At 68.6% G+C, this 55,383-nt stretch carries 47 protein-coding genes and 2 pseudogenes (1 of these 49 running past the window's edge); 22 read left to right on the forward strand and 27 right to left on the reverse strand.

The features are described from left to right. Both ACNPQM_RS18520 and ACNPQM_RS18525 read left to right on the forward strand, forming a co-directional pair. On the forward strand, nt 1–97 hold the end of the coding sequence (locus tag ACNPQM_RS18520) for a phosphatidylinositol-specific phospholipase C/glycerophosphodiester phosphodiesterase family protein (RefSeq protein ID WP_418084842.1). The gene continues 794 nt to the left of window position 1, outside the view; the window shows 97 of its 891 coding nt (coding positions 795–891); the start codon falls outside the window, past its left edge; it ends in the stop codon at nt 95–97. 134 nt (nt 98–231) lie between these two features. Beyond that, nucleotides 232–426, forward strand: coding sequence for a hypothetical protein (locus ACNPQM_RS18525; protein WP_358860991.1), 195 nt, complete (start codon nt 232–234; stop codon nt 424–426). Between the two features lie 76 nt (nt 427–502). Here ACNPQM_RS18525 and ACNPQM_RS18530 read toward each other — a convergent pair whose 3' ends face one another. The 8 genes from ACNPQM_RS18530 to ACNPQM_RS18565 form a co-directional block, all read right to left on the reverse strand. Further along, nucleotides 503–865: a DUF779 domain-containing protein gene (locus ACNPQM_RS18530; RefSeq protein WP_418084843.1), complete on the reverse strand. Its 363-nt coding sequence runs from the start codon at nt 863–865 to the stop codon at nt 503–505. A gap of 185 nt (nt 866–1,050) precedes the next feature. Further along, a complete protein-coding gene (locus ACNPQM_RS18535) occupies nt 1,051–1,815 on the reverse strand; it encodes an enoyl-CoA hydratase/isomerase family protein (RefSeq protein WP_418084844.1) in 765 nt (254 codons plus the stop codon). Between the two features lie 52 nt (nt 1,816–1,867). Next, entirely contained in the window at nt 1,868–2,566 is a 699-nt protein-coding gene (locus tag ACNPQM_RS18540) for a cytochrome P450 (protein ID WP_418084845.1), read from the reverse strand. Nucleotides 2,567–3,223: 657 nt separating this feature from the next. After that, the gene (locus ACNPQM_RS18545) at nt 3,224–4,591 is read right to left on the reverse strand and encodes a cytochrome P450 (RefSeq protein WP_418084846.1); all 1,368 of its coding nucleotides are present in this window, start codon (nt 4,589–4,591) and stop codon (nt 3,224–3,226) included. 9 nt (nt 4,592–4,600) lie between these two features. Next, nucleotides 4,601–5,191 (reverse strand): GTP-binding protein, encoded by a 591-nt coding sequence (locus ACNPQM_RS18550; RefSeq protein WP_418084847.1) that lies wholly within the window; start codon nt 5,189–5,191, stop codon nt 4,601–4,603. Further along, nucleotides 5,166–5,546 (reverse strand): DUF742 domain-containing protein, encoded by a 381-nt coding sequence (locus ACNPQM_RS18555; RefSeq protein WP_418084848.1) that lies wholly within the window; start codon nt 5,544–5,546, stop codon nt 5,166–5,168. Before ACNPQM_RS18555 ends, ACNPQM_RS18550 begins: the two co-directional genes overlap by 26 nt. Then, nucleotides 5,543–5,953: a roadblock/LC7 domain-containing protein gene (locus ACNPQM_RS18560; RefSeq protein ID WP_418084849.1), complete on the reverse strand. Its 411-nt coding sequence runs from the start codon at nt 5,951–5,953 to the stop codon at nt 5,543–5,545. The genes ACNPQM_RS18555 and ACNPQM_RS18560 overlap by 4 nt, the downstream gene beginning before the upstream one ends. Continuing rightward, complete coding sequence (locus ACNPQM_RS18565; RefSeq protein ID WP_418084850.1) at nt 5,950–7,095, reverse strand: ATP-binding protein; 1,146 nt, start codon at nt 7,093–7,095, stop codon at nt 5,950–5,952. Before ACNPQM_RS18565 ends, ACNPQM_RS18560 begins: the two co-directional genes overlap by 4 nt. Nucleotides 7,096–7,448: 353 nt before the next feature. On the opposite strand from ACNPQM_RS18565, the gene ACNPQM_RS18570 reads away from it, so the two are divergent. From ACNPQM_RS18570 to ACNPQM_RS18585, 4 genes and pseudogenes are all read left to right on the forward strand, one after another. Continuing rightward, a complete protein-coding gene (locus ACNPQM_RS18570) occupies nt 7,449–9,068 on the forward strand; it encodes an APC family permease (RefSeq protein WP_418084851.1) in 1,620 nt (539 codons plus the stop codon). Between the two features lie 239 nt (nt 9,069–9,307). After that, the gene (locus ACNPQM_RS18575; protein WP_418084852.1) at nt 9,308–10,528 is read left to right on the forward strand and encodes a cysteine desulfurase-like protein; all 1,221 of its coding nucleotides are present in this window, start codon (nt 9,308–9,310) and stop codon (nt 10,526–10,528) included. 238 nt (nt 10,529–10,766) lie between these two features. Further along, nucleotides 10,767–11,153 (forward strand): annotated as a pseudogene (locus ACNPQM_RS18580) (Hsp20/alpha crystallin family protein); the annotation flags it as partial. 104 nt (nt 11,154–11,257) lie between these two features. Beyond that, a complete protein-coding gene (locus ACNPQM_RS18585) occupies nt 11,258–11,653 on the forward strand; it encodes a DUF2267 domain-containing protein (protein ID WP_418084853.1) in 396 nt (131 codons plus the stop codon). A gap of 80 nt (nt 11,654–11,733) precedes the next feature. Here ACNPQM_RS18585 and ACNPQM_RS18590 read toward each other — a convergent pair whose 3' ends face one another. Then, on the reverse strand, nt 11,734–12,135 hold the full coding sequence (locus ACNPQM_RS18590) for a nuclear transport factor 2 family protein (protein ID WP_418084854.1): 402 nt from the start codon (nt 12,133–12,135) through the stop codon (nt 11,734–11,736). A 56-nt stretch (nt 12,136–12,191) separates the two neighbouring features. Here ACNPQM_RS18590 and ACNPQM_RS18595 point away from each other — a divergent pair, with 56 nt between their 5' ends. Next, entirely contained in the window at nt 12,192–12,755 is a 564-nt protein-coding gene (locus ACNPQM_RS18595) for a PadR family transcriptional regulator (RefSeq protein ID WP_418084855.1), read from the forward strand. Between the two features lie 335 nt (nt 12,756–13,090). Continuing rightward, complete coding sequence (locus tag ACNPQM_RS18600; protein WP_418084856.1) at nt 13,091–14,506, forward strand: DEAD/DEAH box helicase; 1,416 nt, start codon at nt 13,091–13,093, stop codon at nt 14,504–14,506. A 139-nt stretch (nt 14,507–14,645) separates the two neighbouring features. Here the strand turns inward: ACNPQM_RS18600 and ACNPQM_RS18605 are convergent, their stop codons facing one another. The 4 genes from ACNPQM_RS18605 to ACNPQM_RS18620 all read right to left on the reverse strand — a co-directional run bounded on the left by ACNPQM_RS18605 (nt 14,646) and on the right by ACNPQM_RS18620 (nt 19,744). Then, complete coding sequence (locus ACNPQM_RS18605) at nt 14,646–16,154, reverse strand: glutamate synthase subunit beta (RefSeq protein ID WP_418084857.1); 1,509 nt, start codon at nt 16,152–16,154, stop codon at nt 14,646–14,648. Between the two features lie 147 nt (nt 16,155–16,301). Further along, entirely contained in the window at nt 16,302–16,799 is a 498-nt protein-coding gene (locus tag ACNPQM_RS18610; protein ID WP_418084858.1) for a DUF2871 domain-containing protein, read from the reverse strand. Between the two features lie 346 nt (nt 16,800–17,145). Then, nucleotides 17,146–17,820, reverse strand: coding sequence for a formylglycine-generating enzyme family protein (locus tag ACNPQM_RS18615; RefSeq protein ID WP_358860983.1), 675 nt, complete (start codon nt 17,818–17,820; stop codon nt 17,146–17,148). 103 nt (nt 17,821–17,923) lie between these two features. Beyond that, nucleotides 17,924–19,744 (reverse strand): PucR family transcriptional regulator, encoded by a 1,821-nt coding sequence (locus tag ACNPQM_RS18620; protein ID WP_418084859.1) that lies wholly within the window; start codon nt 19,742–19,744, stop codon nt 17,924–17,926. A 250-nt stretch (nt 19,745–19,994) separates the two neighbouring features. Between ACNPQM_RS18620 and dnaK the strand changes: the two genes are divergently transcribed. The 6 genes from dnaK (at nt 19,995) to ACNPQM_RS18650 (ending at nt 28,234) form a co-directional block, all read left to right on the forward strand. Further along, nucleotides 19,995–21,887: a molecular chaperone DnaK gene (dnaK, locus tag ACNPQM_RS18625; RefSeq protein WP_418084860.1), complete on the forward strand. Its 1,893-nt coding sequence runs from the start codon at nt 19,995–19,997 to the stop codon at nt 21,885–21,887. Nucleotides 21,888–21,896: 9 nt separating this feature from the next. Next, nucleotides 21,897–22,424 (forward strand): nucleotide exchange factor GrpE, encoded by a 528-nt coding sequence (locus ACNPQM_RS18630; RefSeq protein ID WP_358860980.1) that lies wholly within the window; start codon nt 21,897–21,899, stop codon nt 22,422–22,424. A 6-nt stretch (nt 22,425–22,430) separates the two neighbouring features. Next, nucleotides 22,431–23,408, forward strand: coding sequence for a DnaJ C-terminal domain-containing protein (locus tag ACNPQM_RS18635; RefSeq protein WP_418084861.1), 978 nt, complete (start codon nt 22,431–22,433; stop codon nt 23,406–23,408). After that, on the forward strand, nt 23,405–23,788 hold the full coding sequence (locus ACNPQM_RS18640; RefSeq protein WP_418084862.1) for a chaperone modulator CbpM: 384 nt from the start codon (nt 23,405–23,407) through the stop codon (nt 23,786–23,788). Before ACNPQM_RS18635 ends, ACNPQM_RS18640 begins: the two co-directional genes overlap by 4 nt. Continuing rightward, the gene (gene clpB, locus ACNPQM_RS18645; RefSeq protein ID WP_418084863.1) at nt 23,779–26,406 is read left to right on the forward strand and encodes an ATP-dependent chaperone ClpB; all 2,628 of its coding nucleotides are present in this window, start codon (nt 23,779–23,781) and stop codon (nt 26,404–26,406) included. The genes ACNPQM_RS18640 and clpB overlap by 10 nt, the downstream gene beginning before the upstream one ends. 124 nt (nt 26,407–26,530) lie before the next feature. Continuing rightward, a complete protein-coding gene (locus ACNPQM_RS18650) occupies nt 26,531–28,234 on the forward strand; it encodes an FAD-dependent oxidoreductase (RefSeq protein ID WP_418084864.1) in 1,704 nt (567 codons plus the stop codon). Between the two features lie 84 nt (nt 28,235–28,318). Here the strand turns inward: ACNPQM_RS18650 and tkt are convergent, their stop codons facing one another. Then, a complete protein-coding gene (gene tkt / locus ACNPQM_RS18655; RefSeq protein WP_418084865.1) occupies nt 28,319–30,517 on the reverse strand; it encodes a transketolase in 2,199 nt (732 codons plus the stop codon). 764 nt (nt 30,518–31,281) lie between these two features. Between tkt and ACNPQM_RS18660 the strand changes: the two genes are divergently transcribed. The 3 genes from ACNPQM_RS18660 to ACNPQM_RS18670 are packed head-to-tail and all read left to right on the forward strand — an operon-like array spanning nt 31,282 to nt 34,109. Beyond that, on the forward strand, nt 31,282–31,491 hold the full coding sequence (locus ACNPQM_RS18660) for a ferredoxin (RefSeq protein ID WP_418084866.1): 210 nt from the start codon (nt 31,282–31,284) through the stop codon (nt 31,489–31,491). After that, nucleotides 31,488–32,870, forward strand: a complete 1,383-nt coding sequence (locus tag ACNPQM_RS18665; protein WP_418084867.1) for an NAD(P)/FAD-dependent oxidoreductase — start codon at nt 31,488–31,490, stop codon at nt 32,868–32,870. The genes ACNPQM_RS18660 and ACNPQM_RS18665 overlap by 4 nt, the downstream gene beginning before the upstream one ends. A 12-nt stretch (nt 32,871–32,882) precedes the next feature. Beyond that, nucleotides 32,883–34,109, forward strand: coding sequence for a cytochrome P450 (locus ACNPQM_RS18670; protein WP_418084868.1), 1,227 nt, complete (start codon nt 32,883–32,885; stop codon nt 34,107–34,109). Nucleotides 34,110–34,424: 315 nt separating this feature from the next. Here ACNPQM_RS18670 and ACNPQM_RS18675 read toward each other — a convergent pair whose 3' ends face one another. Together ACNPQM_RS18675 and ACNPQM_RS18680 are read right to left on the reverse strand one after the other, a co-directional pair. Beyond that, entirely contained in the window at nt 34,425–37,133 is a 2,709-nt protein-coding gene (locus ACNPQM_RS18675) for a M4 family metallopeptidase (RefSeq protein WP_418084869.1), read from the reverse strand. A 186-nt stretch (nt 37,134–37,319) separates the two neighbouring features. Next, nucleotides 37,320–38,417, reverse strand: a complete 1,098-nt coding sequence (locus tag ACNPQM_RS18680) for a hypothetical protein (protein ID WP_418084870.1) — start codon at nt 38,415–38,417, stop codon at nt 37,320–37,322. Between the two features lie 472 nt (nt 38,418–38,889). Here ACNPQM_RS18680 and lpdA point away from each other — a divergent pair, with 472 nt between their 5' ends. Beyond that, nucleotides 38,890–40,302 (forward strand): dihydrolipoyl dehydrogenase, encoded by a 1,413-nt coding sequence (lpdA, locus tag ACNPQM_RS18685; RefSeq protein WP_418084871.1) that lies wholly within the window; start codon nt 38,890–38,892, stop codon nt 40,300–40,302. Between the two features lie 205 nt (nt 40,303–40,507). Here lpdA and ACNPQM_RS18690 read toward each other — a convergent pair whose 3' ends face one another. From ACNPQM_RS18690 to ACNPQM_RS18710, 5 genes are all read right to left on the reverse strand, one after another. Then, nucleotides 40,508–40,855 (reverse strand): hypothetical protein, encoded by a 348-nt coding sequence (locus ACNPQM_RS18690; RefSeq protein ID WP_358860968.1) that lies wholly within the window; start codon nt 40,853–40,855, stop codon nt 40,508–40,510. A gap of 21 nt (nt 40,856–40,876) precedes the next feature. Next, complete coding sequence (gene ctaD, locus ACNPQM_RS18695) at nt 40,877–42,607, reverse strand: cytochrome c oxidase subunit I (RefSeq protein WP_418084872.1); 1,731 nt, start codon at nt 42,605–42,607, stop codon at nt 40,877–40,879. 324 nt (nt 42,608–42,931) lie between these two features. Then, nucleotides 42,932–43,378: a hypothetical protein gene (locus ACNPQM_RS18700; RefSeq protein ID WP_418084873.1), complete on the reverse strand. Its 447-nt coding sequence runs from the start codon at nt 43,376–43,378 to the stop codon at nt 42,932–42,934. 131 nt (nt 43,379–43,509) lie between these two features. Then, entirely contained in the window at nt 43,510–44,928 is a 1,419-nt protein-coding gene (locus tag ACNPQM_RS18705) for an ATP-binding protein (protein WP_418084874.1), read from the reverse strand. Nucleotides 44,929–44,934: 6 nt separating this feature from the next. After that, the gene (locus tag ACNPQM_RS18710) at nt 44,935–45,687 is read right to left on the reverse strand and encodes a response regulator transcription factor (protein WP_418084875.1); all 753 of its coding nucleotides are present in this window, start codon (nt 45,685–45,687) and stop codon (nt 44,935–44,937) included. 200 nt (nt 45,688–45,887) lie between these two features. Here ACNPQM_RS18710 and ACNPQM_RS18715 point away from each other — a divergent pair, with 200 nt between their 5' ends. Further along, entirely contained in the window at nt 45,888–47,459 is a 1,572-nt protein-coding gene (locus tag ACNPQM_RS18715) for a N,N-dimethylformamidase beta subunit family domain-containing protein (protein ID WP_418084886.1), read from the forward strand. On the opposite strand, the gene ACNPQM_RS18720 is transcribed toward ACNPQM_RS18715, so the two are convergent. Next, the gene (locus ACNPQM_RS18720; protein WP_418084876.1) at nt 47,438–47,695 is read right to left on the reverse strand and encodes a hypothetical protein; all 258 of its coding nucleotides are present in this window, start codon (nt 47,693–47,695) and stop codon (nt 47,438–47,440) included. The two genes, ACNPQM_RS18715 and ACNPQM_RS18720, sit on opposite strands and share 22 nt — an antisense overlap. A 255-nt stretch (nt 47,696–47,950) precedes the next feature. On the opposite strand from ACNPQM_RS18720, the gene ACNPQM_RS18725 reads away from it, so the two are divergent. After that, nucleotides 47,951–49,153: an alpha/beta hydrolase gene (locus ACNPQM_RS18725; RefSeq protein WP_418084887.1), complete on the forward strand. Its 1,203-nt coding sequence runs from the start codon at nt 47,951–47,953 to the stop codon at nt 49,151–49,153. Nucleotides 49,154–49,320: 167 nt separating this feature from the next. Here the strand turns inward: ACNPQM_RS18725 and ACNPQM_RS18730 are convergent, their stop codons facing one another. The 3 genes from ACNPQM_RS18730 to ACNPQM_RS18740 form a co-directional block, all read right to left on the reverse strand. After that, complete coding sequence (locus tag ACNPQM_RS18730) at nt 49,321–50,286, reverse strand: alpha/beta fold hydrolase (RefSeq protein WP_418084877.1); 966 nt, start codon at nt 50,284–50,286, stop codon at nt 49,321–49,323. A 129-nt stretch (nt 50,287–50,415) separates the two neighbouring features. Further along, nucleotides 50,416–51,843 (reverse strand): rifampin monooxygenase, encoded by a 1,428-nt coding sequence (gene rox / locus ACNPQM_RS18735; RefSeq protein ID WP_418084878.1) that lies wholly within the window; start codon nt 51,841–51,843, stop codon nt 50,416–50,418. Between the two features lie 411 nt (nt 51,844–52,254). Further along, nucleotides 52,255–52,821: a hypothetical protein gene (locus ACNPQM_RS18740; RefSeq protein WP_418084879.1), complete on the reverse strand. Its 567-nt coding sequence runs from the start codon at nt 52,819–52,821 to the stop codon at nt 52,255–52,257. 760 nt (nt 52,822–53,581) lie between these two features. On the opposite strand from ACNPQM_RS18740, the gene ACNPQM_RS18745 reads away from it, so the two are divergent. Next, complete coding sequence (locus ACNPQM_RS18745; RefSeq protein ID WP_418084880.1) at nt 53,582–54,265, forward strand: YoaK family protein; 684 nt, start codon at nt 53,582–53,584, stop codon at nt 54,263–54,265. A gap of 309 nt (nt 54,266–54,574) precedes the next feature. Here ACNPQM_RS18745 and ACNPQM_RS18750 read toward each other — a convergent pair whose 3' ends face one another. Further along, a complete protein-coding gene (locus ACNPQM_RS18750; protein ID WP_418084881.1) occupies nt 54,575–54,832 on the reverse strand; it encodes a DUF6083 domain-containing protein in 258 nt (85 codons plus the stop codon). A 57-nt stretch (nt 54,833–54,889) separates the two neighbouring features. Between ACNPQM_RS18750 and ACNPQM_RS18755 the strand changes: the two genes are divergently transcribed. After that, complete coding sequence (locus ACNPQM_RS18755; RefSeq protein ID WP_418084882.1) at nt 54,890–55,090, forward strand: hypothetical protein; 201 nt, start codon at nt 54,890–54,892, stop codon at nt 55,088–55,090. Between the two features lie 102 nt (nt 55,091–55,192). Here the strand turns inward: ACNPQM_RS18755 and ACNPQM_RS18760 are convergent. Beyond that, nucleotides 55,193–55,383, reverse strand: a pseudogene (locus ACNPQM_RS18760) (ABC transporter substrate-binding protein); the annotation flags it as partial.

The following is a 55,383-nucleotide window of genomic DNA, read 5'->3' on the forward strand; positions in this document are numbered from 1 at the left end:
GCTGGCCGCCGGGGTCGACCACATCAACACGGACGACCTGGCGGGGCTGGAGCTCTTCCTCCGGGCGAAGGGCGGGGGTGCCCGGGGCAGCGTCTGACGGACCGTGCGGCCCGAGGTGGTGACAGCCAGTCAACACCCGGATGGCGGACATGCCAGTCCGCCGGATGGTCCCTTCGCTACGCCACACTGGCGGCCGAATGCCGCATTCCGGCTCGGCGTAGGAGGTTGGCCATGGCCATTTCGATCTCACTGGTGCTGCTTCTGCTGATGCTTGCGGTGCTCTTTCTCCGCAACGGCGGACTGAAAATCTCGCATGCGATCGTCTGCGCGATGCTCGGATTCTTCCTTGCGGGTACGAGCATGGGGCCGACCATTCAGGAGGGACTGACGGCCACGGCGAATGTTGTCAGCGGCCTCCAGCCCTGACGTGCTCCCGCCTGCCTGTGGCGCGTTCCGATTCCACCGGTGTGCACAGAGCGGGCCGGCCACCGGCCCATGCGGATCAGGCACCGACGAGCCGCGAACGGATCAGGAACCGCACCCCCTCCGGAGCCTCCAGAGAGAACCCGCTGCCCCGCCCCGCCACCACATCGACGATCAGCCGGGTGTGCGCCCAGACCTCGAACTGACTCTTCGACATCCAGAAGGGAACACGTTCCGCGACTCCTTCGACGGCGAGCGAGGCCAGCAGCACATCGGAGTCCCCGGTACGGAATTCGCCGTCCTGGTAGCACATGGGCGCACTGCCGTCGCAGCAGCCGCCGGACTGGTGGAACATGAGCGGCCCGTGGACCTCGCGCAGTTGCCGCACCAGATCGGCGGCTGCGGGCGTGAGCTCCACGAGAGGTGCATCCGAAGGGGTCACGTGTCGACCTTTCGCTGTCCGGCGCCGGTGCGGTGAACTCAGCCAACTCCCGGGAACGTTGCGGCAAGGTTGCAGAGCATGCTCCTGACGGGGCCAGTGGGTAGCGTGCGCATGGTGATGTCTCAGGGGGAGACGCTGCGCTGCGGAGACTTCTCTCGGTGTTCATATGGGTGAGGTCCGGCAGCTCAGCGCGCCCGCGCCGCCTGCGCCGCCGACACCGAGGCCGTCAGCAGCTCCGCGTCGAAGAGCGAGGCGTCCGCCAGACGTGCAGCGCCCGCGTAGGCGTTGAGCATGACCTTGGCGCTCCGCAGCGCCGCGGGAGACCTGCGGACCAGCGGCTTGGTCCACCGCACGATGGTGCTGTCGAGTTCGTCCTCCGGGACGACCTTGTGGAGTATGGAGAGCTCCGCCGCTCGTACGGCATCGAAGTTGTCCGCCGTGAGGATCAGCTCGCGGACCTTCGCCGCCCCCGACTCGGCGAGCAGCCGGGGCAGGACCCCGCCCCAGGCCGGCGGAACGCCGAGGCCCAGCTCCGGCATGCGGAACCGGCAGGTGTCCGCCCCGACCCGCAGATCGCAGAAGATCGCGAGTCCCAGGCCTGCTCCAATCACTCCACCGTGCAGCCGGGCGATGGTCACCGCATGAGTGGTTGCGAGTGCGTCGCACACCCGGCGCGCCTTGTTGCCCAGGGCGTGGAGGCCCGCACCGCCGGGAGCGGCGGCGAGCAGCTCGGCGAACTCGCTCCGCTCTCCGCCCAGGCAGAAGTTGTCCCCCGCGCCCGAGAGGACCAGCACCCGGATATCGGGGTCGTCGTCCAACGCGGCCAGAACGGTGAGGAGTTCGTCGAGGACCCGCCCGGACAGCGCGTTGCCCGTCTCAGGGGTGTCCAACTGAACCCGCAGGACCGGCCCTTCGGTCGTGACGCGGAGGGTCTTGAAGTCTTCTGGCATGCTCGTTCTCTTCCTTGTGTTCTGAATTCCGCGTGTGCTTCGAGGCCGTGCTTCAGGCCTGGGCCACCGTGAGCTTCGCGAGACGCCGGAAGGCCACGCGTGGCGCCCAGACGGGAGAGCCACTGATGCGCAGGCCGGGGAGCCGCTCCAGCAGAGCGGTCAGCAGGGAGGTCGCCTCCAGGCGGGCCAGTGGCGCGCCGAGGCAGTAGTGGACGCCGCCGCCGAAGCTGAGGGGCGAGGCCCTGCGGTGGATATTGAACAGGTCGGGGTCGTCATACTTCGCCGGGTCGTGATGGGCGGCGCCGACCATGAGCTGCACCATCTCGTCCTTGTGGACGCGCACTCCGGCAAGCGTCGTGTCCTCGGGGGCGATTCGGCTGATCATATGGATCGGTGCGTCGTAGCGCAGGACTTCATCGATTGCGCTCGGTATGTCCTCGGGGTGCGCACGGAGCCACTCCAGCTGTCGGGGGTGCTCAAGGAGCAGCCACACCATCGTGGAGAGGACGTGCGAGGTCGTCTCCAGTCCGGCCAGGAGTACGAAGAGCGCGAGGGAGTAGACCGCCTCGTCCGCGACGGCCCGGTCGGCCTCGAGCCCGTCCCAGGTCCGCAGCCAGGCGGAGACCGGGTCGTCCCCGTGGGCCCTGCGGCGCTCCTGGACCAGAGCCGTGAAGTACTCCCGGAGGCGGTGGGTCGCCGCGTCGGACAGCTCGAGCTGACTCCGGGACGGGAAGAGTTCCTGGGTGAACACCTGATCGTGCGTGAGCGACCGAAGAAGAGGATAATCGCCCGGTGGTATACGCAGCCATTCACCGATCACAGTGACAGGCAATTCCTCGGTAACCAGTTCACAGAAATCGGCTTCACCATGGCGTAGTTCATCGGTGAGGCGGTCGAGCAATCGCCCGGTAATGCGGTCGACGGATTCTCGCATGGCTTCGATCGATTTTCGGTCGAACATATTGCCCATGGACCTCCGCATCTTGGTGTGATGCGGAGGATTGAGCATGGGGAGAGTGTCGGCCATTTGACGTGAAGCCGGAGCGTCCCAGCGGGCGACATCCTCCTGCCGGGTCCGCCACCCGCTGTCGGGAACCTTCCAGGATCTGTCCCTGAGCACCTGGTCACAGAGGGTGTGAGGGTTCACCAGGTGCCCGCCCCAGGGGGCCGGAATGACATCACCCATTGCCCTGAGTTCTTCATAGAAAGGCAATGGGTTTGCCTGGCCGCCCGGTGTACGAAGCCGCGAGAATAGCGAAGCAATGGAACGCCGGTCGACCGGTGGGGTAGCCAGGGTGAGCTCCACAGGGAATCCCTCTCAAAGGATCAAATAGGATTTACGATCCCTGCTTACCCATGCGGTTGAACGTTCATGCGACGGTAAAGGGGGGAGTGGGTGTTGTTGACGTCACACCTTCCACCAGGCCAGGAACCCGCTCCACCAGCTACCCTTCTGCGGCGCGTTTCCACTGTCTCGGAATGGAGTATTTTCCGAGGTCCGGACCGCCGTGGCGGAGAGCGCTGCTCCACGCCTTTCTCTGCGTTCCGGGGTAAATCGGGCGGGCAGCGACTTGAGGGCGCGGTGGAACGGCCCGGGCCGCCAGGACAGCATGTCGGCGGGCACGGCCAGGTCGATGTCCGGAAGGCTGTTGAGAAGCTTCTCGATCGCCTGGACGGCGATCAGCAGGGCGGGATCCTTGGCCGGGCAGGCGTGCGGCCCCGCACCCCAGGCCAGGTGGGCCCGCTTGCTGAGCGTCTGCCGGCTCATGGACAGCGCGGGATCGGTGTTGGCCGCGGCAAAGCTGATCAGGACGGGATCACCGGCGGCGAGTTCCACCCCGCCGAGGTCCACGTCGTGCACCGGGTAGTGCGCGGCGTAGTTGGCGATGGGCGGGCTGTTCCAGAGGACGTCATTGATGGCGTCCTCGACCAGCAGGCCGGCCGAGTGGTGACCGCCCGCGTACTTGTCGTCGGACAGCAGCAGTCGCAGGGCATTCGCGATGATGTTCTGGGTCGGCTCGGTTCCCGCCCCGATCAGCATCACGAGCTGATGGATCATCTCCTCGTCCGTCAGCCGAGCCGGGTGCTGCATCAGCCAGGAGGTGACGTCCTCGCCCGGCTCGGCCCGCTTCAGCGAGACCAGTTCGAACAGGGATTCCGTGAGGATCTGGTTCGCCTGCTCCACGTCCACGCCGTCGAAGAGACAGGAGATACCGAAAACGAGACGGTCGCCGATCTCCGCGGGGCAGCCGAAGAGGTCATTGAAGACGAGCAGCGGCAGCAGCTGTGCGTAGTCGGTGATCAGATCGGCCCGGCCCCGTCCGCTGAACTGGGCGATGAGATAAGCGGCGACGCGGTCGACGTGCCGGGTCATCCGATGCGTGTCGACCCGGGCCAGCGAATCCGTCACTGCCTGGCGCAGCCTCATATGCTCCGCGCCGTCGGTGAACAGGCAGTTGGGCCGGTACAGCATCATGGCGAGAGCCGGGCTGTCCATGGGCACCAGGCCCTCGTTCACAGCACGCCAACGGCGTGAGTCCCGGGCGAAGACGTCGGGGTTCTGCAGCACATGGAGCGCCGCCGAGTAGTCGGTGACCAGCGACGCCTGCACACCCGGGGACAGTTCGACGGGGCCCGCCGGGCCGTACTCCCGGAGGTGCCCGTAGAAGGTATCCGGAGCAGCAGCGAATTCGGGCCCGTGCAGAGGAACACTCTTGCCGCTGTGATGGGCCGGGCAGCCCGGCGGTGGGGCCTGAGCCTCCGAATGATGGTGCATGCCGAACTCCTAGGAAAGGCGCGACTGTAGGTAACGGACGAGAACGATGAGGGCATTCGCCGAGGAGCGCTGGTCACGTGCATCGCAGGTGACGAGTGGCGTCTCGGGCAGGAGGTCGAGAGCCTCCCGTATTTCCGCATCCTGGTGGTTCTGGCTGTCGGTGAACCGATTGACGGCAATGGCGTACGGGATTCCGTACTGCTCGACAAGATCCATGATGGGAAAAGATTCTTCGAGGCGTTCGGGATCGACGAGCACCAAGGCGCCGAGTGCGCCCCGGGACATGTCTTCCCACACCTGGACGAAACGTTGCTGCCCGGGTGTTCCGAAGAGATAGAGGACCAGGTTCTCGCTGAGCGTCAGCCGCCCGAAGTCCATGGCCACGGTGGTCGTGGACTTTCCTGGGGTGCCCTTGAGATCGTCGATCCCCTCACCCGCCTGCGTCATGACCTCTTCGGTGCGCAGGGGCGGAATCTCCGACATGGTTCCGATGAACGTGGTCTTGCCCACGGCAAAATGACCCACGACGAGGATCTTCGCCGCAGTCTGCACTGAATCGCGCAGGTAGACGCCGTCATCCGAATCTTGCTTGAAGGCCATGCAGCACCTCCTCGAGTATGCGACGGTCGACAAGTTCCGCGCTGGGAATGGGTTTGCGCGTACAGAGATATCCGCTGTCGATGAGGTCGGACAGCAGCAGTCTGACGATTCCCACGGGAAGCTGGGTGTGCCCGGCGATCTCCGCGACCGAGAGGTAGCCGCCCGAGCACAGCTCGATCAGGCGACGCTTCTCGGGGTCGAGCAGTTCGCTCCGGGGAGCTCCTTCGGCCACGGTGAGCAAGGTGATCAGTGACAGATCTTCCCCGCTCAGCAGGGTGCGGCCGTTGGTGATCACATACGGACGTACTAAGGGTGATGCTTCCGGTCCCAGCTCGGGTTCGTCCGGTGTCGTCATGCCTTGGTGTCAGCAATCTCGCGAGGGGGGCTGGTCAGTGCCTTGCCGAGTTGACCGACGAGCTGCTGCATGCGGAAGGTGATCTCAGCCATGTCGACCTCGGGGGAGGCCGACACGGCGAGGTAAGCCCCTTCGCCGGCCGAGATGAGAAAGACCCAGCCGTGCTCGAACTCGACGAGCGTCTGACGCCATGTCGGCCGGTCGCTCGGCGGCTTTCCGCAGAAATCGGCCACGGTACGGCTCAGGGACTGCATGCCGCTCATCGCCGCGGCGACGGTATCGGCATGGTCCTTCCCGACGTCCTTCGAGCGGGCCATGAGCAGGCCGTCGGCGGAGACGAGAATGGCGTGCCGCGCCTCGGGCACCTCCAAGGCGCTGTCAAGCATCCATGACAGGTCGTAGTTCACTGAGCCTCATGCCCTTCGCTGCTGGCGCTGTTTGTGCGTCGTCCTGACTGTGTCCCCCGTTGAAATGCCCCCATGACTGAGGCGATCTGTTCCGTCGATCGCGCCGGGCTCTCCCCGCTGTCGGCCGTCGGCACGATGGAAATGGCGGCGCCTCGTCGGCGCCTCTTCGGCAGGCCTCCGAAGGTGGTCGAGGACTCTGTCGAATCCACTTCGGGCGGCATCGGGGAAGACTGGCCCACAGGGGGGTTCTCCTTCGCCTCGGGCTTGATCTCGGGCTCCGGCATGGACGTGAGGAGTTCATCGGGAAGGAGTACGACCGCCCGTACACCGCCGTACGGAGAAGCCGAATCCACGGAGACAGTGAATCCGTAGCGTGCCGCGAGCACGCCGATCACAGTGAATCCGAACTGAGGCGGGTTTCCGAGCCCTGAGACACCGGGGGAGCGCTCACTCGAAAGAAGCTTGGCGGCCCGGCTCTTCTCTTCCTCGTTCATGCCGACACCGGCGTCGTCGACAACGATGCAGACACCCTTGGGCACGGCCCGGATGTTGATCTCGATCGTGGTTTCCGGCGCAGAGTAGCTCGTGGCGTTGTCGAGCAGTTCGGCCAGGGTGAGCGCGACCGGTTCCACGGCTCGGCTGACGATGGCGAAATTGCTCTGGGTCCGGATCTCGACACGCGTGAAATGGCGGATACGGCCCTTCGCGCTGCGCACCACGTCGTAGAGCGATGCGGCCGCACGCTGCCGGCCGAGCCAGCCGTCGCAGAGCACGGCTATCGACTGGGCGCGCCGCGCGAACTGCGAATTCATGTGATCGATGTCCAGGAGGTCCTGGAGAACCTGGAGCTCGCCGTACTTCTCCTGCAGTTTCGTGATCGCCAATTGCTGCTCGCTGGCGAGGCCCTGCAGCGTGCGCATGGCGGACTTCAGAGCGGTCTTGGTGTCCTCCTCGGCCCGCTCCTTCGCTTCCTGTACGGATTCCGCATAATGCTCTTCGAGCGCAGAGTAGTGTTGGGTGAGTTCCAGCTTTTCCCTACGCAGGGTGGAATTCGTTCTTCTGCCACGAACGATGACGGTTGCGGCGACAGGAGTTCCAGCGATCAATGCCCACAGTGCTGGATCCTGGAAGTATTGAGTCATGAGGCTCTCTTTGGATGACTGGGCCGCCGGATGCAGAACTTCTGGAAGGCACGTCGGCGTGTGCCCGTGACTTCGGTCCCACGGGAGCAGCCGCGCGTCCGCTGTTGCCCGGCCGCCTTGAAAGGCCCGGCTAATGGCATAACTCTCCCCAATGTGGCGGAAGTCTGGGCCGACGCTTCATTGAATGCACGTCACAGCGGTATTGATGCCGCCAGGCAAGCTTTGGCGATCCTAGCATCATCCTAAGGGATGATGATCAAGCGGTTTGTGCCATTTTTTCCATCTGACGGCAATTCAGTAAGGTGTCCCATATGGGGACTTGGTGATCCTGACTGCCGAAGGAGGCGTGCCACGTGCCGCAGAGCCCGCCACCGGAGTCCTTCGCCGCCCCGGCGGTGCTGGCCGAGGAGCGCAGACTCCGCAAAGATCTCGGATTCTGGGGCCTGACCGCGATCGGGTTCTCCAACATCCTCGGCTCCGGCTGGCTGTTCGCCGCCATGTACGCCGCCCAGACGGCGGGCCCCGCCGCGCTGCTGTCCTGGATCGCGGCGGGTGCGCTGTGTGCCCTGCTGGCTCTGGTCATGGTGGAGCTCGGGGCCACCCGTCCCGAGGGTGGCGGCACCGTACGCTGGCCTCTGTACGCGAGCGGGCGACTGGTCGGCACGGTGATCGGCTGGTCCGTGCTGCTCTCGGTCGGCGGTACCGCGGCGGAGATCAGCGCGATCATGCAGTACGCCGCGCACTACCTGCCGGGGCTCCACAACGGCGGCAGACTGAGCGTCTCCGGCTTCGGTGTGGCGGTCGGGCTCAGCGTTCTGCTGACGGCGCTCAACTGGTTCGCTGTGCGGATGTTCGCGCGGCTGAACAACCTGGTGTCGGTGTTCAAAGTCGCGGTCCCCGTCGTCACGGTCATTGCACTGTTCCTGTCGGGCACGCACTCCGGTCGCCTCACCGACCACGGCGGCTTCGCACCGTACGGCTACGCGGCATGCCTGACCGCTCTCGCCGGTGGTGGCATCGTCTACTCCGTCAACGGCTTCCAGGCCCCGCTCGACTTCTCGGGTGAGGCTCGCAATCCGCGTCGTAACGTGCCGGCGGCCGTACTCACCGGGATCGGTCTCGCGGTGCTGGTCTACCTCGCGCTCCAACTCGCTTTCCTGTTCACGGTGCCCGAATCCCTGCTGACCCACGGCTGGCAGGGCGTCAACTTCGAATCACCGTTCGGGCAGCTCGCCCTGGTGCTCAATCTGCACTGGCTTGCCACGCTGCTCTACGCCGACGCGGTGATCTCCCCGGGTGGTTCGGCCTACGTGGGGGTGGCGATCGACGCCCGGCATACGTATGCCCTGGCCAAGAACGGCCTGCTTCCGCGCTTCTTCATGCGGATCGATGTCCGTTCCGGCATGGCGCACCGGGCACTGGTCCTGAACCTCGCGGTCGTCATCGTCTTCCTGCTGCCGTTCGGCGGCTGGCAGGACATCGTGAGCGTCATGGGGGACATGTATCTGCTCACCTACGCGGCCTCGGCGGTCGCCGTGGCGGTGTTCCGGGCACACGACCGGGAGCGGGGGGTGCCCCGGACGGAAGGCCAGGCGCCGGGGGTGCGCTGGATCGCACCGGTCAGTTTCATCGTCGCCAGCGAGTTCATCTTCTGGTCGGGCTGGCGCGACCTGCGGCTCGCGCTGCCGTTCGTCCTGGTCGGTGTCCCGCTGTTCCTGGTGCAGCGGCGCGAAACCGAGGGGCCTCTGCCGCGTCATGAACTGCGGCAGGGCGCCTGGCTGGTCTGCTTTCTGGCCGTGCTGACCGTCCTGTCCCGGCTCGGCACCTTCGGCGGTTCCGGGCGTTTGCCGGCGCCCTACGACTCCGTCGCGGTGGGCGCCGTCGCGCTCATCGTGTTCGTATGGGCGGTGCGGTCGGGCGTCGACCATCTGCGGAGCACTCCGACCGGTCCGTCCGCGGCGCCGTCCGTCTGAGCAGATCACGATGCGCCGTACCCCTGTGTGCAGGCCTGCAGCTCGACACCACTGATCCTTGCCAGGCGTTGCCACGGGATCCCGAAGGACCGGCGGCAGACACGTGGAAGAGGGAGCGACCCGTACCTCGGCCCCTCGCCGCAGCGGTCCCGGGCAAGCAGGGCTCCCCGCACCGGCAGCCGTGCTCCCGCACCCCTTACCGTGGCGCTCACCTCGTCATCTCGCCTACAGGAGTACGCATGAGCTTCGATGTTGACGCCGTCCGCGCCCAGTTCCCCGCCCTGAAGTCGGGTTCCGCCCGCTTCGACGCCCCCGGCGGCACCCAGACTCCTCAACCGGTGATCGACGCCATCGCGGACACGCTGGCCAACCCGCTGGCCAACCGGGGTCTCACCACCGAGGGCGAGCGCAACGCGGAGGCTGTCGTGACCGGCGCCCGCCGCGCGCTGGCCGACCTGCTGGGCGCCGAACCGCGCGGCATCGTCTTCGGCCGCAGCTCCACCCAGCTCGCCTACGACCTGTCGCGCACCCTCGCCAAGAACTGGGGCCCCGGAGACGAGGTGGTCGTCAGCCGGCTCGACCACGACTCCAATATCCGCCCCTGGATCCAAGCGGCCGAGGCTGTGGGCGCCGCCGTCCGCTGGGCAGACTTCGACCCGGCCACCGGTGAGTTGACGACCGATGACATCGCCCAGGTGCTCTCCGCGCGCACCCGCTTGGTCGCCGTCACCGCAGCGTCCAACCTGATCGGCACCCGCCCCGACATCCCGGCCGTCGCCGACCTCGTACACCGGGCCGGAGCACTGCTGCATGTGGACGCGGTGCACTACGCCTCGCACGCCGCTGTCGATTTGCCCGGCCTCGGCGCGGACTTCCTGGTCTGCTCGCCGTACAAATTCCTCGGCCCGCACCTCGGCGTGCTGGCAAGCCGCCCCGAGCTGCTGGAGACGCTGCGCCCGGACAAGCTCCTGCCCTCCACCGACGCGGTTCCCGAGCGCTTCGAACTGGGCACGCTGCCCTACGAATTGCTCGCCGGTGCCCGTGCGGCGGTGGACTTCCTCGCCGGACTGGCCCCCGGCACCGACGGCACCCGCCGAGAACGGATCCTCGCCGCCTTCGAGGCGATCGAGACCCACGAGGACGCCCTCCGGGCCCGTATCGAGCAAGGGCTGGCCGCCCTCGGCGGCGTCACCGTGCACTCCCGGGCCACCCGCCGCACGCCGACCCTGCTGCTCACCCTGGCGGACCGAAGCGCCACTGCCGCCTCGCGGTACCTGGCGGAGAGAGGCGTCGACGCCCCGGCAGGCTCGTTCTACGCGCTGGAGGCATCCCGCAGGCTCGGACTGGGCGACGAGGGCGGACTCCGGGTCGGCCTGGCCCCCTACAGCAGCGCCGAGGACGTCGATCGGCTGCTGGACGCCCTGTCCGGCTGCCTGGGCACCTCGCCCGCCGGCGGCTGACGCGGGCGGCCCGCCCGCAAGCTGTTCGCGGACCTCGCGCGGCGGCAGGAGAGGCCGTGGCCTGGTCGGGCTCTGTGCCGCAACCGCGGCGCCTCGTCGGCGGTGCGGGCGCCGCCCCGTACCGCTGCGCCGTGGCCTCCAGATCCGCTGTGCGGCGAGGAAGGAAGCCGCGCCCGGATTCAGGTCCCGGAGCGGGTCGGCCTCGGCGGCTGTGGGCACGGCGCCTCCTCGGAAATGACGGCTCACCGAGCAACTTCTCCGTACAGGCACTTGGCTGCGGCCCTCGGCGATGCCGATGGACACTTATCGTGAGGGTGAGCAGTACGTGGTGGCGTTCGATCTGCCCGGTGTCCCGCCGTATGTGTTCGACATCGATGGGGAGAGCACCATGCTGACGGTCAAGACCGAGCGTCGGCCGGCGGCCGAGGCCGAGGATGCGCAGTTGGAGCGGTCCGAGTGTCCGCTCAGTGTGTTCTCCCGCCGGATCGTGCTCGCCGACACCCTCGACACCGGGCACATCGACGCCGACTACGACGCGGGTGTGCTGACCCTGCGTACCCCGATTGCCGAGCACGCCAGGCCTTGCAAGATCACCACCGGCGGAGATGCGGCACGCATGGAGATCAAGGCTGAGCAGGGTCCCACCTGTACTCGGCGGCGGATGTCGGGGCGGAGCTTTCCTCCTTCCGCCCGTCCCGTCCCCCGCCCTTCGCGAAGGGGACAGCTGTGATGACTCTGAGGTGGGAAGCGTTCCTCGACCGGGTCCAGGAACGCGGCGAGTACAGCACCAGGCTGGAGGCGGAACGTGCTGCCCGCGTCGTCCTGGCACTGCTGGGCGCGCATCTGGTGGGCGCGGAACGGTCCGAGCTCGCCGCCCGGCTACCGGAAACGTACGCCCTGATCCTGCTCAACCCGTTGCAGGCGACCGAACCGCTGTCCTCGGAGCGATTCGTACGGGCCACCGCGTCCTGGATCGAGGGCGCTACCGAACAGACCGCCAAGTGGGACATCGGCGCCGTGCTGAGCGTCGTCGCGGACGGAGCCGGCGAAGAGCTCACCCGTCGCATCCTGCTGCAGCTGCCCGCGGGTTACGGGCTCCTCTTCGGCTGCCCCGAGCCGACCTGAGCATCGGCGCGGAACCGTGGGCCGAGCCGTACCCCGGAGCGGGACCGGGAGTCCGACGGCGAGCGCATGAGCGCGCTCCTTCAGGCACCCATGGCCTCCGTCACCTCCCGGGTGATCCGCTCGAACTCGGCGCCCATGGCCGCCGCCAGTGCCTGCGCGGCTGATATGGGGCGAACCATCACCATCAAGTCGTCGATCTTGCCGTCCTCGTCGACGTGCAGGAAATCGCAGCCGTTGATCTCCCGGTCGCCAACCTTCGCCTTGAAAACGAGGGCGTGGTCGCGGCCGTCGGCTCCCGCTATCTCCCGTACGTAGTGGAAGTCGGTGAAGACTCGCGAGACGCCACGCACGATTGACGCGGTGATCGCCTTCCCGGAGTACGGCTTGAACGCCACAGGGCTGGTGAACACGACGTTCTCGGCCAGCAGAGCCTCGATCGCGGCGTGGTCCTCAGCCTCGACCGCCTTGCGGAAGGGATGCATCCCGACCACCTCTCATAGGCAAATACTTGATTAGGTGCGGATGCTAGGCTGCCGTCATGGCATTGCGCAATGCGGTACTCGCGGCACTTCTGGACGGCGAGGCCTCCGGGTACGACCTGGCCAAGGGATTCGACGCCTCGGTGGCCAATTTCTGGATGGCGACCCCACAACAGCTGTACCGGGAGCTCGAGCGCATGGAGTCTGACGGCCTGATCGAGGCCCGGCTCGTCCAGCAAATGCGGCGTCCCAACAAGCGGCTGTTCTCCCTGACGGAGGCCGGACGCCAGGCCCTGCGCGACTTCACCACCGAGCTGCCCAGGCCCACGGCCATCCGCGACGAGCTGATGGTCAAGGTGCACGCCCTGGACGAAGGCGCCCCCGACGCCGTGCGCGCGGCCATCACTGAGCGGCTGGAGTGGGCGAGGGCGAAGCTCGGCCGTTACGACCGGCTCCGGGACCGCCTGCTCGACGGGCGGACGGAGCAGGACTACCTGGCTCACGCCGAGCGGATCGGCCCCTACCTCACCCTCATGCGGGGCCGGGCCTTCGAGCGGGAGAACATCACATGGGCCGAGCAGGCCCTGCGCGCCCTGGAGCAGCGCACCGGCGTATCCCGTTAGGTCCTGTCCCGTCGGGCGGTGGGAGCGTCATCGACGACCGGCGGAGCAGTCATCCCGGGCGCGCCGCACGCCACACGCCGAGGCCCTGTGCGGCGTCGAGCGGGCGGCCGCGGCGCGCGGAGTGTGCCCGGCTGGTGCAACGGCCCGGATCCGTCGTCATTCCCCACGCCGCGCCGGTCCGCCGACGGCTGATCGAGGTGGCGCGCTCCTGGTGGGCCCGGACTGCTACCGTTGGTCGGATTCCATCATCTTCATTCGCCCGTTCTTGCGGTTTGCCGGCGCCTCCGCCTGCCGGGAATTCCTCGATACGTGCCGCACATCGAGGAAGGCTCCTCATGAAGCACCCAGCTCGCACGGACACCACGCAGGACGAGTCCGCCCTGCCGGAGACGATCACCGCGGCCCTGCCGACGGCCGCGTCGTTTGCCGACCTGGATCTTCCGCGCGCCCTGCTGAAGACACTCACCGGCCTCGGCGTGAACCACCCGTTCCCGATCCAGGCGGCCACGCTGCCCAGTTCCCTCGCGGGCCGGGACGTCCTGGGCCGGGGCCGCACCGGGTCGGGCAAGACCCTGGCTTTCGGTCTCGCGCTGCTCACGCGGCTCGCAGGCCGGCGCGCGGAGCCGAAACGGCCGCTCGGGCTGATCCTCGTACCGACCCGGGAGCTGGCCCAGCAGGTCGGCGAGGCGCTCACGCCGTACGCCCGGGAGCTGAAGCTGCGGATGGTCACGGTGGTCGGCGGCATTTCGATCGGCAGGCAGGCCGGCGAACTGCGGGCCGGGGCCGAGGTCGTTGTTGCGACGCCCGGACGCCTGCACGACCTCATCGAGCGCAAGGACTGTCGCCTGGATCGGGTGCGCATCACCGTCCTGGACGAGGCCGACCAGATGTGTGACATGGGCTTTCTGCCCCAGGTCACCGAACTGCTCGACCAGGTGCGCCCCGACGGCCAGCGGATGCTGTTCTCGGCCACCTTGGACCGCGACGTCGACCTCCTGGTCCGCCGCTACCTCCACGACCCGGTGGTCCACTCGGTCGACCCGTCGGCAGGGGCGGTCACGACGATGGAACACCATGTTCTGACCGTCCACGGCGCCGACCGATACGCCGTCACGACCGAGATCGCGGCCCGGGAGGGACGGGTGCTCCTGTTCCTGGACACCAAGCACGCGGTCGACCAGTTGACCACGCACCTGCGGGCCAGCGGTGTACGCGCCGCTGCGCTGCACAGCGGCAAGTCCCAGCCCCAGCGCACGCGCACCCTCGCACAGTTCAAGAACGGTCAGGTCACCGCATTGGTGGCCACCAATGTCGCGGCCCGGGGCCTGCACGTGGACGACCTCGACCTGGTGGTCAACGTCGATCCGCCCAGCGACCACAAGGACTATCTGCACCGTGCCGGGCGCACCGCCCGTGCCGGTGAATCCGGCAGCGTCGTCACCCTGGTCCTCTCGAACCAGCGCCGCGACATGAGCCGGCTGATGGCCGACGCTGGCGTAACACCGAAGATCACCAAGGTGCGCTCGGGTGAGGCGGAACTGAGCCGGATCACCGGTGCCCGTGCTCCGTCCGGCCTTCCTCTCGACGGCGGTCCTGCCGCGGCGCGTCCCGCCGGCGGACACGCCCCGTTCCGTGGCATGGGTACAACCCGGGGTGAGTCCGGGCGCGCCGGTGGGGGGTCCCGCCGCGGGGGCGAGGCCCGCAAGATGGCCGAGGCCCGCAAAGCCGCACGGGTGCGCCGCGGCTCGTAGCGGGGCCGGCACCGGGGAGCGGACGGACGGCGTACGACGACCGGCTGAACGCGACATGCCGTGTCGGCGGAGCATCGAGGCGTTCCGGCCGGTCCTGAGCCACGTTCCGTCCCGACCGGCACGGCCACGCCGGGGGTGATCACGCCGCCAGAGGCCGGTTCCCTGGCGTGATGGGGGCAGGCAGCACCGTGGAGCCACTCAGGAACCGGTCCGTCGCGGCCGCGGCGGACCGGCCCTCCGCGATGGCCCACACCACGAGGGACTGGCCACGTCCCGCGTCGCCGGCGATGAAGACCCCGTCCGTCGTGGTGCGGGCCGTCCGCTCGGTCCGCTCGGCCATCTCGGCTGCGAAGGCGGCATCCCGGGCGAAGTTCCCCCGGTCGTCCAGGGTGAGCCCGAGCTGCTTCATGAGACCGGTGCCCCGTTCGGGACCGTAGAAGCCGAGGGCGAGCAGGACCAGATCTGCCGAGATCAGTTGCTCGGTGTCCGGCAGCGGACTTCTGGCCACGGGTTCCACCTTCGCCAGGCGCAGTCCGCGCACATGGCCGGCCTTGTCCCCGTCGAAACGGAGGGTGGCGGAGGCGAAGACTCTCGGATCCGCACCCTTCCGCCCCCGGGCCTCCTCATGGGCATGGGAGATCCGATAGACCTTCGGATACGTGGGCCACGGCTCGGTGTCCCGCCGGGTCTCGCCGGGCTCGGGATTGATGTCCAGCTGCACCACGGAGCTCGCGCCCTGGCGCAGGGCGGTGCCGAGACAGTCCGAGCCGGTGTCCCCGCCGCCGATGATCACCACGTGCTTGCCCTCGGCGGTGACGGGAGGCGAGACATAGTCGCCCTCCCTGACCCGGTTGGCGAGGGTCAGGTAGTCCATGGCCTGATGAATGCCGTACAGCTCCCGGCCGGGGACGGGCAGCTCACGCTGTCCCCTGGCCCCTACGGCGACGACCACCGCGTCGTGGCGTCTTCTGAGTTCGGTGGCGTCCAGATCGCTGCCGACGTCCACACCGGTGCGGAACTTGGTTCCCTCGGCCCGCATCTGCTCGATGCGGCAGTTCAGGTGGTGCTTCTCCATCTTGAACGCGGGGATCCCGTAGCGCAGCAGCCCGCCGATGCGGTCGGCCCGTTCGTAGACGGCGACGGTGTGACCGATGCGGGTGAGCTGTTGCGCTGCCGCCAGTCCGGCGGGACCGGAGCCGATGACGGCGACGGTCTTCCCGCTGAGCCGCTCGGGCGGTTGCGGTGGCGCGTACCCGCGCGCCCAGATCTGGTCGGCGATCGCCTGTTCGACGTTCTTGATCGTCACTGGATCGGCATTGATGGTGAGCACGCACGCGTCCTCGCACGGCGCCGGGCACAGTCGCCCGGTGAACTCCGGGAAGTTGTTCGTTGCGTGCAATCGCTCGGCGGCGGCCCGCCAGTCGGCCCGTGCCGCGTAGGCGTTCCACTCGGGGATGAGGTTGCCCAGCGGGCAGCCGTGGTGGCAGAACGGTATGCCGCAGTCCATGCAGCGTCCCGCTTGCTCGGAGACGAGCGGAAGACGTGGCGGGCCCGCGTAGACCTCGTCCCAGTCGCTCAGCCGTTCATCGACGGGGCGTGCCGGGGCGGGCCGGCGGGGAACTTTGAGGAAGCCGAAAGGGTCGGTCATGCGCCGCCTCCGTCGCCCCTTGCGGTGTACCGGCGTTTCGGCCAGCCTACGCCTGCTTTCTGCCGCTTTCATCGGCCTGGGGGCTCCGGGACCCGTCCGGGCGGTCCTGCGCGGCTCCTGCGATCAGGGTTTGCCGGCCTCGGCGGTTCAGGTCGAGGTCTTCGCGGGCTCCGGCTCCGTGGTCCCTGTCGTGGTGGGCTTGTCGATGCGCTTGCCGAGCAGGACGAACAGCAGGATGAGCCCGACCGTGAGCAAGGTGTGGCCCAGGCCGGCGATTCCGGGCACGGCCTCGGGGACATGCTTGCCGAGCACTGTCTCGATGCCGTGGACGCCCATCATGATGACCGTGATCGCGATGCCCGCGTTGTAGAACCAGAAGAACGCGGTGAAGAGTTTCGTCCCGGACAGCTGGAACTGCTTGTCGAGGGCGAGGACGATGAGGAAGCCCAGCATGCCCAGGGCGAGCAAGTGGGTGTGCATGACCGCCAGTTGCGTGTCGCCCCGAAAATCGTGGGCCTTGGTGAACTCCCGGTAGAACAGCCCGGAGATCACTCCCAGAATCATGTAGACGTGTGCCGCTACGTACGACTTCCGCATCTCTGCGCCAGCCTCCTGCCGCTCAAGTTCCGCCCCGACGAGGGTCATTGAAGCATCCTGTGGGGTAGCTGTCTGCCGGGTTCGGGAGGACGCACAAAGCCGGGTCGAGTGGCCCTCGCTTGCCCCTGCGGGTTTCCGGGGGTACGCCGGTCTCCCTGCCCGGGCGGCAGCCCTGCGCGGCGCCGGACTGGCGTGGTGGAAGCGCCGGAGAGGTCGCCGACCTGCGTCGCACCTTCCGCAGCCGACGCTGAAGCGTCTCTCATGGCCGGGCGCCACCGGACGCCCGGACGATCCGTCCTCGGCCGGGCACAGCAGGCGGACTACCCCATGGATCGGCGCCGATGCACCACTCTGCCGGCCCTGCGGGCGAAGCAGTCGCCGCACACGACGCACGTCAGCGCGGCACGGAACGCGCGATGCGGAATCCGACGTCGTCGATCCGGAAGGTCGGGTGGCTGCGGCGCCGCACCGAGGCCCGGCAGCTCCAGTGCTCGTCGAACCATCCACCGCCACGCAGTACCCGATAGCTGCCGTAGACCTCGGCGTCGTAGATGTCCCAGCACCACTCCCACACGTTGCCCAACATGTCGTATATACCCCACGTGTTGGGCTGCTTGCCGGCCACGTCGTGAATCCGCTCGCGGGAGTTGCCGCGGTGCCAGGCGATCTCGTCGAGCTGCCCGTACCGTGCGTCGGTCGTACCGGCACGACATGCGTGTTCCCACTCGGCCTCGGTCGGCAGCCGGTACCCGTCAGCAGACGCGTCCCACTCGATGCCCTCGGCGTCAGCGCGGAGGTGATAGGCGGCTGCCAACCCCTCTTGCTGGGAAAGGGTGTTGCAGAATCGGACCGCGTCCCACCAGGACACGCCTTCGATGGGCAACCGGTCGCCTTGGACGCTGCTCGGGCGCTGACCGGTGACCTGCGCGTAGTGCGCCTGAGTGATCGGGAACGCCGCCAACCGATACGGCGCGAGCTCGATCGACCAGCTCCGCTGCGTTCGCCGGTCCGACAGCGTCACCCGCCCGGGTGGAAGGGCGATCAACTCGATTCCTGCGTTCACGTCCATAGGCAGACGATCGTACCGAGGTGTGATCGTCGTCGCCTCGGAGCTGCCCGTGGGTTGGGCAGCCAAGTGACGGCGGGGTGGTGCTCCTCGCGCCCGAGGGCAGTCAAGGTGATGTCTGACGCGACGATGTTCGTGCCGTTCCCGGTCTGCCGAGAACGTTGCGGATGCGAGTGGCAACGTGCAGGTTGAGCCGGGTCTCGACATCGCTGAGATCGTGGTCGGTGATCTCGCGAATGCGCCGGAGGCGGTAGCGCACGGTGCTTCGGTGGATCTGGAGACCGTCGGCTGTGGTGTCGTAGCTGCCGCCGCTCTCCAGGTAGTGCGAGAGCGTGGTGACCATGTCGGTGTGATGTCGGGCGTCGTACTCCAGAAGAGCTCCGAGCCATTCCCTGACGAAGCGGTCGGTCTCCCGTTCGCCGTCCCCGGTTCCCATCATGCGGCAGATGCCGATGTCCTCGAAGCTGGTGCTGCCGTGCGGTTCCGGAGATCTGCGCCGTACGGTGAGAGCACGGACGGCCTCGTCGTAGGAGTGCGGCAGTTCGGTGAAGAGTTCGCAGCGGCTGCCGATGCCGACGGCCCCGGCAGCCGTGCCGAGATCCTGCGCGACAGCTCGGTACAAGGCATCCCCGGGATCGGGACCCGCCACCAGGACGACCGTGGTGGTTTCTCGGGCACCGATGAGCACATCCAGTCCCAGGCGTTCGGCCGCCCGCGCGACGGCGTCGCCCAGCGTCACCTCCTCCGTCGCTCCGTCCCACTGCAGCACGGCGATGCGGTGCGGCCCGTGCAGGTCGTGACCGAGGGCGGCCGCATGGACGAACACACCGTCGGTCGCCTCACCGGAGATCAGTCTTTCGACCAGGTCGTGGCGCAGCCTCGGCTCCAGTTCGGCGAGAGCGCGTTCGTGGGAGAGCTCGGGAGCGAGGGCCAGGCCCGTCTCCTCCAGAGCCGCGGTGTCCAGTTTCCCCGCACGGCGGTCGGGGTCCACCAGGGCGACCAGGCCGAGCAGGTCGCCCGCCGCCTCGATGGGGACGACCAGGCAGTCCCGGTCGCGGACCGCGCCCTGCCGGCGCCGCACCTGCCGCAGCAGCTCGTCCCGGGGCCGGTTCGCCGATCCGGGGCGTGGTTCGCCGCGGCCGGGGCCTGCCCACGCCCGCAGATTGCCGAAGGGATCCTCGGTCAGTGCGGAGAACCCCGTGTGATCGTGCAGGGCCTGGAGCATCCCCAGCTCACCCTTGCCGGAGGCCCCGACACGGGTGAGGGCTCGGTGGAAGGCGTTCTGGTACGAAAGTGCGGATACGGTGGCGCCGAGATCGACCCCCAGTCCGGGTTCCTCCGCCGTCGGCCACGGTTCCCTCTCGGTATGGACGGGCCTCTCCCACGGCCGGCTCAGTCCCGCGAGTGCGGCTGCGACCTGCCGGGCGAGCAGCTCTGCGTCGGTGGTCTCCTCGGCCGAGGGGGTGTCCAGTATCCGAACGACGAGGTAGCCGAGACACCGCCCACGGTGGCGCAGTGCCAAGGCCCACAGGCAGTGGCCGTCCTGGCCGTCCCAGCGCCCGCTGCGGCCATCCAGCGCGCCGATCCACCGGTCGACGCCGTCGGTGGCCGTCGGGTCGTCGTCCGTCTCGGCGGGCTCGGCCGCCGTGGCGTTCACCGCCACGATGCCCGGCCGGGAATGGCCGGAGCCGGCCGCGGAGCACGGGCGACACCGCCGGGCGACGCCGTGGTGAGCCGCATAGGCCGCTTCTGCTGCGAACGGCCCGGTGACGGCGATCGCCCCCATGGCCGCCCACACCACCTCGCGTTCCTCGGTGGCGTCGAACATCGCCGTGGTCAGACGGAGGAACGTGTGCCGGCCGGCCCAGCGCTGCGGGATCGGGCGCACCGCACACACCGTCGATGATCCGGAGCGGACAGCATCCATCGGAGATCCATTCGTGTCTCGGCACAGCAGCTCTCCGCTTTTCACGCTACGCCGTCCGGCGCCGGGACACCTCAGCTGGTCCTGCCCATGCCCTGACCTCGCGGGACGGGCCGGCAGGGCCGGATTGGTCCTGCCGGGGCAGGGAAACGCGTGCGCCACCGCGCCACCCTTTCCCCATGTGTGGCGGCGAGCAGGACGGCGATCCCGGCAGCCACGGCGACAGATCAGTGCCGCGACGGAGGAGAATCCCATGGCCAGGGCAGTAGGTATCGACCTCGGCACCACCAACTCGGTCATCGCGGTCTGGGAGGGCGGTGAGCCCACCGTGATCCCGAATGCCGAGGGAGCCAGGACCACCCCCTCGGTGGTCGCCTTCACCGACACCGGCGAGCGGCTGGTCGGACAGCTGGCACGCCGGCAGTCGATCCTCAATCCCAAGGGCACCATCACCTCCGCGAAGCGGTTCATCGGCCGTCGCTTCGGCGAGGTCCCCGAGGAGGCCAAGGCGGTCTCCTTCGATGTGGTCGAGGGACCGGGCGGGGTGGCGCGCTTCGAGGTGAACGGCAAGCAGTATGCGCCGGAGGAGATCAGCGCGCAGGTGCTGCGCAAGCTGGCCGAGGACGCGGGGAAGTCGCTCGGAGAGCGGGTGACAGAGGCCGTCATCACCGTACCCGCCTACTTCAACGACGCTCAGCGACAGGCCACGAAGGACGCGGGAAAGATCGCCGGGCTGGAGGTTCTGCGGATCATCAACGAGCCGACCGCCGCGGCCCTGGCCTACGGTCTGGACAAGAAGGGCCATGAGACAGTCCTGGTCTTCGACCTCGGCGGTGGCACCTTCGATGTCAGCATCCTCGACGTCGGCGACGGCGTGGTGGAGGTACGGTCCACGGCCGGCGACTCCCATCTGGGCGGCGACGACTTCGACCGCCGCCTGGTGGACTATCTGGCGGACGCGTTCCAGAAGACCGAGGGCATCGACCTGCGCAAGGACCCGCAGGCCCTGCAGCGCCTGTTCGAGGCGGCCGAGAAGGCGAAGACCGAACTGAGTTCGGTCACCCAGACCCAGGTGAGTCTGCCGTTCGTCACGGCGGATTCCTCCGGGCCCAAACACCTCACCGAGACCGTCCGCCGTTCCACCTTCGAACAGATCACTGCGGATCTGGTGGAGCGCTGCCTGGCCCCGGTCAAGCAGGCGATGGGCGACGCGAAGATCAGCGACAACGACATCGACGAAGTCATCCTGGTCGGCGGCTCGACGCGTATCCCGGCCGTACAGGCTCTGGTGCGGCGCCTGACCGGCGGCAAGGACCCCAACATGAGCGTCAATCCGGACGAGGTGGTGGCGCTGGGCGCCGCCGTTCAGGCCGGGGTGCTCAAGGGTGAGGTCAAGGACGTCCTCCTGCTGGACGTCACCCCGCTCTCGCTGGGCGTGGAGACCGCAGGCGGCGTCATGACGAAGATCATCGAGCGGAACACCACCATCCCCGCCCGACGGTCCGAGGTCTTCTCCACGGCCGAGGACAACCAGCCCGCCGTCGACATTGTGGTGCTCCAGGGCGAACGTGAACTGGCCGCCGACAACAGGGTGCTGGGCCGCTTCAGGCTGGAGAACCTCAGGCCCGCCCCCCGCGGGGAGACCCAGATCGAAGTCACCTTCGACATCGACGCCAACGGCATCCTCAAGGTCGGCGCCAAGGACAAGGACACCGGCGCCGAACAGTCGATCACCCTCAGCGAGGGATCCAACCTCGACCAGGCCGAGGTCGGTCGGATGATCGAGGAGGCCGAGCGCCACCGCACCGCCGACCAGGCGCTGCGCCAGGCCGTCGACGCGCGCAACGAACTCGACGCTGCCGCATACCAGGTGGAGCGCCGGCTCGGAGAACTCGGTGACGCCGCACCGCAGCACGAGCGCGCCCGCGCCGAAATGGTCATCGAGGAGTCGCGTACCGCTGTCAAGGAGGAGGCGCCGGTGGAGCGCTCCCGCGCCCTCAACTCCGAACTCCAGCAGATCTACGCCGCACTGGCCACGCATTCCGCCGCGGCGGCACAGACCGCGGACCAGGGCGCAACGTCCGCCTCGGGACGGCCCTCCGGTGGCGACGACGACGTCATCGACGCCGAGTTCGACCGGGGCTGAGGTGGCGTGATGTCGGAACATGACCAGGCACCTTCCGCCGATGACGCAGCCCGGACGTGGACGGAGCATCCGCTGGAAGAGGCACCCGCACCACAGGGCCCGTCGGCCCTCGACGCCGAGGAGCTGGAGGACCGGTGGCGGCGGGCCCTCGCCGATCTGGACAACCTTCGCAAGAGGTATGCCCGCGACCGCCACCGGGAGCTGGAGGCGGAACGAAACAGGGCCACGGCCGCCTGGCTCCCGGTCGTCGACAACCTCGAACTGGCCCTCGCCCACGCCGACGCGGACCCCGAAACGATCGTCCGCGGTGTTCAGGCGGTACGCGATCAGGCTCTGGACGTGCTGAGAGGCCTCGGCTATCCGCGCCACGACGAGACCGGTGTCCCCTTCGATCCCGTGCTGCACGAGGTGGTCTCCGTGGTCGACGACCCGGACACCGCCCCGGGAACCGTCGTCCAGGTGATGCGCCCCGGCTACGGCGACCCCGACCGCCAACTGCGACCGGCGGCGGTAGCGGTCAGCCGAAAGCAGGAGTAACCCGCCATGGCGCGCGACTACTACGAGGTGCTGGGCGTCCCCCGGACTGCCGACACGGCCGAGATCCAGCAGGCATTCCGCACCCTGGCCCGGCGTCACCACCCGGATGTCAACAAGAATCCGGCCGCCGAGGAGCGCTTCAAGGAGATCAACGAGGCGTACGGAGTCCTCTCCGACCCCGATACCCGGGCCAGGTACGACCGGTTCGGCGCCGACTTCCGGCAGATCCCGGAGGACTACGACGAGCGGGTCGCGGCAGCGCGGGGCTTCCGCGGGGCCGGAGCCGGAGCGTACCGAGGCGGACCCTTCCAGGGGGGCCGGGGCGCGGGCCGCGGAGGCGCCAAGGTCTGGACGGAAGGGGATTTCGACACCGCCGGCTTCGACTTCGAGGACCTCTTCGGGGGTGTGTTCGGCGGCGGCCGGGCAGGCCGCGAGCCGGGGCCGGTACCCGGCGCCGACCAGGAGGCCGAGCTCACCCTCACCGTGGAAGAGGCCTACCGCGGCGGCCGGCGGAAGATCACCCTGGGCGGCCCGGGCGTGGAGCGCAGCTATGACGTGAACATCCCCGCGGGTGTCGTCGACGGACAGCGCATCAGGCTCGCGGGGGAGGGAGGCCGGGGCCGCGGTCAAGGCACCGCGGGGGACCTCTACCTCGTGGTCCGTATCGCCCCCCACCCCAGGTACCGGCTCACCGGTCGCGACATCCACGTCGATCTGCCGGTCACCCCCTGGGAGGCCGTCCTGGGGGCGACCGTGCCCGTCACCGGCCCCGGCGGCACCGCGAAGGTCCACGTCCCGCCGGGTACTTCCACCGGCCGGCGACTGCGGCTGCGCGGGGAGGGGATGCCTCACCCCAAGGGAGCCGCCGGTGACCTCTACGCCGAGATCCAGGTGATCGTGCCCTCGTCGCCGAGCCCGCGCGAACGCGCGTTGTTCGAGGAGCTGGCCGGGGTCTCGACCTTCGACCCGAGGAAGCAGGCATGAGTGACGATCAGCGTTCTCCCACCGAAGACGCCGCGCCCGGCCGTGCCGTCGCCCAGTATCCCCTGGTCCGGGTCTGCCGGATCACTCCCTACGAACTGTCCCTGGCCGGTGTCGCCCGACGCAGCGGCCTCTCGCCCGACCTGGTCCGCCGCTTCGTAGCCCTCGGGCTGCTGGACGCCGAGCGGGACGCCCACGGGCGACTGTGGTTCCGTACCACCGCACCGTCGGCCATCGCCCGCGTGCAGCGACTGCGGACCGGCCTGTCGCTGAACTACGCGGCCGTCGGGGTCGTGCTGGACCTGCTCGACCGTATCGATCATCTGGAGCGGGCGCTGCGGCGCAGCCAACGAGCCGCCGAGGAGCGAACGTCATGGACATGAACCGCCTCACGCAGAAGTCCCAGGAAGCGCTGCAGGAAGCGCAGAGCGTGGCGGTGCGGCTCGGCCAGAACGAGGTCGACGGGGAGCATCTGCTGCTGGCGTTGCTCGACCCGCAGGACGGGCTGACGACCCGGCTGCTCGCCGCCGCCGGCGCCGACACGGCCGCACTGCGGGGCGCCGTCGAAGCCGATCTCGCCAAGCGCCCGCGCACCACCGGACCGGGTGCCGCCCCGGGCCAGGTGATGGTCACCCAGCGCCTCGCCCGATTGCTCGACACGGCGGAGCAGGAGGCCAAACGCCTCAAGGACGAATACGTCTCGACCGAGCACCTGGTCATGGCCCTGGTGGACGAAGGCTCGGCCACCGCCGCCGGCCGACGGCTCGCCGAACAGGGCATCACCAAGGACACCTTCCTCGCCGCCCTCACCCAGGTGCGTGGCAATCAGAGGGTCACCTCCGCCAACCCGGAAGCCGCCTACGAGGCTCTGGAGAAGTACGGCCGAGACCTGGTCGTGGAGGCCCGCACCGGTCGGCTCGATCCGGTGATCGGCCGGGATGCAGAGATCCGGCGGGTGATCCAGATCCTCAGCCGCAAGACCAAGAACAACCCGGTCCTGATCGGTGAACCCGGCGTCGGCAAGACCGCCATCGTCGAGGGCCTGGCCCAGCGGATCGTGCGCGGCGACGTACCGGAGGGGCTGCGGGACAAGACGGTGTTCTCGCTCGACATGGGATCGCTGGTGGCCGGAGCCAAGTACCGCGGCGAGTTCGAGGAACGCCTCAAGGCCGTCCTGGCAGAGGTAAAGGGTGCCGAGGGGTCGATCCTGCTCTTTGTCGACGAGCTGCACACCGTCGTCGGTGCCGGCGCCGCCGAGGGCGCCATGGACGCGGGCAACATGCTCAAGCCGATGCTGGCCCGCGGCGAACTGCACATGATCGGCGCCACCACAGTGGAGGAATACCGCAAGCGCATCGAGTCCGATGCCGCCCTGGAACGCCGTTTCCAGACCGTCCTCGTGGACGAGCCGACCGTCGAGGACGCGATCTCCATCCTGCGAGGCATCCGCGAGCGCCTGGAGATCTTCCACGGCGTCAAGATCCAGGACGGCGCACTGGTTGCCGCCGCCACCCTCAGCCACCGCTACATCAGCGACCGTTTCCTCCCCGACAAGGCCATCGACCTGGTCGACGAGGCGTGCGCGCGGCTGCGCACCGAGATCGACTCCATGCCGGCCGAACTGGACGAACTCACCCGTCGGGTGACCAGGCTGGAGATCGAGGAGGCGGCCCTGGGCGAGGAGACCGATCCGGCAAGCCGCGCCCGCCTGGACGACCTGCGCCGTGAACTGGCCGACCTGCGGGGTGAGGCGGACGCCAAGCACGCCCAGTGGGAGGCCGAACGCCAGGCCATCCGTCGCGTCCAGGAACTGCGTCAGGAACTGGAACGCGCCCGGCAGGAGGCCGAGGAGGCCGAACGCGCCTACGACCTCAACCGCGCCGCCCAGCTGCGCTACGGCACCATCAGCGAGCTCGAACGCCGCCTTGCCGCCGAAGAGGAGCAACTCGCCGTCAAGCAGGGCGAGACACGGCTGCTGCGCGAGGTGGTCACCGCCGAAGAGATCGCCGAGATCGTCTCCGCCTGGACCGGTATCCCCGTCACTCGGCTCCAGGAAGGCGAACGGCAGAAACTGCTGCGCCTGGACGAGATCCTGCGCGAGCGGGTCATCGGCCAGGACGAGGCCGTACAGCTGGTCGCCGACGCGGTGATCCGGGCCCGGTCCGGAGTGCGCGACCCACGCCGGCCGATCGGCTCGTTCATCTTCCTGGGCCCCACGGGCGTCGGAAAGACCGAGCTGGCCAAGACCCTCGCCGCCGCACTCTTCGACAGCGAGAGCAACATGATCCGCCTCGACATGAGCGAGTACCAGGAGAAGCACACCGTGAGCCGCCTCGTCGGCGCACCGCCCGGATACGTCGGCTACGAGGAGGGCGGCCAGCTCACCGAGGCGGTGCGCCGCAAGCCGTACTCCGTCGTCCTTTTCGACGAGATCGAGAAGGCCCACGCCGACGTGTTCAACACGCTGCTCCAGGTCCTGGACGACGGCAGGATCACCGATGCCCAGGGTCGAACCGTCGACTTCCGCAACACGGTCGTCATCATGACCTCGAACCTCGGCTCCCAGTACCTGCTCGAGGACGCCACCGCCGCCGGCGAGATCAAGCCCGAGGTACGGGAACTCGTGATGGGCGAACTCAACAGCCACTTCCGCCCCGAATTCCTCAACCGCGTCGACGACGTCGTCCTCTTCCACCCGCTCGGCCTGGCGCAGATCGAACGCATCGTCGACCTGCTCCTCGACGAGCTGCGCCGTCGCCTCGCCGACCAGCGCATCTCCCTCGTCCTCACCGAACAGGCCCGCCGTCTCGTCGCCGCCGAAGGCTACGACCCGGTCTACGGCGCCCGTCCGCTGCGCCGCTTCATCTCCCACGAGGTCGAGACCAGGATCGGCCGCGCGCTGCTCAGCGGCGAGGCGACCGAGGGCGTGACGATCCTGGTCGACGCCCAGGACGACGAACTCACCTTCACGCTCCGGGACGGGCCGAAGGAGTCGTCATGAGCGCCTCCCCGGTCGGTCGCACCGCCCGCTGCGGCAAGACGAACTTCGCCACCGTCGCCGAGCAGGCCGGTCTGCCGGTCCACGAAGCCATGGTCTGAGCTCTCCACCCCAAGGGAAGTGCACTGTGACCGCTGAAACGCCCACGTCGTACGACGCGTACCCACAATTGACGGATGACCAGATCGAGGCGCTGAGCGCCTGTGGACAGCGGTGGCCGACCGTCGAAGGCGAACTGCTCTATCAGGCGGGCCGGCCCAGTCAGGAGTTCTTCGTCGTCCTGAGCGGCAGGGTGGCTGTGGTAAAAGGCCGAGGCGGTCGGGAGAGGACCTACCAGCTCCATGGCCCCGGCAGTTTCCTCGGCGAGCTCGGCCTGCTGGAGGGGCAGGCCGCCTTGCTCACCGCCGTGGTCCGTGCCCCTGGTGAGGTCCTGGCGGTCGGTTCGGCCGAACTGCGCGACCTGCTCGGCCGCGAACCCGCGCTCGGCGACCTCATCCTGCGCGCCTGCCTTCTGCGTCGGACACTGCCGGCCGGGATGGCCACCGGTTTCAGGATCATCGGCTCCGCGTTCTCCCCGGACACCCGCAGGCTGCTCGAGTTCGCCGCCCGCAACCGGCTCCCGCATCGCTGGATCGATCTGGAGAAGGACACCGAGGCCGAGGTGCTGCTGCGCCGTGTGGGCGTGACACCCGAAGAGACCCCCGTGGTGGTCTGGCACGACGACCGGGTGCTGCGCAACCCCACCGACGCCGAGCTGGTACAAGTGACCGGCCTGCGCTCCGACAGCCGCACAGAAGCCGTCTGCGATCTGCTGGTGGTCGGCGCGGGACCCGCAGGTCTGGCCGCGGCCGTGTACGGGGCCTCCGAAGGACTGGCCACGGTCGTCCTGGAAGCCGTGGCCACCGGCGGTCAGGCCGGGACCTCCTCCCGGATCGAGAACTACCTCGGCTTCCCCGCCGGGATCTCCGGCACCGAACTCGCCGAACGCGCCGCCATCCAGGCCGACCGGTTCGGCGCCCGGATCACCGTCCCCGCCGAAGCCGCAGTCCTGGAACAGCGGGACGGGTCCCACGTCGTGACGCTCACGGACGGCGCCACGATCTCCGCCCACACCGTCGTGGTGGCCACCGGCGCCCGGTACCGGCGCCTGCCGGCGCCCGGCGTCGAACGGCTCGAAGGAGCCGGGGTCCACTACGCAGCCACCCTCTGGGAGGCGAGAAACTGCCGCATGGATCCCGTGGCCGTCGTGGGCGGCGGCAACCCCGCCGGCCAGGCCGCGCTGTTCCTGGCGCGTCAGTCGCCCGCAGTGCATCTGCTCGTACGTGGTGGCGACCTCACCCACAGCATGTCCCGCTACCTGATCGACCGGATAGAACGGCATCCCCGGATCGATGTGATGATGCACACCGAGGTCCGGGATGTCACCGGCAGCGACCGGGTCGAGTCCGTTCTCGTCCAGGACAACAGAACCGGCGAACGGCAGGTGCTGGCAGCGCGCGCCCTGTTCGTCTTCATCGGCGCGCGCCCCGCCAGTTCCTGGCTCGACGCGGCCGTCGACCTGGACCCGCACGGCTTCATCCGCACGGGTCCGGACGTGGTCGACGTTCCTGCGAACCTCTGGCGCCACCTCGCCCGTGCCCCGCTCGCCCTGGAGACCGGTCTCCCGGGACTCTTTGCCGTCGGCGACGTCCGCAGCGGCTCGGTCAAGCGGGTGGCCTCTGCGGTGGGCGAGGGCGCGATGGCCGTCCGCCAGGTGCACGAGCACCTCCGGGGGGTGGGCTCTCCGGGCATACGCCGACACGCGACGAGAGCCACGACGACCCGAAGGTGAACAACGTGCTGACGTTCATCCGGCTTGCCCTCCGGCAGGTGATCGTCAGCCGGGAGAGTTCGCGGGCACGGCGTCCGGGAGGTCCTACGTCCAGGAGGCCTGGGCGGGCCGCTCGCCACCTGGCTGCACCGGGCCGGAGGCCGCACGGATGCTGCTGAGGGCTGCGGCAACCACAGCCTGCGGCGTGATGTCGAATTCCCGGTAGAGGCGCTGATAGTCGGCGGAGGCGCCGAAGTGCTCCAGACCGACGATGTGGCCCGCGTCGCCCACGATGTCGCGCCAGCCCTGACCGACGGCTGCCTCGACGCTCACGCGGGCGCGCACAGCGGGTGGCAGCACCGCGTTCTGATAGGCAGAGGGCTGGGCGTGGAACCACTCCCGGCACGGCATGGACACCACGCGTGCCTCGTACCCTTCGGCAGCCAGCAGGTCACGCGCCTGCAGGGCGATGTGCACCTCCGAGCCGGTCGCGACAAGGACGACGTCGGGCTGCCCGTCGGCGCAGTCCACGAGGACGTACGCGCCGCGGGCCGCTCCCTCGGCCGGGGCATGGGTGCCGGCGCCCCGTTCCAGGACGGGCAGCGACTGCCGGGTGAGCATGAGACCGGCGGGCCTGTCCTGATGCTCGATGATGGTGCGCCAGCAGACGCTGGTCTCGTTCGCATCGGCCGGCCGTACGACGTCGAGGCCAGGAATCGCCCGGAGCGCGGCCAGGTGCTCGACGGGCTGATGGGTGGGCCCGTCCTCGCCCAACCCGATGGAGTCATGCGTCCAGACGTAAGTGGCCGGGAGCCGCATGAGCGCTGCCAGACGGACAGCCGGACGCATGTAGTCGCTGAACACGAGGAACGTGCCGCCGTAGGGACGTGTCAGACCCTGCAACGCGATGCCGTTGAGGATTGCGGCCATGGCGTGCTCACGGATGCCGAAGTGCAACGTCCGCCCATAGGGATTGCCCTTCCACTCGGCCGTCTGCTTGGCGACCGGGATGAAGGAAGGTTCCCCCTTCATCGTGGTGTTGTTGCTTCCCGCAAGATCGGCGGACCCACCCCATAGTTCGGGCAGGACGGGTGCCAGCGCCGTCAGTACCTCGCCGGATGCCTTGCGGGTGGCCATTCCGGCGGGGTCGGCGGGGAAAGTCGGCAGCTTGTCGGCCCAGCCGTCGGGCAGACGCCGGTCGCGCAACCGGTCGAGCAGCGCGGCCCGGTCAGGATGGGCAGCGCGCCACCTCTCATACACGCTCTCCCACTGGCGACGGGCAACAGCGCCCCGCTCCCGCACCTTTCTGACGTGGGCAAGGACTTCCTCCTCCACGACGAAGCTTCGACCCGGGTCGAAGCCCAGCAAGGTCTTGGTGGCGGCGACCTCTTCGTCACCGAGCGCTGCGCCATGGGCCTTTCCGGTGTTCTGCTTCGTGGGGGCGGGCCAGCCGATGACCGTACGCAGCACGATCATGGACGGCCGCGAAGCGTCCTGCTGGGCGGCCGTGATCGCCGCCGAGAGGGCGTCGACGTCCTCGACATAGGAGCCCGTGCGTGTGAAGTCGACTGTCTGCACCTGCCATCCGTACGCGGAATAGCGCGCGGCGACGTCCTCGCTGAACGAGATCTCGGTGTCGTCCTCGATCGAGATGTGGTTGGAGTCGTAGAAGACGACCAGATTGCCCAGTTCCTGGTGCCCGGCGAGCGAACTCGCCTCCGATGTGACTCCTTCCATGAGGTCGCCGTCCGAGGCGACGACGTACACGTGATGGTCGAATGGGCTCTCACCCGGCGGGGCGTCGGGATCCAGCAGCCCGCGCTCGCGCCGTGCCGCCAGCGCCATCCCCACCGCGGCGGCCAGCCCCTGGCCCAGCGGGCCCGTGGTGACCTCCACACCCCGGGTGTGGCGGTATTCCGGATGCCCCGGTGTTGCGGAACCCCAGGTACGGAGCTGCTCGAGATCCTGCAGCTCCATTCCGTACCCGCTGAGGTACAGCTGGATGTACAGAGTGAGACTCGAGTGCCCGCAGGAGAGCACGAATCGATCGCGTCCCAGCCATTGGTCATCGGCAGGGTCGTGGCGCATGACCTGTTGGAACAGCAGATAGGCCAGCGGGGCCAGGCTCATCGCGGTTCCCGGATGACCGTTTCCCACCTTCTGTACCGCGTCAGCGGCCAGAACCCGTACGGTGTCCACCGCTCGTACATCCAGCGGACCCCAGCCCACCGTGTCCGCGACCGGAAGTGCGAGCTTCGCATCACGACCCGCAATCATCCCGCTGGCTGCCTGTCGCTCATCCATGACACTGCCTTTCTGGTTGCTTCGACGACCTTTTGGGCGCCTCGGTTCGCCGGCGCCACACCGCTGGCCTGCGCAACCGCGCTTGGACCGATCGGGAGGGAGCGGCCCTGCGCCGGCCGCTTTCACCGGAGACCGACGTCGTGCGGCGGGACTCCTGATGGCCCCGGACGGGAGGGGAGAGGCAGTCGGTACTCGATGCCGGTCGATCGATGGGCAGCGCCCGCAGGCTTGGTTCCCGGTGAGCCGCGCCGACGCACAGGCCGTGCGCCCGCCCGCGGCCGCCGGGAACCGCTCGAACCCCTGGCACGGGCTGAAGCGTCCCCACTGTGCTCGCCGGTACGACCGCATGCGCTCACTGCTCCGAGCAGGGGCACCAGCAAGTCCGACGCGCAGTTGTCGGCCCCGCATCGGGCTCCCATCGCCGCTCTGCCGTGACGCGTCATTATCAACAGGCGTCGCCCTGGCTGAATGCCGCGACATGCCGTTGACGGACGTCTCCCGGCGGAAGGCGGGCGAACCGATGGGCCGGGCCGATGACTCCCTCGGACACCGGAGCGCCGGCCCGACCGGCGGTGTGCGGGCCGACAGCGTCATCGTGCTCCGTGGGCGCATGGCTTTGGTGCATTCCTGGCACGCGGTCTGCTGAGGCCACTGCCTTTCCTGATCGGTCGGCCTGTGCGAACCCGCACGGCCCAGCACCGTTGGCGTCGCACTCGGGCAGGTAATAGGACAGGGATAACGGTGGCACGGAGGAGTGGGCCGGAATGCAGATCGTTGTCGACCTCAATCGGTGCCAGGGCTATGCGCAGTGCGTGTTTCTCGCTCCCCAGGTGTTCGAACTGCATGGCGAGGAGGCCCTGATGTTCAGGCCGAGAGTGCCCGGCGATCAGCATGAGCGCGTCCGGCGCGCGGCGGCGGCCTGTCCGGTACAGGCCATCATGGTCGGCGAGCCGGCAGGCCTCGGCGCCTCGTGAACGGCGAGGGCCGGATCGTCGTCGTCGGTGCGTCGCTGGCCGGTCTGCGCGCTGCCGAGACGCTGCGCGAGGAAGGCTTCGCCGGATCGCTGACCCTGGTCGGGGAGGAGCCGCACCCCCCGTACGACAGACCACCACTGTCCAAGCAGGTGCTGCTCGGACGGGCGCGCGCGCAGGACGTCGCGCTGCCGAGCCGTCGTGCGTTGGACGCCCGGTGGAAGCTCGGTGTACGTGCCGTTGGGGTCGACCCGATCGAGAAGCGGGTGGTTCTCGCCGATGGTGAACAACTCGCCTACGACCGGCTGCTGATCGCCACCGGAACCCGGGCCCGACCCTGGCCGAACGCCGACGAAGCCCGCCTGGACGGCGTACTCACCCTGCGTACGAACGACGATGCGGCCCGCCTTGCCGAACGTCTCGACGCCGGACCGCGCCGGGTGCTGGTGATCGGCGCCGGATTCACCGGCTCGGAGATCGCCTCCGCCTGCCGGGAGCGCGGTCTCGCCGTAACGGTCGCCGAACGCGGACCGTCGCCCCTCGTCGGCGCGCTCGGGGGGACACTCGGAACCTATGCCGGGAAGCTGCATCGCGCGCACGGAGTCGACCTCCGCTGCGGCGTGACCGTCACCGCGCTGAAGGGCCGCAACGGCCGGCTCACCGGCGCCGAATTCTCCGACGGCGGCCGGATCGACGCCGATGTCGCCGTGGTCGCCCTGGGCGCCCTCCGCAATACCGAATGGCTTGACGGATCAGGCCTGGCTGCGGGCCCCCGTGGCGTCGCGTGCGACGCGGGGTGCCGAGCCTTCGACATGTACGGGATCGTCACCGACGATGTCTTCGTCGCCGGAGACGTGGCGCGCTTCCCGCACCCGCTCTTCCAGTACCAGATGCTGTCCCTCGAACACTGGGGCAATGCCGTTGCGCAGGCCGAGGTGGCGGCCCACAACATGATCAGCCCGGGCCCACGCAGGCGCCCGCACCTGACCGTTCCCGCCTTCTGGTCCAGCCAGTTCGGCCTGAACATCAAGTCCGTGGGAGTACCGACCTTCTCCGACCAAGTGGTCATTGCCCAGGGCTCGTTGCGCGAAGGTCGCTTCGTCGCTGTCTACGGATACCGGGGGCGCATCACCGCGGCGGTCAGTGTGAACCGCGCCAAGTGGCTCGAGTACTACCAGTACCTCATCGAGACGGCGGCACCGTTTCCCCCCACGCCCGGTGCCGCCGACCGGCCCGGTTCGTCCGATCCCGTTCCCTCCGACGTGCCGTCCCCGCAGCTGCTCTCGCACGGCCCGACCGTGGCCCTCACCGGTCATCTGCCGGACAGACACCTGACGCTGGTGCGCCACGAACCGTTCCCGACCGCCACCCACCGTCGATGAGGAGCCCCACGCATGCCCCCGGACACTCTCTTTGAGCGCATCACCGATTACGCGAACCGCGCCGACCCGTATCCGCTCTACGCGGAACTGCGCGAGAGCGGGGTGGTACGACAGGGCAACGGCAGCTACCTGGTGGGTACCTACCACGAGATCGCCGCTCTGCTTCATGACCCACGGATCAGCTCGGACCTCCGTAACCGTAAGGACCCGGACCCGGATGTGGCTCTGGCCAGGACGGACGAACTGCCGCCGGCCTTCATCAGGGTCGACGACCCCGAACACGACCGGCTCCGCCGCCTCGCCATGCGCCCCTTCGGTCCGCCGCACTCCCCGGGACGGATCGACGCCCTGCACGGCGACATCACCCGCATCGCCGAGGAACTGATCAGCTCGTTCCAGGACAAGGACCGGATCGACCTCGTCGACGATTTCGCCTACCCGCTCCCCGTCACCGTGATCTGTCGGCTCCTGGGCGTGCCCCAGGAGGACGTGCCCCGTGTCCGCGCCTGGACGAACGCGATCATCGCCGGTTTCGACCCCACGCCCGGGGACGACCCGGAGCAGCGCCGGCAGTCGGCCCAGGAGGCACGGATGGCGATGGCGCACTATCTGGGCGCGCTCGCCGAAGAACGGCGCGGTCACCCGTCCGGGGATCTGCTCTCCGCCCTTGCCAATGACGAAGGCCCCGAAGGGCGCCTCACGCATCCGGAACTGATGGCCACAGCGGTACTGCTGCTCATCGCCGGTCACGAGACGACCGTCAACCTGATCACCAACGGCATGCTCACCCTGCTGCGCCACCCCGACATCCTGGAGCGACTGCGCGCCGCGCCCGAACTCATGCCGAGGGCGGTGGAGGAACTGCTGCGTTACGAGCCCCCTGTCCACTTTCTGCCACATCGCTCGCCGCTCACCGACATCGACGTCGGGGGCATCACCATTCCCAAGGGCGCACCCCTGATCCTCGTGCTTGCTTCCGGCAACCGGGACCCGCTGAGATTCCATGACCCCGACCGGTTCGACCCGATGCGCGAGGACAATCAGCACTTCGGCTTCGGCAGCGGTATCCACAGCTGCTTCGGTGCCCCGCTCGCTCGTATCGAGGCGCAGATCGCGCTCGACGCGCTCCTCCGCCACCTCGACGACCCCCATGTGGTCGAGGACCCGCCTCCGTACCGGCGAAGCCCCGTGCTGCGAGGTCCCCGCCATCTCCTGATCGAGCGCGCCGCACGAGCGTAGGCCACCGATCGCCGACGAGGGGCTGCCCGACCGGTGCGTCGCGTTCGGCCTTGTGCTGCCCGGAACCATCTCCCCTCGGTGACGTCCGGCCAGGGCCAGTGATGTGCAGAGCGAGGCTGCGGGCCGAGGTCCGTACCCGAAGAGGCGGTCACCGGAAGATCCGGTGACCGCCTCGGACATGGGGCGGATGCTGGTGCCCCTCCCGGCACTGTTCGCCCCGTCGCGGGGCAAACAGTGCCGGTCACGCCCTGGGGTGTGTTCCGAAAGCCCCGTCCGCCCGGCTACGGGCGGACGACGCTACTTTCAGAACACGCCCTAGCTGCAGGTACCCGCGAACGTCCCGCGCGTCACCACGTCCGTCGCAGCTGCCGTGGTGTCCAGCCAGACGATGCGCTGTCCGTCACCGAGCGACGGGGCCAGTTGCGAACCGGAGGAGCAGGAGGCGAGGCTGAAGTTGTTCAGCCCGGCCAGCACGTCCGCCGTCGTGGACACCTTCACCTTGGTCGGGCCGTTCCAGGCGCCGAGGGCGCCCCAGATGTCGTACGTCGAGTAGGCGAAGTACTCGTCGCTGACCGAGAACTGGGCGACGTACAGACTCTTCGGGTAGGTCAGGTTCTTCATCTGGGTCACGTCGGCGGCCGGCGTCGATCCGATGGTGGTGCTCGGGATCAGGAACCCGCCGCTGGTGCGGTAGAAGACGCGGTCCGAGGTGAGCTGGATGTCAGAGATCCAGTTGAACAGGAAGCCGGTGATCCGCTTGCTCTGGGTCGTCCCCGTGGCGATGTCGTAGACGTACAGGTACGTCCCGTCGCCGCCGGCCCAGGCGATGGTGCCGTTCTTCATGGCGAGGCGCGAGGCCTTGGTGCCGGCCTCGGGCGTCACGTTGACCGTGGTGCCGTCGGCCTTCCGGAGCATGACGTCCTGCTCGCCGTCGGCAGTGGTGCTGATGTAGGCGAGGGCACCGTTCTCCGTGACCGGCTCGGTCTCGTCGGCGTCCGGGGTGTCGACCAGCTTCTTGATCGCGCCCTGGCCCTTGTCGCCGGCCTGGTAGATGCCGACGCCGGCGGCGGAGATCCGGGTGAAGACGACACGCTCGTCGTCGAGGGACGGGTCCATGAGGTAGGCGTCCGACTGCGCCAGCTCGTGCTGGGGGTACTTGCCGAATCGTCCGACCGTGATGCCGAAGGCGGCGCCGCCCTGGTCCCAGGCGATCGCGTCACCGTGGCCGATGGCATAGACATCGCCGTTGATCTGGGCGGCCTGCTCGTCGATCCCGCTGTACACCTCGTAGGCGGGCAGGATGTCGGCGCCGATGGTGGTGCCGTCGTGGGTGCCGGACTTCTGCTCCCAGCCCTGCTCGATGCCGTGGTCGTCGAAGGCCCGGTCGATGGCGTCGAGGTCGGCCGCGGAGACCTTCAGGGACTTCGCGGCCAGGGTGACCGCGTTGCGCATGTCGGTGAAGCCGGACAGCGGGGTGAGGTAGTTCTGGGCGGCTCGGTACGTGATCCGGTCGGCGAGGCCGGCGTCGATGTTCTTGCGCATGTCCCACAGCGCGCCACCGACGATGGTGGAGTTGGAGTGCACACCGCCGTTGTCGATGTCGAGCGTGATGGGCTTGTAGTCGGTCTGTGCGTTGCGGCCGTCGTTGAGGTCGCGCAGCGCGCACTCCTCCAGCGGCTTGGTGCCGTTGCAGAGGTACTCGCCGACGAGGCCGGACGTCGGGTCGCTCATCGCGACGCCCTTGTCGGCGGTCTCCATGGCGTTGCCGAAGTAGTCGGAGATCGCCTCGTTCAGGGCGCCCGACTGGTTCAGGTAGACGAGCCCGGCGGAGTGCTCGGTGACCCCGTGGGTCATTTCGTGACCGACCACGTCCAGGCTCACGGACAGCGGCACGCCGGCCATGTGGCCGTAGACCATCTTGGAGCCGTCCCAGAAGGCGTTGGCGTAGTCCTTGCCGTTGCTCGCGACGTTGACGACGGAGTAGATCGTGCCGCCCTTGCCGTCGACGCCGTCACGGCCGAGTTTGTCCTTGAGGTATTCGTAGACCTTCGCCGCGTTCACATGTGCGTCGACCGCGCCGGATGAGGTGTTGGTGCCGTCGAACCGGTCGCTCGCGGAGGTCGCCAGCGGAACGTCGTCGGTGACCGGGCCGCCCGCCACGAGCGAGTAGCTCTTGCGCTGGGCGTCGTAGGTGCGTATCTGGCCGCCGGTCCGCGTGTACATGTCCCGGGTGGAGTCGACGAGCGTGTACGACCCGCCCGTCTCCTTGTTCATGTCCAGCTCCGTCTCGGAGCCGTCCACGCGCACGCCCGTGCCCTTGGCCGGTGCGGCGTCCGCGGCGTCGATGTTGTTGTACGAGAGGGCGATGCCGCCGATGTTCGCGTCGACGTACACCTCCTGGCGCACCGGGCTGCCGTCGGCCTCGGCGCCGGTGACGGTGAAGTGCCAGGCCAGCTTGCCGCCTCGGGCGTCCGGCAGGACGATCAGGCCGTGGCCCTCGGTCTTCGCGCCCTTGACCCGCGACAGCTTCCGGTCGAGGGAGAACATCCGCTTCTCGGCGGCGGCCTCGGACACGCTCGGTGTGGTGGAGACCGACAGATCCGTGTACAGGGTGCCCGTGGCGGAGGTGACGCTCTGGCCGCCGTCGGCCGCCTCGGTCTGCACGGCGTATTCGGCGCCGAAGACCGGCACCCCGTTGTGCTTCTGCTGGAAGCGGACGGACGACTGCTTGCCGTCCTTGCTGGTGCTCACAGTCTTGAGGTCCGTGACCGGAACCTTGTAGGTGTCCTCGTGGGCCTTCAGGTGCGCCCGTGCCGCCTGGGCCGGAGTGCCCTCACGGACCGTGTCGTCGAGACGCTGAGTCATGGCGGGCGCGACAGGCACCCGGTCGTCGGCCACGGTGGTGGCCGGCGGCGCTTCCTCGCCGGCCCAGGCCGGTGACGTCAGCAGTGTCGAGCCGGTGGCCGCGACGACCACTGCGGCGGCCAGGACACGGCGGAGCCGTCTTTGTCGTGTCGGGAACACGTGAACCCTTCCCTATCGCACTGATGGGTGAACTCGCCCAGTTGCGTGGGGTGCGGGGGCCCACGCGGTCGGTGCCTAGATGTTTGGGCACGGTCGGTGGCACGTACAAGAGATGTCTCTGGCGTGAACACGCCGCGGCGTAAATGCGCCTCACATGACGTTGTTTTCAATCCGGTTCGGAGGGATTTACGAGTCCGTCTCGTCCAGCCAGCCGCTGCACGCCGCATGCCAGCCGAGCTGGAAACGCGTGGCTGCCCCCACCTTGACCATGAGGGACTGCAGGCGGCGCTGGACGGTACGGTGCCCCATGCCGAGCTGACGGGCGATGGCCGCGTCGGTCAGTCCCACGTACAACAGGGAGACGATCTGGCGGTCCACGGCGTCGAGTTCGGCTCCGTCTGTGTGCCCGGCTCTGGGATCCGTTTCGGAGGGAAGCAGTCGCCAGCCCCTCTCGAAATAGGCTTCGAAGAGCGAACTGAGCGCGGTGAGCAGTCCGGTACCGTGCACGACCAGTGCGACCGGGTCGATGCCTTCGCGGCCGGGGGCGAGCGGCAGCAGGGCGATCCGCCGGTCGACGATGATCAACTTGATGGGCAGCTTGTCGACGACGGAGATGTACTGGCCCTGGGCTGCATAGGTGGCCAGGGCCGCCGCTGTTTTGGGACGTTCGAGCCATTCGCGATCGATGACGCCCCGGATGGCGATCCCGCGCCGCATCAGCACGTGCTCGATCTCGTCGTGGTTGTCCTCGAAGGTGATCACCGAGTGGAAATCGTGCAGCGGAATCATGCTGCATACCTCGATGGTGGCCTGATCCTGCATCAGCAGGAGCCTGCGCCGGATCGCAGCCGCCCCCGACAGCACCTCGATGGGTGCTCCCGAGGCATGGGCCTGGGCGGAACGGTGCCGTTCGGCCAGGGTTGTCACGAGCGACTCGACGCGGTGCAAGGCCGCCCGGCGGGATTCCAGCAGGGGGCCGAGAGCGAGCACGGGGGAGGAGGCCCGGTAGTGGAGGACGGCGTCGCCGACGGGCCGGGCGCTGGCGAGACCGCGTTCCACCAGGACGTCGAGGGCGCGCGCGACCTCCTCGACAGGCCCGGTCGACTCACCCGCGAGCGTGGCGGGTTCACTGTCGGGCCGGTCGACGAGGAGCCGGTACACGGCGTCCTCCAACGGCTCCAGGCCGAGGAACGTGAGCAGGGATGCCTCTGCCGCATCCGGCGTGACGGGGACGCCGCCCGACGGGCGAGGGCCGTCGGCGCTCAGTGCAGTCCTTGGGCGCACTGGCGCCGGGAAACACCGGACGCCCGCAACGGACACACGCCGCGACACCTGAGTGCCCCGGTCACTGCCCCACCCTCGGTCACCGTCCTCGCCCCCTTGCCGTACTGCCGTTGTCGTCCGGTGATCACACTAACCGGCTGACTCCGTGCGCGATACAACGGGATTTGCCGAGTCGGTCGCGGCCCCCCGGCTTCGGGAGCAGACCGGGGGAAGGACCAAAGAGGTCAGCTCGCGACAGCGGCCTGCGGGCTGGAGCGCACACTGGTGGCTGATGGAGCATGCTGCTGGAGACGGAACGGTGATCGACGAGATGACCGGCCACTCGACCGCCCGCATTGCCTTCCGGGTGATATTCCTGCTGCGGACGGGTGTCGGAAACCGCAGCCGCCGAGCCGGGTGCACAGGCTGTTCGACCAGGATGAGCCGGCTCTCGCCGCAGGCCCGGCCGGTCCCCATCAGAAAGGAAATTTCCATGGATGAGCAGGATGAGCGCTTCGACGTCGTCGTACTCGGAGCAGGCCCAGGCGGATATGTCGCCGCCATTCGTGCCGCCCAGTTGGGCAAGCGCGTCGCCGTCGTCGAGGCCAAGTACTGGGGCGGCGTCTGTCTGAACGTCGGTTGCATCCCCACCAAGGCCCTGCTGCGCAACGCCGAACTGGCGCACATCGTCACACGCGAGGCCAAGACCTTCGGTATCAAGGTCGAAGGGCAGGTGTCCTTCGACTACGGCGAGGCGTTCCGCCGCAGTCGCCGTGTCGCGGACGGCCGGGTCAAGGGTGTCCACTACCTGATGAAGAAGAACGGGATCACGGAGATCAGCGGCCGTGGCACGTTTGTGGACTCGCACACGCTCGACGTGGCCCTCTTCGACGGCTCGACGCAGACGATCAGCTTCGACCACTGCATCATCGCCGCCGGAGCGACCCCGAAGCTGCTGCCGGGGACCCGCCGCACCTCACGCGTGGTGACGTACGAAGAGCAGATCCTTGCCGAGGACCTGCCGCAGTCCATTCTGATCGCGGGCGCCGGCGCCATCGGTGTCGAATTCGCGTATGTCTTGCACAACTACGGCGTGAAGGTCACCGTCGTTGAGTTCCTGGACCGGATGGCGCCGCTCGAGGACGCGGACGTCTCTGCCGAACTGGCTAGGCAGTACAGGAAGTTGGGAATCGGCGTACTCACCTCCACCCGCGTCGATTCGATCGACGAGTCCGGCCCACAGGTCCGCGTCACGGTCACCGGCAAGGACGGCGCCCAGCAGGTCCTGGAGGCCGACAAGGTTCTGCAGGCGATCGGCTTCACACCGAACGTCACCGACTACGGCCTGGAGACAACGGGCGTACGCATCACCGAGCGCGGCGCGATCGATGTCGACGGCCGCTGCCGCACATCCGTTCCGCACATCTATGCGATCGGCGACGTCACCGCGAAGCTGATGCTCGCGCACGCCGCCGAGGCGATGGGCGTGGTCGCGGCCGAGACCATCGCGGGAGCCGAGACCATGGAGCTCGACTACCCGATGATCCCGCGCGCCACCTACTGTCAGCCGCAGATCGCAAGCTTCGGCTGGACCGAGGAGCAGGCGCGCGAGAAGGGCTTCGACGTCAAGGTGGCCAAGTTCCCCTTCACCGCGAACGGCAAGGCGCACGGACTCGGCGACACGACCGGCTTCGTGAAGCTGATCAGCGATGCGAAGTACGGCGAGATCATCGGCGCCCACCTCATCGGCCCGGACGTCACCGAACTGCTGCCGGAGCTCACTCTGGCTCAGCAGTGGGACCTGACGGTCCACGAGGTCGCTCGCAACGTCCACGCCCACCCGACGCTCGGCGAGGCGGTCAAGGAAGCCGTGCACGGACTTGCCGGGCACATGATCAACATGTGAGCAGGCAGCGCCCCACGCTTGCCCCCGGGCTCCGTCGGCTCCGTCCCCGGGGGCCGGGGCAGCGTGATGCCGAAGGAGCTGAACGCAGGGAGACACCCGGCGATGAGCGTCGCACCGGCGACAGCAGTTGACGGATAGGACACCCGCCCCGCTGTCCATCATCCTGTTTCGGCTCACAGGCCGGGCCGGGCCGTGAGGGCAGACGTCAGCGGGCGACGAGCAGGGCAACGCCGAAGACGCCGGTCACCGCGCCGATGCCGGCCGTGACGGCCAGCAGACAGCGCGTTCTGAGAAATCGGTAGCGGGCCGCGTACTCGTTGACGAGTTCGGCCGACCGAGCGGAGACCCGGGCGTCGAACGCCCGCGAAGTGGCAGCCCAGTCGGCAGCGAAGACGCGTTCGATGTCGGTCCGCTGAGCGGCCGTCAGCCAGGGCAGGCGCTCAGCGAAGCGGACGGCCCGGCGGCGCGCCTCTTCGACCTCCGCACTCGACAGGAGGCAGTCGCCCAGCCGAGCGAGCGGGCCGTCGTCCTCCCTGTCAGCCCCTACGAACACGCTGTCCTCCGGTACGTTTCCTCACTCCTGCTCGTCCCCCGCCGCCGCTGTCGCCGGGGTGGCCGGACGTCTGCCGATCTCCTCGATGGAGCTGATCTCCGGGTGATGGAGGTCGAACGCCGGGGATTCGGAGCGGATCCGCGGCAGGGTGAGGAAGTTGTGCCGCGGCGGCGGACAGGAGGTTGCCCACTCCAGCGAACGTCCGTAGCCCCACGGGTCGTCGACCCCAACCGGTTTCCCGTACTTGGCGGTCTTCCACACGTTGTAGAAGAACGGCAGCATCGACAGTCCGAGGAGGAACGAGGAGATGGACGAGACCGTGTTCAGCAGCGTGAAGCCGTCGGCGGCGAGGTAGTCCGCGTAACGACGCGGCATACCCTCCGCGCCGAGCCAGTGCTGCACGAGGAACGTGCCGTGGAAGCCCACGAACAGCGTCCAGAACGTGATCTTGCCGAGCCGCTCGTCCAGCATCTTGCCGGTGAACTTCGGCCACCAGAAATGGAATCCGGCGAACATCGCGAAGACCACGGTGCCGAAGACGACGTAGTGGAAGTGCGCGACGACGAAATACGAGTCCGAGACGTGGAAGTCCATCGGCGGCGAGGCCAGGATGGCGCCGGTCAGACCACCGAAGAGGAACGTGACGAGAAAGCCGACGGTCCAGAGCATCGGTGTCTCGAAGGAGGCCGAACCTCCCCACATCGTGCCGATCCAGTTGAAGAACTTCACACCGGTCGGTACCGCGATGAGGAACGTCATGAACGAGAAGAACGGCAACAGCACACCGCCGGTGACGTACATGTGGTGCGCCCACACAGTCACGGAGAGGCCCGCGATGGCGATCGTCGCGGAGATCAGACCGACATAACCGAAGATCGGTTTGCGGCTGAAGACGGGAATGATTTCGGAAGCGATTCCGAAGAATGGCAAGGCGATGATGTACACCTCTGGATGGCCGAAGAACCAGAAGAGGTGTTGCCAGAGCAGCGCGCCGCCATTGGCCGCGTCGAATACGTGCGCACCGAACTTGCGGTCCGCCTCCAGCGCGAAGAGCGCGGCGGCGAGCACCGGGAAGGCCAGCAGGACCAGCACACCGGTCAGCAGGACGTTCCACACGAAGATCGGCATCCGGAACATCGTCATGCCGGGTGCGCGCATGCAGACGATCGTGGTGATGAAGTTGACCGAACCGAGGATCGTGCCGAAGCCGGAGAAGGCCAGACCCATGATCCATAGGTCGCCGCCGACGCCGGGCGAACGGACGGCGTCCGTGAGCGGGGAGTAGGCGAACCAGCCGAAGTCCGCCGCACCCTGCGGGGTGATGAAGCCGCTGACGGCGATGATCGAGCCGAAGAGGTACAGCCAGTACGCGAACATGTTCAGCCGCGGGAACGCCACGTCGGGTGCGCCGATCTGCAGCGGCATGATCCAGTTTGCGAACCCGGCGAACAGCGGCGTCGCGAACATCAGCAGCATGACCGTGCCATGCATCGTGAACGCCTGGTTGAACTGCTCGTTCGACAGGATCTGCGTGCCGGGGCGGGCCAGCTCGGCGCGCATGAGGAGCGCCAGCACACCACCGATGACGAAGAACGCGAACGACGTGACCAGATACATCGTGCCGATCGTCTTGTGATCGGTGGTAGTCGCCCATTTAACGACGATGCTGCCCGGCCGCTTCTGCTTTGCCGGCAGCTCGTCCTCGTACGAATCGTCGGAATCAGCCGGTCCGACGGTGACCCTGTTCGTCACTTCAACGCTCCTTCGGCCGACGGCATACCGGCCACGCGGGAACTGTAGGCGAGAGGGTCCCGGCTGGCGAAGTGAGCCGCTGGGCATTCGGCCGATCGGAGTAGCGATCAGGGTCGCGCCCGGGGTGATTGCGCTTTCATATGCCCAAGGCCGGAGTGAATACAAGGGAATTGTTTTCCTATTTAAGACCGACCGGCATATGGGGGTGGGAGAAGGACGGGGGCGAAACCAAGGTTGGGTTGCGATCGGCTGCCGTCGCGTGCCGTCGCGGTCCGGACCTGTCGAGGTCCGGCCCGCGAGGCGTCGCTTCGGGTCGGCGGGAGGTCAGGTGACCATCACGCGGACGATGGGCGACAGGGTCTTGCCGTGGGCCACGCGCAGTTGCTGGGCGCCCTTGTGGCTGAGCTTGACGTGCGCGCGGTAGACGCCGCCCTTCTCGACGGTTGCGCGGGCGTGCAGCGCGGCCCACTTGCCACTGCTGTTGAGATGACGCACGGTGAGTTTGCTGCCGGCCTTGATGTCCTTCGTCTTGCCGCTGATCACCACGGTCGAACCCGCTTTGACCGAGCTGTGGCTGGCGTGGGCGGTGATGGACGGGGTCGTCGCCCGTGCCGGCGCGGCGACTGTCGCCAGATGGACAGCGGGTGCCGTGGACGGGGCGGCGATTGCTACCCCGGCTCCGCCGGCGAGCATGGCCGCGCACACGGCACCGACGGCTGCCGTCCGCATCCGGACACTCTTTCCGGTCTTCTCCGTGGCCTTCACGCTCATGAGACTTCACCTCGCACGGGGTGCGTTGCTGGTGTGCCGATGCCCCCATGGTGCGAAACCGTTGGTGAGGCGATCGTGTACGCCGGATGTGAGGACTGACATGCTCGGCGTGGAGCACCGTAGGCATCCCCTCAGCGGCGGGTGGCTCCTGGCGCGAGCGGGATCGTCAGCCGCACCCGAGCACCGCCGCCCGGCGCGTTCTCGGCCGTGGCACTGCCACCGTGTGCCTGCGCGATGGAACGCACGATGGCCAGGCCGAGGCCGGCCCCGCCCCCGTGCCGACTGCGGGCGGCGTCGGCTCGGCGGAACCGCTCGAAGGCCAGCGGCAGGAACGCGCGCGGAAAGCCGGGACCGTGGTCACGTACCTCGATCACGGCACGGGCATCCATCCCCGCCCCGCGGACGGTGAGGCCGACTTCGACGTTGCTCCCGTCGGGGGCGTAGCGCAGGGCGTTGTCGAGCAGGTTGTCGAAGGCCTGCCGGAGCCGGTCGGGGTCGGCCACCATGCGTACGCCCTCGTCGGCCCGCAGGCGCACCGTTACGTTCCGGGGCGCCGCGCGGGATGAAGCGGCCCGCACGGCGGCCGCCAGCAGCTCGGCCGGTGCCAGTGGCTCCGGCCGTACGACGGTTCGTCCCTCGTCGGTCCTGCTCAGCATCAGGAGGTCCTCGGACAAGCGGATCAGCCGGTCGGTGTCCTGCGCGGCGGCGGCGACCGCGGCGGCGAGTTCCTCCCGGGTGCGGCCGGGCTGCCCGGCCAGTTCCAGTTCGGCCTTCAGGGTGGTCAGAGGGGTGCGTAGTTCGTGGCCCGCGTCGGCGGCGAAGCCCCGCTGGCGGGCCAGAGCGTCGGCGAGCCGGTCCAGCACGTCGTTCATCGTGGCCGCGAGGGTAGCGACCTCGTCGTGGGTGGCAGGAGTCTTCAGGCGGGCGCCGGTGTCGTGCTCGGTGATCTCCGCGAGCAGTCTGCGCATCCGGTCCACCGGACGCAGGGCGGAGCCGGCCAGCCAGTACGCACCGAAACCTGCGGCGACCGTGGCGGGCGGGCCGCCCAGCAGCAGGGCGTTGCGGCTGTGCGTGGTCGCGGCGTCCGCGAGCCGGGTGCTGGACCCCACCAGGACGACGACCGGTTTGTTGTCGTTGGAGGCCGAAACGGCGAGCATCCGGTACTCCTGACCCTCCACCGAGGTGGTGAATCCGACCGTGTTCCGGCTTGCCGCCCGCACCTGCTCGTCATCGGCCAGCGGACGTCTGCCCGCACCGTCGGTGAAGGCGAGGAGCTTGCCGTCGGGCGCGAGCACCTGGGCGACCCGCTCCGCTCCCGCACCGGTTCCGAGGCCTCCGTCGGGGTCGCGTGCGGACGGGGGCGGCAGGGGAGGGAGCGGGCCCCTGGCCGCCAGCCGGGCCACCTCGGCATCGGCCTGGGCACGCAGTGTCGCCTTCAGGGAGGCGTCGAGGCCCGCCGTCAGCCGTCGCAGGAAGAGGAATCCGGCGACCGCGATCACCAGGGCGGTACCCAGGGCGAAGACCAGTGCCAAACGCCATCGCAGGGGCATCTCGGTTCATCGCCCGTGCCCGGACCCGGCACCGGGCCCCTCCGGCCGGACGGGCGGGTACGCAGGGCTCGCCGAAGGCTCAGCGGTATCGGGGGCCCGCAACCGGTAGCCGGCGCCGCGCACCGTCTCCAGGTGGGACTGCTCGCCCGGCCGGTCGACCTTGCGCCGCAGGTAGGCCACGTACTGGTCGACGACGTTGGAAACCCCGTCGCAGGGGTAGTCCCACACGTGCTCCAGAATCCGGGTACGGGTCAGCACATCGCCCGGATACCGCAGGAACAGCTCCAGCAGGGCGAACTCCTTCGGCGAGAGCTGGAGCTCGGCCTCCCCGCACCATGCCCGTCGGCTCGCCGGGTCCATCCGCAGATCGCCCACGGTGACGAGTACGGGCCTCGGGTGGGCATCGCGGCGGACCAGGGCCCGCAGCCGGGCGAACAGTTCGGCGAAGCTGAACGGTTTGGCCAGGTAGTCGTCGGCACCGGCGTCCAGGCCGTGCACCCGTTCGCCGACCGAGCCGAGGGCGGTCAGGACCAGAACGGGGGCCCAGCAGCCATCGGCCCGCAGCCGTCGGCACACCTCGAAGCCGTCGAAGCCCGGCAGCATCACATCCAGGACGATCAGGTCGTAGGGCACCTCCGAGGCCTGCCAGACAGCGTCCGGACCGGCTGTGGCCACGTCGACCGCGTACCCCTCCTCGGTCAGCCCGCGCCGCAGCAGCTCCGCCGTGCGGACCTCGTCCTCGACCACCAGCACCCGCATGCCTCCACCGTAGGAGCATCGCGGGCGCACCACATGTCGTGGTGCGCCCGTCCGCACCCCCTCGGTCACCGAGGGGGTGCGGCGCAGGATGGGGCTCACCACGGGTGCTGACCCGTGTGCCCGATTCGGCTCGTCCGCGGGCGCGTGCCGGGGGACGATCGGCGGTGACGGTGTCGCGGCGGGAACACTTGGCGGATCACATGGAGCGGGCCGAGAGGCAGGACGACGGGGCGCCCGGCCGTCTGGAGCGCAGGCATTTCCTCGCTGTTGCCGCGGCCGGTGCGATGGCGGCCGGCTGCCGCTCCTCCGTTGCGAAGGGGCCCCGCACCGAGACCACCCCGCCCGGTGCCACCCGGACCACCGGGGACGGTGAGCGGACCCGCCCGGAAAACCCGGACTGGCGTATCCGTTCGGAGGGAACGCCCGAGGCCGTCCAGGGATACACCGACAGAGTCAGCGTGCTGCCGGGCGAGGAGTTCGGTCTGTACGTCTCCACAACCGCTTCCGGCTTCCGGGTCTCGGCCTACCGGGTCGGCTGGTACGGGGGACACCAGGCGCGCCTGGTGTGGCGTTCGCGCCGTATCGCCGGCTCGGTCCAGGCCCGGCCCCGGCTGCTGGAGGTCACTCGCACCGTCCGGGCCGACTGGAAGCGCACGCTCGGCGTACGCACCGACGGCTGGCCGGAGGGTGCGTACCTGCTCCGACTGGAGGCAGACAACGGCCACCAGCGCTATGTGCCGTTGATCGTCCGTTCTTCGTCCGGCGCGGGCAGGACAGTGGTGATGCACGCGGCGTCGACCTGGCAGGCGTACAACGCCTGGGGCGGGTACAGCCTCTATCAGGGCGAGGACGGTGCGTACGCGACACGGTCGCTCGCTGTCAGCTTCGACCGGCCCTATGACCGCAGCGGCGCCGAGAAGTTCATGGTCTACGAGAGGGCGGTAGTCGTTCTCGCGGAGCGGCTGGGAATTCCGCTCGCCTACACCACGGGGGTGGACGTCCACCGCGAGCCCGGCGTGCTCCAGGGCGCCCGTGCGGCGCTCTCCCTGGGCCACGACGAGTACTGGAGCCCACAGCAACGGGACCACGTGACCCGGGCACGTGACTCCGGTACCAATGTGGCCTTCCTCGGCGCCAACGCCTGCTTCCGCCGGATCAGGCTGGAGGGGGGACCCACCGGCGACGCACGCACGGTGGTCTGTTACAAAACGGACTACCGGGCAGACCCGTACCTCGCCGACCATCCGGCCCTGCCGACACATGACTTCCGACAGCCGCCCGGAGCCGACCCCGAATCCTCCCTCACCGGGGTCCTTTACGAGGGCTATCCGGTCGACGCCCCGTATGTGGTCCATGCCGACGACCACTGGCTCTTCGAAGGGACCGGGGTCAGACGCGGAGACTCCTTCGACCATCTGGTCGGAGTGGAGTACGACCGGGTCACGCCGGGGATGCCCACCCCGGCGCCGCTTGAGGTCGTTGCGCACTCCCCACTCTTTCTCAAGGGAACGCCAAGTCATTCCGACTCCGCGTACTACACCGTGCCGAGCGGATCGGGCGTCTTCGCTTCCGGGACCATGCGATGGGTCGAGGCCCTCATGGCCGGAACTCGGGACAACGGACGCAACCATGGAATGGACGCGCGCACCGGGCGGTTCGTCACCCGCACGACGGAGAACCTGATCCGAGCGTTCGCGGAGGGTCCGTGCGGCAGGAACAGGCCGAAGCCCCGGACAAACGCAAACACCCTCTACCCGCCACCGCCACCCTGAACTTCTCCACCGTCCCCGATGACGTTCCGCAGACGTTCTCTGTCCTCCGCATCCGGGTCGTGGCGTCGAACGAGCGGCCCCAGCGAGAGCAGCGCGGCAGCGGCCGTGACGGTGGGGCGCACGCCGATGCAGGTGCCGAGGGCGCAGGCGAGCAGTGGAGCCAGAGGCCTGGACAGGGCCTGAGCGCCCCGTCCGGACACTCGCCCTGCGGTCTCCGGCACCGCCGAGAACGTCATCGGGGCCATCCGTCCTGCGCAAGCCGAGCTCTCGAACCGCCACGAACTGATCTGTTTGGCCACCGCCCGCCGACTCGTCCGGGGACGGCAGCACACCGGCGCGTGGGAGCCCCCGGGCGCGGGGAGACCGGGCCGTGATGACACGGGCCGACCGTTCCTGGCGTCAACACGGCGCTCCTCGATTTCTCGCGTTCGACGTAAAAAGGTGGAAAAGCGGGTAACCAGCGCAGCGCGTACGGCATCCTCCCAGGCGTGATGAGCCTGACGGGGACACCCTTCTTCCTGGCCACGATCGCGCTGGCCTTGGTCACCGTGCTGCTGCCCCTGCTGCTGTGGGGCCGGGTACGGGGTCCCGCCCTGGCGCGCGGCGCCGCGCGCCTGGCGATGGTCGTCCTCGCCCAGGGGTCGGCCGTGCTGAGCGTCTTCGTGATGGTCAACAACGAAAACGGCCTGTATGACAGCTGGGCCGACCTGCTCGGCACCGGACAACACATCGTCGCCGCGCCGAACCTCGGGCGCGACGGACTAGGGGACCACAAACGACCGGGGGACGAGCCGAAGGTCGTCCAGAACTTCAGTCCGGTGCATGACGCCCGCATGGGTCCGGGCGTCCGCGTCACCCGGCTGAACGGTCGGGTGTCGGGGGTGCGCGGCGAGGTGTACGTATGGCTGCCGCCCCAGTACAACCAACCGGCCTCTCGGCACCGAAAGTTCCCCGTGGTCGAGCTCCTCGGCGGCTTCCCCGGATCGGCGAAGGCGTGGTTCAGCGGCTTGCGGGTGCAGTCGCAGCTGGAGGCCCGGATGCGGAGTGGGGAGATCGCCCCCTTCATCCTCGTGGAGCCGCGCACGAATCTGCTGGCAGGCCAGGACACCGGGTGCGCCAACGTGCCGGGTGTCGTGGACGCCGAATCGTGGCTGAGTGTGGACGTCCGGCAGATGGTGATCGACACCTTCCGCGCGCAGAGCCGTGCGAGAGGCTGGGCGGTGGCCGGGTTCTCGGCCGGGGCACACTGCGCCGTGAAGATGGCGCTCGCCCACCCCGACCGGTACCGGGCCGCCGTGGGCCTCTCCGGCTACAACGACCCGGCCGCCGAGCGGGTCTCCCTCACGGCCGGAAACCCGGAGCTGCGGCGGGTCAACAACCCGCTGTGGATCCTGCGCCACGCCACCACCCCGCCGCGCGTCGCCCTGTATCTCTCGGGTCGGCGCAACGACGGCTACAGTGACGGCCTCGCGCTGCGGCGGGCGGCAGCACCCCCGACGCAGGTGGTGGTGGTCGAGGCGCGCGGGCCGCACACCATCGCGGTGTGGAAACGTCAAGTGCCGCAGGTCTTCAGCTGGTTGACGGCCGAAATGACGTCCCCGCGCGGGCCGGATCGCTCCCGCGAGGCGCATCTGACCAATGGCGGCGCGCCGGACCGGGGCGCCCCGGTCCGGCGCGTGGATCATCCGCGGTGAGGGCGCCGTCGTGGGCTGCGGTCAGCTCGGTGAGTGCCGCGGCGACGACGGAGATCCAGCTCTGTGGCATTGAACCTGCGAGCCGAGCCAGGACACAGCTCGGCGCGCTACGGCTCGACGGTCCCGAAGAGGAGGATCCGTGGGGGGCGCGACCTGTCGGCCCGCCGTCAGCGGCGGGTGCGTCGCAGCCGGCGGCCGAGGAGGACGGCCCCGGCGCCGGCGGCCAGGGACGCTCCCGTGAAACCAGCGAGGGCGGCCTTGGCACCGATGCCATTCGCGGACCCGGCAGCCGCCCGGGACGGCCGGGCGGAGGAGGGAGCTCCGGCCGCCTGGAGGATCAGGTCGGCGACCGCCGCGGGATGGGCGATCAAGGACACGTGGGAGGAGTCGATCTCCACCGTGTGCGAACCGGCTCGCTTCGCCTGGAAGCGCTCCTGATCCGGACTGATGGTCTTGTCCTGCCGGCCGACGAGTGCCCAGGACGGGATGTGCTTCCACGCCGCGACCTTGGCCTTCTCGGAGAACGCGGTCGTAGCGGCGGGCCGCTGGGTGGCCCCCAGCAGATTCGCCTCGCGCACCGGCAGGTCGGCGGCGAAGACCTGGTGAACCTTGTCGCTCTTGAGGTACAGGTCGGTCCCGCTGCGGCCGCTCTCCCGGTACGGGACGGACCTGGTGGCGGTGCCCAGTTCACTGGGGAACCGCGCAGCCAGCGACATGCCGCTCTCGCCCACGTCGGGCATCAGCGCCGAGACGTACACAAGCGACTTCACCCTGGGGTTGTCGGCCGCGGCCGAGCTGATCACGGCGCCGCCGTAGGAGTGGCCCACCAGGACGACCGGGCCCTTGATGCTGTCGAGTACCGAGGCGATGTAGGTCGAGTCGTTGTACAGACCGCGCAGCGGGTTGGCAGGCGCGATGACGGTGTAGCCGCTGCGCTCAAGGCGTGAAATGACCCCGTTCCAGCTGGAGCCGTCAGCGAACGCGCCGTGCACCAGGACCACGGTGGGTTTCGTGACGGTCGGGTCGCCTTCCGCGGCAGCCGGAGCTGCCGCGGACGCGCACAGGGCCAATGCACATCCGGCGACGGTGACGTGTGCGCGCAGTATTCGAGGCTGTGTGCCGGATGCGGTCATGCCGTTCTCGCTTCCTTGGAGGTCAACAGCACCTCAGCGTTCACCCGTCGGCGCCGCCGGGCCCGGCAGCGCAGCCCGACCGGGTGAAAGGGGCGGGGCATCTGAGTGAAGGGCCGGCCAACAGCGCGCTCAGCCGGCGGCAGCGCCGAACCACCTGGGCAGCTGGCTGAGCAGATCCCGCTGATCGTCACCGACCCACGCCACGTGGCCGTCCGGCCGCAGCAGCGCCGCGGGCACGTCCAGTTCCTCGCTGACGTCGACGACGTGGTCGACCCGATCTGCCCAGCCCGCCACCGAGAGCCGGCCGGTCTGGTCGAGCAGGAGTCCGCGGCCGCAGTGCATCAGCTCGTAGAGGCGACCGCGCTTCAGCCCCACGTCCCGCATCCGTCGGCCGAGCCGTTCATGCCCCTCGCCGAAGTCGTAGCGGACCCCGATCGCCGTGATCTTCTCGATCAGGTACCGGTTCACCTCCTCGAAGTGCATCAGCTCCGACATCAGCCGGCGTACTGCCCGGGGACCCGGCTCGGTGGACATCAGCTGCATCTGCGCGCGGGTGTTGTCCAGCACGTCGGCGGCTACCGGGTGCCGCTCGGTGTGGTAGCTGTCAAGGAGACCCTCGGGCGCCCAGCCGTTGATCGCGGCAGCCAGTTTCCAGCCGAGGTTGAACGCGTCCTGGACGCCGAGATTGAGGCCCTGCCCGCCGGTCGGCGGGTGGATGTGCGCCGCGTCGCCGGCCAGCAGCACCCGGTCGACCCGGTAGAGCTCGGCCTGCCGGGTGGCGTTGCCGAAGCGGGAGAGCCAGCGCGGTGAGTGCGCGCCGAAGTCGGTGTCGGCGTACGCCCGCAGCTGTTGCTTGAACTCATCGAGAGTCGGCGCGGCCGTACGGTCCTCGGCCACCCCCTCGGCAGGCACGATGACGCGGTACGTACCGTCGCCCTGGGGCATGGCGCCGAACCGCATCTGGGTCTTGCGGACTTCGGCCACCACGGCGGCCAGCTTCTCCGGCGACACGGTCAGCTTCATCTCGCCCAGCAACGTCTCGACCGTGGAGGGTTCACCGGGGAACCGGATGCCGAGGAGCTTGCGCACCGTGCTGCGGCCGCCGTCGCAGCCCACGAGGTAGCGCGAGCGAAGCTGCGTGCCGTCGGCCAGCTCGACGGTCACCCCGTGCTCGTCCTGGCTCAGCCCGACCAGTTCGCAGCAGCGCCGGATCTCGGCGCCGAGTTCGGTGGCGTGCTCGGTCAGCAGGCGTTCGGTGACCTGCTGCGGGATGGCGAGGACGTACGAGTGTGCTGTGTCCAGCCGCTCGGGCCACGCCTGGCCGAGGCCGGCGAAGAAGCCGCCGGCCGTGACCTTCTTGCCGAGCGAGAGGAACCGCTCCAGCAGACCGCGCTGGTCCATCACCTCGACACTGCGCGCGTGCAGACCCTGCGCACGGGACTGCACGGTCGGCTCCGCCTCCTTGTCCAGCACGAGCACACGCACGCCGTGCAGCCGCAACTCGCCGGCCAGCATCAAGCCGGTCGGCCCGCCGCCAGCAATGATCACGTCAATCATGAAAACCCCCATGTCAACAAACCTGCATGTCGCCAGCTGCTCCGAGCAGTCCGGCGGCGCGCACCCGCACCTGTGGTGCCGAGCGTCCACGACCGCACCGTGTGTCCCACCGATGGTTCGACGTCCCGAGAGACCCATACGCCGCCAAGGCGCGCCTATTTCGCGAATCCCTGATTTACGCAGGTTCTGGCTTCGGCTGGAGATTCTGCAGCACCACCCGGGTCTTGCCGCAAGGCCCCCGGTGCGCTATATGTTGAGAGTGGCAAGGAGTGGACAACCTCCTTGCCCTTGTTTTTTCGTCCGCTGCGGACACCGCATTCCCACGGCAGCTGTGGGCGCGACGTGGGCCTTCCCGGCGTGCTGCCCGCCTTCCCGGCTGCTCGACAGGGGCGATGGGGATTCAGCCACAGGTCATGAGCACAGGATGTGCCGGAGCGTGGCGCCGCGTTGCCGTATTCCCGTACGGCTCTCACCAATGTGATCGGTCGGGTCAGGTCCCAGTCTCCGGATGACGGCGACGGTGACCAGCGCGTAGGCCACGTGCGGAACGATGTCGGCGACCCAGTCGGAGCGTGACCACGTGCGCGGGTCGGTCACGCGCAGCACGGTCATCGGGCCGTTGGTTCCGATCAGAGCCCCCGTCGTCGCCGTGGCGGTCAGGAGCGCGCTTCCCGGTCGCCAGCCGCAGGAGAGCGCAAGACCGAGCAGGGCGCCCATGCCCACACCTGATGCAATGCCGGTCAGGGGACCCAGGCCTTTGACGCGATTCTTCCGTACGTCCTCGTTGCCCGGGATCGGAACGTGCAGAGTCTCCGACAGCCGCTCCACGGTGACTTCGGGTGTCGTGCTCTCGCCTCGGCCGCGGGTCACCATGTCCAGGTAACCGACCGCATTCAGGGCCGTGGTCCCTGCAGCGCCCGCGGCAGCCCCTGCCAGGAGGCCACGAAGGTGCCGGGCCCGACCGGTGACTCTCGTCATGGACCGTTCATCCCTTCACTAAGTCCGGCAGCGCGGGATTGACAACCTCTGGGTGTGCCCGGGCGGTGTTGCGTCGATCGCCCTCCACCGTCCCGTAGATGAGGTCTTTGATCAGCGAACGCAGCCGATCGACGGTGTTCTCTCACAAGCGGTATGTGGCCCGCGTCGCCACGGATCAGTACGATCGGCTGCCCGCTGCCGTGGTCCTCGCGGCAGATGCCGATCGGAGTGCCATTCCGCTGGCCGGCGTTGACCATCGCCATGGGGGCCACGACTCCTCGTACGGATACGGCCCATTTTCAGCTCTGCCGCGTTGCTTCATGGGCCGGTGCGGCCATGGAACACCCCTTGCGTACGCACTTTCTCAGTAAATACACCGAATGGCTTACTCCGCCACCTGGGCGCCGCGATCGGACGGCCGAACGGCTTCAGGAATCGCGTTGAACCCATGGATCTCCGTTGACGGCCTGAAGCCGGCCAGAAGGGATGCCTTATCAGGGATCTGGAGCCCGTACTTCACCTGGCCATCGACGAGGATCCGCCCATTGTGTCCGGTACGTGAGTGCCCTTGCGATGCACCGCATTCGACGCCGCGCGCTGTCCCGCCAGGGATGACCGGACAACCCTTAGACTCGCGGGCACAGCGTCCGGCTTCACCGTGCGCCGCGCACAGCCCGATGACGTCCGTACCGACCCTGCTGTGCAGTGTCAGACGTTCTGTGGTGCACACATGAATCCGACCTCGATGTGGAGTCGATGCATGACGCAGGCCCACGACCAGTGGCTCGCTCAGCCACGAAACCTCAAGTCCTCCTTTCCCGTTCTGCTTCTGGCCATGGCGACGGGAGCAGTCGACGCGATCAGCTTCATGACCCTCGGCGGTGTATTCACCAGTGTGATGACCGCGAACCTTGCTCTGTTCGGTCTCGCCATCGCCACCCACGACATGCTGCTGGCCGGTCACGCAGCACTGGCGATCATCGCGTACACCTGCGGTGTGCTTCTCGGCAGTCGGGTTGCTTCCGTCCCGGGCCGCGCACGATGGAGCGGTGCCCGGATCGCACTGCTCGCAGAGGTGATCATCATGACCGGTGCGATGACGGCGTGGGCCGCTCTGGACGGCAAGCCGGCCGGCACCGGCCAACTGGTCCTCCTGGCGGCCATGGCCGTGTGCATGGGATGCCAGGGCGGCATGATCCGTGCCGCAGGCGGGCCGAATCTCTCGACCACCTACATGACGGGCGCTCTCACCGGCGCGCTGGTAGCACTCGCCGTCAGGAAAGAGGTTGAGCGATACAACATTGCGGTGATCGCGATGCTGCCGACAGGAGCAGGGCTGGCGGCGCTTCTCGTCACCCACGCACGGGCGGCTGCTCTGGCCCTGCCCTTGGTGCTGCTGACTGCGGCCCTCACGCTGTCCTTCCGGCGCCCTGTGCCCCACTAAGGGCTGTCCCGTAATCCCTGGTGGATCAGCGCGCGGCGTCAGATGTGGTGCATCGCAAGGCGGAGGGGCGTCCTCATACTGGGTTAATGCGGGCGTTCCGACAACGCGGCGAGGTGCCGCAACTGTCGTCGTGCGCTCGCCAGGGATTACGGGACAGCCCTTAGCCAGTGCAGTCGTTGATGTCGTCGTCCGACGATCCGCAGACCAGTCCAAGTCGGGGCTCTGCGTCGAGTCCGCGTCCTGGGCTGCGGGTATCACTAGGCGAAAGGTGGTGGCGCAGTTGGGGGAGTGGGGCTACCACACCATGGCTCAACTGGCGTCGGGCAGTTCGCGCAGGTCCGGGATGTTGAACAACCGTTGCGCCCGGCGCCCGTTCTCCTCGCGCAGGCCAGTGCCCCACGGCCATGGGTCTTCGGGGGCGAGGTAGGGGCAGACCATGCGGTGCGCGACACGGCAGGTGGCGCCGCGGGTGGGTTCGGCGTCCCACGTGTTCCACGCCTCACCGTCCGCGTTGATGAGCCACCGCCGGCGGGGTGACAGGGGGGCCGACGAAGCCCTCGCCCGCATTGTGAGCGACGAGTCCGGGCTTGCCTCGCACTGGGTCGACCCACGTGACGGGAGGCAATGGCGTGCAGTGATCAGCCCGTTCTCATCCAGCGGCGTCGCGGCCGGCCGAACGACCGTGTGCCCGTCGCCATCGAGGACGCCGTCGTGGTTCACCAGAGGCTGACCCAGAGTTCTGTTGTCGGCGAAGGCATCCATCGCGGCCGTGAGCCCTCGCACGTGGTGGCCGACGGGACCTCCCTCGTCATCGATCCCTCGTAGGGTCGTCGATGACGCGGAAGGGCCCCCCGGCCACGGCGTGCAGGATGGTGTGGGACCGATGTCAGTGTCGGTCCCGCACCGGCCCGCGGACTACGTCGTCGGTTACTTCTTGACCTGAACTTCAGTCAGGATCGGGTCGCCGTCCTGGGCGTACTGAACGTTCTGGACCTTCTTCGAGTAGCCGGCGTTGACCTTGTTGTACCAGAGCGGGATGGTCGGCATGTAGTTGACCAGGTCCTTCTCGATCTCCTGGTACCCCTTGACCGACTCCTCGAGCGTGGCGGCGGAGTCCG

Origin of the sequence: Streptomyces sp. NPDC056231 (assembly GCF_048270745.1) — a bacterium.
Taxonomy (GTDB): domain Bacteria; phylum Actinomycetota; class Actinomycetes; order Streptomycetales; family Streptomycetaceae; genus Streptomyces.

Bases quoted from the DNA above. Each gene is read 5' to 3' on its own strand.
- ACNPQM_RS18525 (WP_358860991.1), top strand. From the start codon at position 232: ATGGCCATTTCGATCTCACTGGTGCTGCTTCTGCTGATGCTTGCGGTG.
- ACNPQM_RS18535 (WP_418084844.1), bottom strand. From the start codon at position 1,815: ATGCCAGAAGACTTCAAGACCCTCCGCGTCACGACCGAAGGGCCGGTC.
- ACNPQM_RS18545 (WP_418084846.1), bottom strand. From the start codon at position 4,591: ATGCACCATCATTCGGAGGCTCAGGCCCCACCGCCGGGCTGCCCGGCC.
- ACNPQM_RS18550 (WP_418084847.1), bottom strand. From the start codon at position 5,191: ATGGCCTTCAAGCAAGATTCGGATGACGGCGTCTACCTGCGCGATTCA.
- ACNPQM_RS18555 (WP_418084848.1), bottom strand. From the start codon at position 5,546: ATGACGACACCGGACGAACCCGAGCTGGGACCGGAAGCATCACCCTTA.
- ACNPQM_RS18565 (WP_418084850.1), bottom strand. From the start codon at position 7,095: ATGACTCAATACTTCCAGGATCCAGCACTGTGGGCATTGATCGCTGGA.
- ACNPQM_RS18575 (WP_418084852.1), top strand. From the start codon at position 9,308: ATGAGCTTCGATGTTGACGCCGTCCGCGCCCAGTTCCCCGCCCTGAAG.
- ACNPQM_RS18585 (WP_418084853.1), top strand. From the start codon at position 11,258: ATGACTCTGAGGTGGGAAGCGTTCCTCGACCGGGTCCAGGAACGCGGC.
- ACNPQM_RS18590 (WP_418084854.1), bottom strand. From the start codon at position 12,135: ATGCATCCCTTCCGCAAGGCGGTCGAGGCTGAGGACCACGCCGCGATC.
- ACNPQM_RS18595 (WP_418084855.1), top strand. From the start codon at position 12,192: ATGGCATTGCGCAATGCGGTACTCGCGGCACTTCTGGACGGCGAGGCC.
- ACNPQM_RS18600 (WP_418084856.1), top strand. From the start codon at position 13,091: ATGAAGCACCCAGCTCGCACGGACACCACGCAGGACGAGTCCGCCCTG.
- ACNPQM_RS18605 (WP_418084857.1), bottom strand. From the start codon at position 16,154: ATGACCGACCCTTTCGGCTTCCTCAAAGTTCCCCGCCGGCCCGCCCCG.
- ACNPQM_RS18610 (WP_418084858.1), bottom strand. From the start codon at position 16,799: ATGACCCTCGTCGGGGCGGAACTTGAGCGGCAGGAGGCTGGCGCAGAG.
- ACNPQM_RS18615 (WP_358860983.1), bottom strand. From the start codon at position 17,820: ATGGACGTGAACGCAGGAATCGAGTTGATCGCCCTTCCACCCGGGCGG.
- ACNPQM_RS18620 (WP_418084859.1), bottom strand. From the start codon at position 19,744: ATGGATGCTGTCCGCTCCGGATCATCGACGGTGTGTGCGGTGCGCCCG.
- dnaK (WP_418084860.1), top strand. From the start codon at position 19,995: ATGGCCAGGGCAGTAGGTATCGACCTCGGCACCACCAACTCGGTCATC.
- ACNPQM_RS18630 (WP_358860980.1), top strand. From the start codon at position 21,897: ATGTCGGAACATGACCAGGCACCTTCCGCCGATGACGCAGCCCGGACG.
- ACNPQM_RS18635 (WP_418084861.1), top strand. From the start codon at position 22,431: ATGGCGCGCGACTACTACGAGGTGCTGGGCGTCCCCCGGACTGCCGAC.
- ACNPQM_RS18640 (WP_418084862.1), top strand. From the start codon at position 23,405: ATGAGTGACGATCAGCGTTCTCCCACCGAAGACGCCGCGCCCGGCCGT.
- clpB (WP_418084863.1), top strand. From the start codon at position 23,779: ATGGACATGAACCGCCTCACGCAGAAGTCCCAGGAAGCGCTGCAGGAA.
- tkt (WP_418084865.1), bottom strand. From the start codon at position 30,517: ATGGATGAGCGACAGGCAGCCAGCGGGATGATTGCGGGTCGTGATGCG.
- ACNPQM_RS18660 (WP_418084866.1), top strand. From the start codon at position 31,282: ATGCAGATCGTTGTCGACCTCAATCGGTGCCAGGGCTATGCGCAGTGC.
- ACNPQM_RS18670 (WP_418084868.1), top strand. From the start codon at position 32,883: ATGCCCCCGGACACTCTCTTTGAGCGCATCACCGATTACGCGAACCGC.
- lpdA (WP_418084871.1), top strand. From the start codon at position 38,890: ATGGATGAGCAGGATGAGCGCTTCGACGTCGTCGTACTCGGAGCAGGC.
- ACNPQM_RS18700 (WP_418084873.1), bottom strand. From the start codon at position 43,378: ATGAGCGTGAAGGCCACGGAGAAGACCGGAAAGAGTGTCCGGATGCGG.
- ACNPQM_RS18705 (WP_418084874.1), bottom strand. From the start codon at position 44,928: ATGCCCCTGCGATGGCGTTTGGCACTGGTCTTCGCCCTGGGTACCGCC.
- ACNPQM_RS18710 (WP_418084875.1), bottom strand. From the start codon at position 45,687: ATGCGGGTGCTGGTGGTCGAGGACGAGGTCCGCACGGCGGAGCTGCTG.
- ACNPQM_RS18715 (WP_418084886.1), top strand. From the start codon at position 45,888: ATGGAGCGGGCCGAGAGGCAGGACGACGGGGCGCCCGGCCGTCTGGAG.
- ACNPQM_RS18720 (WP_418084876.1), bottom strand. From the start codon at position 47,695: ATGACGTTCTCGGCGGTGCCGGAGACCGCAGGGCGAGTGTCCGGACGG.
- ACNPQM_RS18725 (WP_418084887.1), top strand. From the start codon at position 47,951: ATGAGCCTGACGGGGACACCCTTCTTCCTGGCCACGATCGCGCTGGCC.
- ACNPQM_RS18730 (WP_418084877.1), bottom strand. From the start codon at position 50,286: ATGACCGCATCCGGCACACAGCCTCGAATACTGCGCGCACACGTCACC.
- rox (WP_418084878.1), bottom strand. From the start codon at position 51,843: ATGATTGACGTGATCATTGCTGGCGGCGGGCCGACCGGCTTGATGCTG.
- ACNPQM_RS18740 (WP_418084879.1), bottom strand. From the start codon at position 52,821: ATGACGAGAGTCACCGGTCGGGCCCGGCACCTTCGTGGCCTCCTGGCA.
- ACNPQM_RS18745 (WP_418084880.1), top strand. From the start codon at position 53,582: ATGACGCAGGCCCACGACCAGTGGCTCGCTCAGCCACGAAACCTCAAG.
- ACNPQM_RS18750 (WP_418084881.1), bottom strand. From the start codon at position 54,832: ATGCGGGCGAGGGCTTCGTCGGCCCCCCTGTCACCCCGCCGGCGGTGG.
- ACNPQM_RS18755 (WP_418084882.1), top strand. From the start codon at position 54,890: ATGGCGTGCAGTGATCAGCCCGTTCTCATCCAGCGGCGTCGCGGCCGG.